Origin of the sequence: uncultured Roseibium sp. (assembly GCF_947499295.1) — a bacterium.
Classification (GTDB): domain Bacteria; phylum Pseudomonadota; class Alphaproteobacteria; order Rhizobiales; family Stappiaceae; genus Roseibium.
The window spans coordinates 631736-687550 of record NZ_CANMNP010000001.1 but is presented as its reverse complement, the minus strand read 5'-3'; the positions used below and the strand labels follow the sequence as shown (position 1 = coordinate 687550).

Below are 55815 nucleotides of genomic sequence, written 5' to 3'. Positions count from 1 at the left end.
GCCTTCGCGACCAGATCGATACGCGCACCGCCATGGGAAACTTTATGTTTCACCTCTTGGCGTCATTGGCTCAGTTGGAACGGGATCTGACTTCGGAGCGAACAAAGGCCGGGATAGCCGCGAAGAAAAAACGGGGTTGGTCGCCTGGGCCGAAGATGCTCAAGGACCGGATACCCGCCGCCAAGTTGGCCGCGATCCGCGCCGATCTGGCAAACCCGAAAATGAGCTGGGCAAAGCTCAAGGACAAATACGGCCATAGCGTCACGACGCTACGCAAGAATTTCTTGGAAGAACGCGATGCGATCTTTGAGAAAATGGCCGAAGAGGACGAAACAGAGTAGGAGCGGACGCCGTGAGTGATTGGCAAGACATATCGACCGCACCAAAAACCGGTGAGGCGTTCTTGATCACGACCGCAGGGCCGCAGATTGATATCTGTTGGTGGGATGGTGACGAGTTCCGGGACTATTCCCATAAGCAAAAGATCAAGCACGAGTGGCCTTACATGGTGGCATGGAAACCGCTCGATAAACCGGCTGATGTGTACGCCTTCGAGCCGAAAAACTGTGACTCATAAGGAGCGGATGCGTGGAATTTGAGATTGAAAAACAGGCTGCTGAGGCCCTGGGCGAAATGCTTACGACAGAAATGCAGCGCGCCTATGAAAACCCTCTTGGCCCGCGAACCTGGTTCTATGGATGGGAACGGCGGGCCGCTCAATGGTTGATTGCCTACCGTGAACGGCACCCCGGCGCGTCCGTCGGTAACGATTGGGTCCCGGCGTTTCTTGAGTTGAACAAAGAGGCGATCATGTCGGAAGGCGTAAAGATAGATTTCAATCTACGCGAGGATAGACTTCGGAAATTGGGGCTTTAACAAAGGAGCCTAGCCAAGCGCCGCTAGCGGTGCTACTTCCGGCTCTTGTTTTTCTCGGTTTTCCATCAGCCTGTCGCGCATGAATGCGAGCAGGTCTAGAGCCTGTTCAAAGCTGATTGGCTCTTTCAGGATAGGATCAAAGTAGCGCGGATAAAGGATGTAGGCTGCGGCGAATATCTCTTCGACCGTCGGCCGTGCTGTCCTTCGCCCGCAGGCTTGCCTGTCGTCGGTCAGACCATATCCGGCATAAAACGGCATGCCAAGGCAGGTGACCTTGATGCCTCTTAGCAAAGCTTCAAAGCCGGATAGTGATGTCATCGTGTAAACGTGGTCGATGGTTTCGAATGCGTCGGCAAGTGTCACGTCTTCTGTCAATACTCGCGCAACGCGCCTTACCTCCGCAGGGTCTGATTGCGGTGGGTCTTTTCGGATGCCGCGCAAAACCTCTGGGTGTGGCTTGTAGATGATTTCCGCATCCGGGTTCTCTCGCGCCGCGTACCACACAAGCTCATTGTTGGTCATCTGGCGTTCCATGCCGAGTTTCATTGACATGTCGCCTTCGACCTGGCCGACGACAAGAACGCGCTTTCGGTGTTTGGGGCCATAGAGTTCTGCTGCATTGTAGTCGTTCGACGTGTTGTACTTCGACAAGCGGGTTTCCAAGAGCCGTTCAATCCCGCTTTTTGCGCGCGCAATCAGCAGTTGGTTCTTGTCCCTGTCAAAAGACTGAATCAGGTTCTCCAAATCGTTCGGTCTAGTGGCATCGAAATAGAGCCCGCCTGACCGGTCAAACACCATTGAAATCGGTTCAAAGTGTTCAGCGCCGAGTTTTACAGACCTCAAAAACCCGTCCTCGACACGAACAACCGGATAACTTCGTTTTTCAAGAAACTTCCGAATGAACGGCCTGTCATTGTAGCTCCAGACGTAAATCTCAGATCTTTTGTCCCATAGAATCCACGGTTGCCATTTTAGCAGCCACTGTCGCTCTGTCGGTTTCATGGGGAGCATCCTGATTTGTCTGCCATGCAGCCAATCTGGCATGAACGTTTTCCATCTGCTGAAACCGACAAGATACGCGGGCACGGGGCCGTCTGGTCGTTTCAATCGTCTGGCCGGGATTCGGGCGTAACGCACCAGGCCATCTAGGAAATGTTGCATGGTCAAAAACCTCAAGATAAATCGTATACATGATAAAGCGCATAAACTAAGGTTGCGTGTCAATATCATATACACGTTATTTAGGGTTGGTTGACGATGCTCGAAATTGAAGTTCAATTCGGCGACATGGGGCGCACTAAGGAATTTCCAGAGCGAAAAACGCTCACTTTGCCGGAGGGTACTGGCGAGCGCATCAAGGCCGTAAAGCGCCCTGGCGAAGACGACTTGGATGTCGTTAGATCTGGCTTGTTCAAAGAATTGGACTATCGCGAGGAAATAGAACGTCGCGTACAGGAAGAGATCGCGCGCCGCCTGAAAGCGCGCTAGTCATTCTCTCGTTTTGTAAGTCCATACCAAGCCCGTTGGCCGTCTTTGATATTGTAGTTTGGTCGGGTCTCAGCTAGCGAATGGCCGCAGCGGGTACACACGAACTTGTGCCGCTTGGAAAGTTCAGCAATGACGGCCGTATCGCGAAAGTTTTCAAAACCGAGCACGGTAAAATTTGAGCAACTTAAACAGTGAACCTGAACGCCGTCGCAGTGCTCCTTTGCATCGGCAATCGTGAGTGGCTTGGTGCTTTTTCCGTCGGGTAATCTGTCGGGTGGCATAGTTTAGTGCTCCCGATTAGCCGCTAAGTCATTGAAAAGATTGGTCGGAGTGAGAGGATTCGAACCTCCGACCCCCTCGTCCCGAACGAGGTGCGCTACCAGGCTGCGCTACACTCCGACACTTGATTGGATCGCACAAGACTAGATCCATCGGGAACAGCGTGGCAAGGGCCCGCTGCGTGGAGGGTCATTTAGCAAAGCTGACTTGTTCCCGCAAGAAAATTGCTGAAGCGGGCAGATTTTTTTTGGTTTTCGATACAAATTCAGAATGTTAGGTCAAAACGCCGGAAATTCACTGGAATAGGTAGCATCGAGAAATCCCGGGAAATACAGCCCTATGATGTGCTTCCCGATATGCTCTGTATTGTCCGGTCAATTCATGTGCAAAGCCTTCTGGGGAAAACCACTTCAAACAGCTCAAAGATTGAGCCCGGCAAGGCTTGCGCTTCAGAACCGGCCCCGCTATACACCTCTCCCACGGCCTTGGGGTGTAGCCAAGCGGTAAGGCAGCGGTTTTTGGTACCGCCATGCGCTGGTTCGAATCCAGCCACCCCAGCCAACTATCTCTTTTACAATTTGAAGCCTTTCAACTCGCCTCATCAGGCCTCAGTTGCCTCCTGTTGAAGCGCCTGATCGCATCAGTCATGAATTGCCGCGTTGCCGCAAAAGCTGTCGCGATTTGCTGCGTTGCAGAAGTAAAAAACGTTAACACGGCTAAGATTTTGTAGTTAAAATAGAAAAATTACTCAAGATCGGACTTATTCACAAATTGTCAACAGAGTTATTCCGTAGGTGTTGAAAAGTAAATATCTCAGTAGACAGCAATTAAATATTTGATCACTATCATATCAACTACTGAGCCAGACAGGTTCCGCCCTGGTAAGCGGGTCGCCAAACTGGGTAATCAGTAGCCCATGCCCAGGTTGACTGGGGGTTTTCCTTAGGGATGACTTACCAGAAGGTTTTGGGAAACCGCATGGGATGCGCTTTCAGCGGCCACGTGACGCAGTTGGCGCTCCGGCAAACCGGTAACGGCGGGCTATCCGTGTAACCGGCGTGGGTTCGAAATCCGCCAGATTTCGTACACACGGGCTGAAAGGCTTCTGGAAGGAAGCTGGAAAGTCTGGAGACCAGGATCGATTTGGCATCGCGTTTCCTCGGAAATGTAGCCGAAACGAGCGTCTTGCTCCAAACAGGGGGGTGCTGGTGCAAACCGGCACCCTTTTTGTTTGGGCTGATGTCAGGATGCCTGTCCACGAAATCTCTGTTTCTCAAGGTTTTTCCGCACGCATCACCTGAAGAATGAACCGGTGAAGTTCCCGTGCCTGAAAGCCACATGTGCAATCACTTCTTGATCGAAATGCCTGCTTTATGGCGCGGCGGAGACAAGCTTCACCTGCTGGTACGATCTCGGCGCGTTGGTCTGACTGTCGCACGACGTACAATGCTACAGGCACTTTGCGTGGAGCTCTGAGTTCACCGCCGCGCCGCAAAGGCGTGCGTCATTTCCTTGCCCGCCAGACCGAAGAACAGCAACAAGAAGGAAGGTTGCTACTGGACGCCGCCTCCTTGCCCGTTCCAAACTGGCAAAAAACAACTGGGAGGATTTCATGCGGCGGAAGGTTGTATCTGCGTCGGATGCCGCTGCCCTGGTGAAGGACGGCGACACCATCACCACATCCGGTTTTGTCGGTATTGGAGTTCCCGACGAGCTGCTTGCGGCAATCGAAGCAAGATTTCTGGCGCATGGCACTCCCAGAAACCTGTCGTTGTTTTTTGCTGCCGGCCAGGGAGATGGAAAGAACAGGGGCTTAAACAGGCTCGGTCATGATGGCCTTTTGAAAAAGGTGGTCGGAGGCCACTGGGGCTTGATCCCGAAAGTAGCCGAGCTTGCTGTCTCGGGTAAAATTCAGGGCTGGAATCTGCCTCAGGGTTGCATCAGCCAGCTCTATCGGGACGCTGCAGCAGGCAAACCGGGCATGTTGTCCAAAGTCGGGCTCGAGACATTCGTCGACCCGCGCAATGGCGGCGGCGCCATCAATGACATGTCCACCGAACCGCAAATTGACCTGATGCAAGTGGATGGTGAAGAGTATCTGTTCTACCCGGCCCCGAAGCTCACCGTTGCCCTGCTGCGTGGCACGACGGCGGATGAAGCCGGCAATGTCACCATGGAACGCGAAGCCCTGGTGATCGACAATCTGGCGCAGGCCATGGCAGTCAAGAATGCAGGCGGTGTGGTGATTGTTCAGGTGGAACGTCTTGCACGCGGGCGCAGTCTTCAGGCGCGCGACGTCCAGATACCCGGTATCCTGGTTGATGCCGTGGTGGTGGCGAAGCCCGAAAACCATATGCAGACCTACAAGACCGATTTTTCCCACGCCTTTACCAACCGCATTCGTCCTCCGGCCGGTGAGATACCGGCGATGCCGCTTGGCCCACGCAAGATCATTGCTAGGCGCTGTGCGTTTGAACTTCCCGTCAACGGCGTCATAAACCTGGGCATCGGAATGCCGGAAGGCGTGGCCGCGGTCGCCGCAGAAGAAGGCATGTTGAACCATGTTACCTTGACTGCCGAGCCCGGGGTTGTTGGAGGTCAACCGGCTTCCGGTCTCGATTTCGGTGCTGCCGTGGATGTCGACGCGGTCATTCCTCAGAACGTGCAGTTTGACTTTTATGATGGCGGCGGACTGGACATGGCCTGTCTTGGACTTGCCCAGGCCGATGCACTTGGCAACGTCAATGTTTCCCGCTTCGGACCGCGCTTGGCGGGGGCAGGTGGGTTCATCAATATCAGTCAGAACGCGAAGTCGCTTGTCTTTGCGGGAACCTTCACGGCCAAAGGTTTGCAGATCAGGCTGACGGCTGGCCGGTTGGAGGTCGTGAATGAAGGAGCGTCGCGGAAATTCTTGGGCGATGTGGAACAAGTTACATTTTCAGGGCGACGGGCAGCGCGCCTCGGGCAGCCGGTGCTCTATGTAACGGAGCGCTGCGTTTTCAAGCTGAGCGAAGAAGGGCTCGTCTTGACCGAGGTCGCACCAGGTATCGATGTCGATCACGACATTCTGGAGCAAATGGGGTTCCGGCCGATCATCGGTGAACTCCAGGAGATGGATGCACGTCTCTTTGCTGAAGGGCCAATGGATCTGAGGCGCGAATTGTTGCATCTCGATCTGCCTGAACGCATCGCCCTCGATCCTTCTCACGACAGGCTTTTCATCAACTTCGAAAAAATGCGTATTCGCACACGAACCGAAGTGGCGCAGGTTCGCGATCAAGTGGAGCGGGTCTGTGGTCCCTTGGGCGAGCGTGTCGATGTGATTGTAAACTATGATGGTTTTCATCTGGATGATGACATTGCCAACGACTATGCGGAAATGGTCGCCGATCTTGAAAGCCGCTTTTACAGCACCGTGACCCGGTATTCCGGTTCGGCCTTCATGCGTCTGAAGCTCGGCGAGACCCTGAAAGGGGCTGCTCACATCTACGAAACACGGGAATCGGCACAAGCCTTCCTGGACAGTCAGGAATAGCTGCCCGAGTTGCTTCAATCCCGCCGGCATTTCAGCAGGGCATGGTGTTACCGGCAATTCTTATTGTAGTGACCGTGGTCTCTTTTGAATTGGGAGCCGCTGACAGTTCGACGCAAGGAGAAAAGCAGCAAAAAGCCCCTTCAGTGGATCTGAAGGAGCTTTCAGGTCAGTTGACCTCAAATGCTTCTAGCGACGTTTGCCGAAGGAGGGTTTTCCGCTGGCCGAACCGGGTCGCGGGCGGCTCAGAGGTTCGCCCGGCTTGACCAGGCGTCTGTCGTCAGCCTTGCGCCGATCGAAAAAGCCACCGGTGTTGTCGACATATGGGTCGTCGTCTTTCGTCAATGCTTCTTCGGACGTCTTCAGCGACTGTGCCCGCATTTGTGCCACTTGCCGCTTCTCACCGACAAACATGACACCGCAGCGCAAGCCCTCTTCCCAACGGCGCTCGCAGCTGACTTCATAGTCTTCAAGATCGATGTAGAGCTCGAAGTGCTTTGGAAGCATGTAGGCCTGCTCAAATTCCAGCAGTGCGCCACCCTGGGATATGTTGCGCACGATGCAGGGAATGGAACGCAGACCGTTTTGGAATACCATTTTGCCCTTTTTGTACACACGTGCACGACGGGCGCGCGGAACGATTTCCGTGGCTTCTTCCGACTCTGCCTGCAGTGAGGGACCGGTGTCCGACATGGCGACTAACTTCTCCAATAACTCGGGGTTTTTACCACCTTTGCCCTGTGAGTTTAGCCAAAAGCCCTTGCCAAGAAGTGAATCTGATCGTTGAAAGACACCCACTGCCGGGAAGGTTTTCTTGAGCAGAGGAACAAAACCGCATAAGTCGGGGCGAGACAGTTTCACGTGTTTTCCATTCTGCCGGTTTCGTGGAACACCATTCCTTGAATTGATACACATTGTTCCTTTTATTTACGTCCACGCTCATGAAGCGGGATAAGCGCAAAGTTCGGGCAGAACAGCGCTTGAAGAGGTGTTGATGACGGAAGAAAAGATATCCTTATTGACTCAGCTTGCCGTGCAGGCTGGTGAGGAGATCCTGAAAGTTTATGCTGAGCCGTTCGACGTTGAAAAAAAGTCGGATGGATCGCCAGTTACCGTGGCTGACGCGGCTGCCGAGAAAGTCATTCTGGCTGGATTGGCACAGGTTTTTCCAGAAATTCCCGTGGTTGCGGAAGAATCTGTCGAGGCTGGAATACTGCCGGTTGTCGAGGGACGGTACTTTCTGGTGGACCCGCTTGACGGTACCAAGGAGTTCCTGAAAAGGAACGGAGAATTCACGGTCAACATTGCCCTTATCGAGGACGGCAACCCGGTGTTCGGTGTTGTTTCCGCACCGGCGCTAGGTGAAATCTTTTGGGGTGGCTCGATAGCTGCAAACCAACACAAGAGCGCTTTCAAGGGTCGGATTGAGACCGGAAAAATCGTGGACGTTGAACCGATCTCGGTGCGGACGCCGCCTCAGTCGGGCCTGAGTGTCCTGGCCAGCCGGTCGCATATGTCGGAAGAAACGGCTTCCTTGATCAGCCGTTTGGGCGTTGCAGAAAAACTGTCTGTGGGATCGTCCCTGAAACTGTGTTGGCTTGCTGCCGGCCAGGCAGATTTTTATCCACGTATGGCACCGACGATGCAATGGGACATTGCAGCCGGTGATGCTGTCCTGCGTGCTGCAGGTGGTGCGCTGGTCTATGCTGAAACAGGCAAGGACTTCACCTACCAGGTGCCAACTCAGGCGATAAAAGACGATTTGCTTAATCCTCATTTTCTCGCCGTTGGCTGCCGTTCCGTATTGGCCGATCTAGCCTTGTCAGACTGACCTCAGCCGAGTGGACGAAACAAAGTGTTTGGTCGCCAGCGACCACAATGGAAAAGTGAACATGAACATGCAATCTCAGGGCATCACACCCGAGCGCCTAAGCAATTTGAAGCGACTGGAAGCAGAAAGCATTCACATCATCCGTGAAGTGGCTGCGGAGTTTTCCAATCCTGTGATGCTCTATTCCATCGGCAAGGATTCCGGTGTGATGCTGCATCTGGCGATGAAAGCGTTTTATCCGGCCAAGCCACCGTTTCCGCTGCTGCATGTGGACACCACATGGAAGTTCCGTGACATGATCTCATTCCGGGATGAGACGGCCAAGCGGCTGGGGCTGGATCTGATCGTTCACACCAATCCGGAGGGATTGCAGAAGAACATCAACCCGTTCGATCACGGGTCTTCGGTCCATACCAACATCATGAAGACAGAGGCGCTCAAACAGGCCTTGAACCAGTATGGCTTCGATGCCGCCTTTGGTGGAGCGCGTCGTGACGAGGAAAAATCTCGCGCCAAGGAAAGGGTGTTCTCCTTCCGGAATTCCAACCATGGCTGGGACCCGAAGAACCAGCGTCCCGAACTCTGGAACCTCTATAATGCGCGTGTTGCCAAAGGAGAGAGCATCCGCGCGTTCCCGCTGTCAAACTGGACCGAGCTGGATATCTGGCAGTACATCCTGACGGAGAACATTTCGATGGTGCCGCTTTATTTTGCCGCCACACGTCCTGTCGTTGAGCGGGACGGAATGCTGATCATGGTCGATGATGATCGGATGAAGATTTTGCCTGGCGAAGTCATCGAAGAAAAGAGCGTCCGCTTCCGCACCCTTGGCTGTTACCCGCTGACCGGTGCAATTGAATCAGATGCCGAAACTCTGCCGGCCATTGTCCGCGAAATGCTGATTGCCCGTACGTCTGAGCGTCAGGGACGTTTGATTGACAAGGACGAAAGCGCATCGATGGAGAAAAAGAAGCGGGAAGGATATTTCTAAGATGACGACTCTCGACGTTCAGGAAGCAACTGAAACAGCTGTCACGGACTATATCCTTGCCCAGGAAAGCAAGGACCAGCTTCGGTTTTTGACGTGCGGCTCCGTCGATGATGGCAAATCCACCTTGATCGGCCGTTTGCTCTACGACACCAAGCTGATCTTCGAGGATCAACTTGCGGCCCTTGAAAGGGATTCAAAAAAGCACGGCACGGTTGGTGAGGACATTGATCTTGCCCTGCTTGTCGATGGGCTTGAGGCCGAGCGTGAGCAAGGCATCACCATCGATGTCGCCTATCGCTTCTTTGCGACGGACAAGCGAAAGTTCATTGTCGCCGATACGCCGGGCCACGAACAATACACGCGCAACATGGCGACCGGAGCCTCCACAGCGGATCTCGCCGTTCTTCTGGTAGACGCGCGCAACGGCCTGATGGTGCAAACACGCCGACATGCATTCATCGCTTCGCTCTTGGGGATCCGGCACGTGGTGCTGGCAGTCAACAAGATCGATCTCGTGGGTTATTCGCAGGATCGTTTCGAGGAAATCCGCAAGGAGTTCGAGACATTCGCAAACGGTTTCGACTTCGAGACGCTACAAGCGATCCCGATGTCCGCGCGCTACGGTGACAACGTCACCTTGAAGAGCGAGAAGATGGCTTGGTACTCCGGCCCGCATCTTCTGGAGCATCTGGAGACGATTGAAGTTGGCGAAGACACCCTTGAGGCCCCGTTCCGGTTCCCGGTGCAATGGGTGAACAGGCCCAATCTCGATTTCCGGGGCTATTCCGGCACGGTGGCCAGTGGCCGCGTAGCGGTTGGCGAGGAACTGGTGGTTGCCGGCCCGGCAACCACGTCGAAGGTTCAAAGCATCATTGGTGCCGGAGGGGAAGTCAGCGAAGCGCGAGCAGGTGAAGCGGTCACAATCACGCTCGAAGATGAAATTGACATTTCCAGAGGCGATCTTTTGTCCTCTGCCGCGCACCGGCCAGACGTTGCCGACCAGTTTGCGGCGCATGTCATCTGGATGTCGGATGAGCCGCTGTTGCCTGGGCGTCCATACCTATTGAAGCTTGGTACACGAACAGTCACGGCGACCGTTTCGGAGATCAAGCACAAGATCAATGTCAACACGTTTGAGCATATCGCCGGCAAAACGCTTGAGTTGAACGAGATCGCCTTTTGTAATTTCGCGCTGTCTTCGGCTGTCCCGTTTGATCCATATGAGGCAAACCGCTTCACAGGATCGTTCATTTTGATCGACCGCATGTCCAATGCGACCGTCGGTGCCGGCTTGATCTGGTTTGCATTGCGCCGCGCCAGCAACATTCACTGGCAGGCTCTGGATGTCGACAAAAGCGCGCGGTCGGAAAAACTCGGCCAGAAACCTGCGGTGCTCTGGTTTACGGGTCTTTCCGGTTCTGGCAAGTCGACCATCGCCTCGATTGTTGAAAAGAAACTGCATATCGATGGACGCCATACCTATACGCTCGATGGCGACAACGTTCGACATGGTCTCAACAAGGACCTGGGCTTTACCGACGTTGACCGCGTGGAAAACATTCGCCGGGTCGGGGAAGTCGCCAAACTCTTTACAGACGCCGGTCTGATCACGCTGGTTTCGTTCATCTCGCCATTCAGATCGGAGCGCCGGCTGGCACGCGATCTGATGGGCGAGGGCGAATTTATCGAGGTGTTTGTCGATACGCCGATCGAGGAGTGCCGCAAGCGCGACCCGAAAGGACTTTACGCCAAGGCAGACCGCGGAGAGATCAAGAACTTCACCGGCATCGACAGTCCTTATGAAGCACCGGAAAATCCGGAACTACATATTCGAAACGTCGGGCATGATCCTGAGGAAGTTGCAGAAGATATCATCGAATACCTGCGCAACCATGGCTTCCTGTCCATTGCAGGGACCCATGGAGACGGGATCTAAATCTTTCGGGGAGACGTCTGAAAAGGGCAATACCGTCAGACCCGGTTCCTGCGGGTAAGACTGTCTTCCCAGCGATAGGCGTCTCCTACGATCTGATCAATGGTATCCAGTTCCGGTCTCCAGCCCAGCTCGGCACGGGCAAGCGAGCTTTGCGCAACGACTTCAGGGCAGTCTCCGGGGCGGCGTTCCCCCATCTCGACGGCAAAATCGGTTCCTGAGGCCTTTTTTACGGCACGGACAACGTCCAATACGGAAAACCCACGCCCGTAGCCGCAATTGACGATGAGATTGCTTCCGCCTTGACGCATGCGCTCCACGGCAAGGCGGTGCGCCATAGCGAGGTCGGAAACGTGAATATAGTCACGGATAGCGGTTCCGTCGGGGGTGTCATAGTCCTGGCCGAATACGGTCATCGATGAGCGTTTGCCGGTAGCCGCCTCACAGGCGACCTTGATAAGATTTGTGGCGTTGTGAGTGGCCTGGCCGGCGCGTCCGCGCGGGTCGGCACCGGCAACGTTGAAGTAACGCAGCGCCGTAATCGTAAGGTCGTGAGCGTTTGCGACATCCAGAAGCATCTGTTCGGTCATGAGTTTCGACGTGCCGTATGGTGCCTCGGGCCTCAATGGGGCCGTCTCGGCTACCGGCACGCTATCCGGCAAGCCATATACGGCGGCGGTTGAGGAAAACACAAAATGCTTCACATTCGCCGCAACTGCAGCTTCCATCAGACCGAGTGAGTTTGCAGTATTGTTGCGATAATATTTGAGCGGATTTTCAATCGATTCCGGCAATATGATCGATCCGGCAAAGTGAATGATGGTATCCACCTTATGCTCAAGCATGATGGCGGTTACGGCATCCTTGTCTGCGATGTCCTGCTTGTAAAAAGGTATGCCCTCGGGCACCAGCCAATCGAACCCGGTACTCAAATTGTCGACGACGATCGGTGCTTCACCCGCATCCAGAAAGTTGAGCACTGTGTGGCTGCCGATGTAGCCGGCACCGCCGGTGACAAGAACGGACATGAGTGTTGGAGCCTTTTCACTGAAGTCATCAAGACAATGGCAATTTCTTAGCGCCCGGTCAGAGAATGCTCAAGCAGGTTCGAATACGGACTTTGTCATTGCCCGGTCATACGAAGCCCTTTAAGACGCGTTTTAAATCAGTCATCGATGGAAGGCTTCGAGCGCAGCATGAAAACCGTTCTTGTAACCGGATCTGCCGGCTTTATCGGCTATTTCCTGTGTACGCGCCTCCTTGCGGACGGTTTCAGGGTTATCGGGCTCGACGCCATGACCGACTACTATGACGTGCGGTTGAAGGAGCGGCGCCAGCAGATGCTGCTGCAGCACGAGCACTTCAAGGCAGTCAACGACCGGGTGGAAACACCTGAACTGCTCATGTCCTTGTTCAAGACCGAAACACCTGATTTCGTCATTCACCTTGCTGCCCAGGCTGGGGTTCGATACTCCATCGAAGCGCCGCGATCCTATCTGGAGAGCAATATTTGCGGAACTTTTGAACTTCTGGAAGCTGCTCGTGCCCATCCACCGGAGCACATGCTGCTGGCATCGACTTCGTCCGCATACGGCGCAAATACGCAAATGCCATATACGGAAACCGACAAGGCAGATCATCAGCTCTCGTTTTATGCAGCCACGAAAAAAGCTACGGAATCGATGGCGCATTCCTATGCCCATCTTTACCATCTGCCTGTGACCATGTTCCGGTTTTTCACGGTCTATGGTCCCTGGGGGCGCCCGGATATGGCGCTCTTCAAGTTTACCAAGGCAATCCTCGAAGAGCGGCCGATAGATGTCTACAATCACGGTGACATGAAACGGGATTTCACTTACGTGGAAGATCTCGTCGAAGGCATTCGTTTGTTAATGGACGCAGCGCCGGTTCGTCTTGGGGAAGATGAAGAAGTGCCGGTAGGTGACAGCCTGTCTCCTGTTGCCCCCTGGCGTGTGGTCAATATCGGCAACTCCACCAGCGTTCAGCTGACGGAGTTCATCGAGGCGATTGAAGATGCAACCGGTAAGAAGGCAGAGCGCAATCTGATGCCCATGCAGGCGGGCGACGTGCCAGCCACCTGGGCAAATGCGGATCTGCTACAGTGTCTGACGGGATATCGCCCGGTCACTTCGGTACAGGACGGGGTTCGCCGATTTGTCGAGTGGTATCGCGACTACTACCGGATCTGACACTCTGATTTCTTCAGGAACTGAGCGGCGGTTGGCAAACATCGACCCATTCGGCTGATGTGATCTCCGCCATACGTTCGGGCGAGATCTTGACGGCGGCGTTGGTTGCGCCTGCAGCGGGAATGACGATATCGAAGTCCTTTAGCGACACATCGCAATAGACCGGCAATGGCTCAGCCAGTCCGAAGGGACAGACACCGCCAACCGGATGGCCTGTTAGTCGCTCTACGTCCTCAAGACCAAGCATTTTTACCTTTCCGCCAAAGGCCGCCTTTGCCTTCTTGTTGTCCAGCCGGACGTCGCCGCGTGTGACCACAAGAAAGATCTTCTCCTTGAGCTGGATAGACAGGGTTTTGGCAATCTGACCCGGCGCGACACCATGAGCCTGAGCTGCAAGATCTACGGTTGCACTGCTCTCGTCAGTGACGAGAACCTCCAGATCAGGCGCAACATTTTCAAAGTGGGTTCGAACACTTTCTAAGCTCATTGTGATCACGGAACCTTTTGCCCAAGTGGAAATCTCTGATTTTTGACGCGAAAATTCAAAAAATACGGGAATATTTTGCTTAGCGTCATGTTTTCATCATGGTTTATTTTGTTAATGTATCCGTAGTGACTTTAAGTGGTAATTAACTATTTACCTTTTAAACGGTATGACGCGGGGTTGGAACTGCAAATCCAATCGTTCCGTTGAACACCATGTTTGAAGGTAGCCGGTATGGCCAGGACGGCATCAGCAATGTCCGACGTTTGTGACGCCAGGGGTGGGGATCGCAAACGGTCTGCAACGCCGGTTCATCGGGGTGGGACTGTGAATATGCCCGTTTTGTTGGCGAAAAACTTGCTGTTTTGGGGCTCTATTTCGGCGACCATTTACGCTCTTTACGCTGTGGTTGCCGCGCTCTAGCGCTTCATTCGTTCACTGCGATGGAGCGACAAGTCTCCTCTCGTCAAGCTTGCGCGCCTTAGATCTGTGAGCAAGTCCGCCCAAGCATATTGCAAATGAATCCAATCAACCATCGGCCTCCAGCCGGTTAACGCCGAAATGGTGTGCTGGTTGAAATGTCTCGGGCAATTCATGCATCGCTGATCCACCAATGATCTCTGCAATGAGAGCGTCTGCTATCTGATGGGCGATGCCGAAAGATATCTTGAAGCCGCCGGTTGCGACGAAAAGGTTTTCATAGCCGGGAAGTTTGCCGATCAGCGGGTCGCGCTTGTGACATCGGGGCCGAATGCCGGCCCAGTCCTTGATCAGTAGGCGATCTTTGAGTTTGGGACAGAAGGCAGTGGCGCGTTCGATAAGCTCTCTGCTCCTGCCCGGTGCCGGGTGGGTGTCTGTGAACTCCCTGTCCGATGTGCTGCCGACCGCAACCGTTCCATTGTCATGCGGCACGACGTAGAGGCCGTCACAATAGATTGCCGGATAGCCCTCCAAACCCGCGCCGTCCAGGATCAAGGCCTGTCCCTTTTCACCGCGTCCTATGCGTTCTCCGGTCAACTGCTCGACAAGCTCGAAGGTTGAAAATCCTCCAGCAAGGATGAGGCTGACGGTTTGGAGTGTGGATTGGTCATCTTCGAGTTCTACGCGACCTGCGACCTCGTCGAAGCCGGTAACCCTTGCTCCTTCCACGAGAGTTGCGTGCTTGCGAACAAAAGCGCTGAGAGCTGAAAGATATTGCCGGGGTGAAACGCGCGCGGCGAGGGTTTCATAAACAATGCCGAATGGTGCAGCGTCTGCAGAAAGCCAGTCTGCGCGGCTGCCCGCCGGCTCAACGGCATAGGTGAAGCCGGTTTTGTCAGGGTGCCAACGAAGTTTGCTTTCTTCTGCGCGTTCCAGATGATGCTCAAGCTTATCCGTTGTCGTGAGTGGCAGAATGCGCCCGCAACGACTGTATCCAACGGATTGACCTGTTTCGGCTTCGAGTTGCCGAACATGGTTTTCAAGGCTCAATAGCGCCTGGAACTGAAACTCTTTTTTCGGGTTCCAGCGTGCCGGCATATGAGGCATCAGAGCGCCAAGTAGTCCTCCGCTGGAGCCGGAACCAACTGTTTCTGCTTCGCATACGACCACTCGCTGACCAGCCTTGATTGCTGCGGTGGCAATTGACAGACCGAAAATGCCCGCACCGGCAATTGCGATGTCGTATGAGGCGGCTTGGCCTTGTGCCATTTTGGAAAACCTTGCTGGTTGATTGAGCCTTCCAGCTCTCATATGAGAAGCGTCAGGCAATGGCAATTGCGGCGAATGTGAAGCCCGTCGCTGACCGTAACCAATTGATGTGAAGAGATATGTCGACAAATCCACCTGAACTGCAATGGCTGGACGGAGATGTCCCGAAAGCATTGGGATTTGAAGATACCTATTTCTCCAAGGCTGGTGGCTTGGCTGAAACGCGCCATGTCTTTCTGGCCGGAAACCAGCTGCCTGATCGTTTTGCGACGACGACTGCTTTCACCATTGCGGAATTCGGCTTCGGTACGGGACTTAATTTTCTGACTGCCATCGCAGCTTGGCGGACCCTTGAAAACCCGCCGGAATTAACCTTCGTGTCGTTTGAGCTTTTTCCCATGACACCCGATCAGCTTGCAAAGGCTCTCAGCGCGTTTCCCGAGCTTGGCGATCTGGCAAATGAACTTATTGAATATTGGCAGCCATGTGCCGGTTGGTCGCAGTTCAGGGTTGCCGGAGCAAACCTGGTCCTGGGCGTGGGAGATGCCCGGGAGTTGATCAAGGACCTGAAGCCTGAAACTCAGGCTGCCGATACGACCAGTATTGTCATTCCACTTGTCGATGCCTGGTTTCTTGATGGCTTCAGCCCGGCGCGCAATCCGGAACTTTGGGATGCGGATCTATTGAGGTCTGCGGCCGACCTGACCGCTCCTGAGGGGACCTTGGCCACCTATACGGCTGCGGGCTGGGTTCGGCGGAACTTGCAGGCCGCCGGATTTCTGATTGAAAAGACAAGCGGTTTCGCTGGTAAACGGGAAATGGTCATCGGCCGCAAGGCTTAGTCCTGGGCGTTTTCGGACTTCGTTTCGGTTTCCAGCCAGTGCCGGAATTTTTGCATGGCGCCCGTTTCCTCACGCGACTTCAGCCAGGTGAGCCAGTAGCTGCCAGTGCTGACGCTTGCCTGAAAGGGTTGAACGATGCGGCCGCTTCTAAGATCGGAGAGAAACATTCCGACCGGGACAAGCCCGACACCCGCGTTTTGAGCAACGGCCTCAACCATGGTCAGGGATGAATCGAACATCCAGCCCCGTGTTCTGGGCGGAGGCAGGCAGACAGCCTGGAACCACAATGCCCATTCATCAATCCGATAGGATCTCAATAGCGGAAAGTCAGCTAGATCACCGGGCGCCTCAACGCGCTTTGCTGTTGCGGGAGAGCAGACAGGCGACATTGATGCCGACATCAGCCTGACTGCATTCGTGCCGTGCCAGGCCCCGTCTCCAAAGCGGATGAAACAGTCCAGACCGTCAGCCAGAATGTCGGCGCGGTTGTTGTTGGTCCGCAGTCGCAAATCGATCTGCGGATTGGCCGCCGAGAAGGCCTCCAGGCGGGGTAACAGCCATCCGGTGGCAAATGTTCCGACAATGCCAAGCGTCAGCACTTCGCGAAAGTTGCCGTCCTCGAACCTTTTGAGGGTGGCACTCATGCGGCGGAACGCATCGCTCAGGACAGGTACAAGAGCCTGACCTTCTTCTGTCAGGTTCACACCCCGGGGCAAACGCTCAAAGAGTTCAACGCCAAGCCGTTCTTCCAGCGCTTTCACCTGGTGGCTGATGGCAGTCTGAGAGACACGAAGTTCCAGCCCCGCCCTTGTGAAACTCTGCAGCCTGGCGGAAGCCTCGAATGCCCTGAGAGCGTTGAGAGGCAATTGTGAAATATCGATATTGGCCTCCAGGTGACTAAGTTTTTCTCATGTCAGACGTCATAAATCATCGTTTGTTTGATGTCTATTGCTGAGGCATCGTAGAGACCTTGCCGGACAGACAGTGCTTTGGGGCGCGCATAGGAAGTCCGAAACACAACCCGAAATCTTAGAGTTTTACCGATGAACCATCTTATTCGCCGCGCCGCCTTTGGATTGTCACTCGTTGCCATTGGGGTGACAGGTCACCACCAGGCGGCATCCGCAGCAGAATTCGACCCTGCACCGATCGAGAGAGCCGTCAAGGATGCACAGGCGCGTCTTTCGGCACGCATTGGCGTTGTCGTTGTCGACAGACAGACCGGAGAAAACTGGACACACCGTGCGCAGGAGCGTTTTCCGCTCAACAGCACATTCAAGACTTTTCTTTGTGCTGCGTTGTTGCATCAGGGGGAAGCTGGAGAAACAGATCCCACCAGACGCGTTGAGATCCGAGGATCGGATCTCGTATCCTATTCTCCAGTCACGGAAACCAAGGTTGGAACCGATGGTATGACCCTTCTGGAGCTCTGTGAGGCGACCGTGACGAAAAGCGACAATACAGCGGCCAATCTTGTTCTGGACGATATCGGTGGACCTGACGCACTGAACCGCTACCTGCGCGGGATCGGAGACACCGTCACACGTCTCGACAGACGCGAGCCTGAGATGAATTATGGCCAGCCTGGAGATGAACGGGATACGACGACACCGGCAGCTGCGGCCGCCACTTTGCAAAAGCTGGTTTTGGGAAACGCTCTGAGCGCTGATGCAAAAAAACAGCTGCAAAGCTGGCTTGAAGACAATCGCGTCGGGAATTCAACGCTGAGAGCTGGGTTGCCGGCAAATTGGAAGGTGGCTGACAAGACCGGGGCAGGAGGGAACGGATCGCGCAGCAACATCGCCGTCATCTGGCCGGAAGGCCGGGCTCCTGTCGTGGTAGCGGTCTATATCACCGAGACGCAGGCCTCTTTCAAGGCACGCAACCAGGCAATTGCCGATATCGGCCGCGCCGTTGCCTCGGCTCTGAAACCGTAAGGCATTCGGAGGCCGAAGCTCATGTTCCCGCTGTCGCTTGGAGATCATGTTGTGATCAGGTTCTTGTCAGCAATTCCGGTGTTTTGTGTGGTTGCTTGCCTGGGAACAGGTGTTGCCACGGATGCGTGGGCGGAAAGCCGGGACGAACGGCGGCAGCGGAACTGCGCTCATTATCAAGAGATGTCGGCGCGGGCCTTGGCCTCAATCGGTGAGCCGAATTTGACGCCTGAATTCCTGAAAGACAGCAATGCCTTCATCGAGGCAGGCTGTCTTTCAAACAAGCCTGCCTGCCCGAGGACGGAAGCGGATTTCGCTTTCGCCGATCTGATGATCATGATGAGCGTGAGCGCAAACATGGGCAGCACTTTCACGCCCTTCCGGTGCCCGGTTGAAGAGCAGTCCCGCGCAAATTAGATCAATTTTTGAAAAATATCTGGAAGCTGGGCTGCCCTCTTCGCAAGGCTGTTACCGTAGCGCCTGGCGAGCACGTTTCTTCTGTCACGTTTTACATAAAAAGCAGACAGTCTCCACCGTTTTGGTTGGATTGTCCTGTTCCCCAAGTGCCTTTGATCCAGCATTCTCTCGAGGACTTGATAGTCATCAGGCCGCTTTCGCCTTTGTAAGACCAGGGACCGCTTAGCGTGATACCTTCGATGAGGCCTTTGGCGTCTTTCTTGTAAACTGGTGAAAGGGTCAACGACCCTTCCGGGGGTTTGCCGAGGATGCTCAAAGCGGCCTCGAATGTATTGGCCTTCTTCAAAAACGTGCAATTTGCGTGCACCTTTCGGTCGTGGGAAGCAGTGTCCATCTGCAACACCCAATTCCGGTGCAGGAGCAGGTTCTCCCATACGCGCGTGCCGACGTTCGCCGCGTATTTGTTGCAGTTGACCGATTCATTCCATGTACGGTCAATGTATCTTGCGAGTGAAATCTTGCCGCCTTTGAGCTTGGCAAGGTCAGTATAAAATCTTGCGCCGGCGTTGTTGGCGGCAATGTCAGCTGGTGAATAGACACCGGTCGCACGAATTCCAAACGAACCCATTTCTTTGCCATGGTTCCATTGGGTCTGAACGAATTTTGGAGGCGATGTTACCCCCGTCTTTCGGGCGATAATGCGCGCTCCTCCGTCCAGGATCGCGTCGGAAATTTTTCCAAACTCATAATTTTTGTAGGCCCGCCATGCAGCAATCGACTGATCTTCTATAACTTCGCGGGTGTGGGTTGGATTGTTACCTTTCTTCCGGTGGTAAATCCGGTAGCCAAGCTGAAAGAAGTGGCCGACCTTGTCTCCGCCCATCAATATGCGATTACACAGGATGATCGAAGCCATGCTGTTGGAACCGGCTTTTAGAGTGTTTCTGTACTTTGTTTTCTTGGGGTCGGCCTGAAACTGTTTACCGGGTGTTCCGGGAGTCGCCTTTGGAAGGTTACTCTTGATCCAGGTTTCGATTGGGGCGTCGATGTTGGGCGCGTCCCCAAATAAATCGAATATATATTCGACCAATTCTTCGCCGGTAATACCATCCCAACGCGCACTGGAAATGTGGCGGTTCAGGAGATTGTCCAAGTCAGGCAGGCAATCAACAAGTTTTACACTCGCAGGAAGGGCATCATCGTCGACTTCGGCCATCTATTAAGTCCAATCCAAACAAATGTGGCCGCGAAACGGTCAGTTGAATTGTCATTTCTGAAAGGACGTAAGATTACCATAAGTAAGGTTTGAAGTCTGCTCCAATTCCCAAGGTCTTGAAAAGGCAATAAAATCGATTGTCGTCTTGTCAACGCATCTCGGGCACCGGCGTAACCGCCTTGCCGGACTTGAACCAGCTGGTCAGGTTGTCGACGACAAGCTGACCCATTGCGTTGCGCGTTGCTTGCGAAGCCGAACCCACATGAGGCAGCAAAGTGACGCGCGGCAGCTTCAACAGGGCTTCAGGCACTTGCGGCTCATATTCGAAGACATCAAGACCGGCCCCGTAAATCGTACCTTTATCAAGAGCCTCGATCAAAGCGGCTTCGTCAATGACACTGCCCCGACCGATATTGAGGACGATGCCATCAGGGCCCAGTTTTTCCAGCACCCTGGCATTGACCGCATGTTCGGTGGCAGCACCTCCCGGGGCGACCACCATCAGTGTGTCGCAAGCCTCGGCCAGATCTTCCAGACTGGCGTCATAGGGATAGGCAACGTCCTTTTGCTGGTTCCGTCCGTGGTAGCGGATGGACATGCCAAAGGCTTCCGCGCGCGTGGCGATTTCCTTGCCGATGCGGCCCAATCCGAACACCCCGAGTGTACGCCCGCGCAGTGTAGCCTGAGTAAGAGGGTAGGGGCCTTTTGAAACCCAGTTTCCCTGCCGCACCCATTGTTCGGCCTGTCCGAGTTCCCTGATCGTCATGATCATCAGCCCGATGGCGGTATCGGCGACCTCATCGGACAGTACGTCCGGGGTATGTGTCACCATCACATTTGCTGCCTTGCAGTCTGGGATGTTGATGTGGTCGTATCCGACCCCGAGACTGGAGACGATTTCAACATTCGGGATCTTCGTCAGCAACTGTGCGTCGATCGTGCCAAACGCCATGGCAACCCCACGGATTTTGTTACCCAGTTCACGCAGCATGGCTTCCGGATCTTCGGCCTTGTAGGGCCGATGCACCGTAAAAGCTGCATCCAGTTGCTCCTCGACAATAGGCAAGGTTGGACGGGGAAGGAGAATGTCGATGGCGGTCATGGGAAATCCATTTGGAAAAAGAACGAGTGGCGCAGACCATACGATTTAGGCTTATAGCAAGAAAGCCTTGGTGGGCATCAAATGGTTTGCCCTGAGAGACCAGTTTGTTTTTATCCATTGCAGGCGTTCGGCTTGAATTGCCGAAACCTAAAAAACTGTGTTGCCGGATTATAAGGGTAATGCGAGGGAGCGAAGGCTAAGTGTCACTCTATTCAGAGCCGCCCTTAAGCGCCGCGCTTTCTTTCTTGAGTGGCCTTGCAACTGGGCAGACCTCTTGAACATAGCTGTTCAACGTGTTGGTCAGGCTCTCCTGCACAATCGAATAATGCACGTATTGACCGCGCTTTTCCTTGTGCACCAGTCCAGCACTTTCCAGAACGCCGAGATGCTGGGAGATCGACGGTTTCGACATGTCAAAGCGGTCGGCGATTTCTCCGGCGGTCAACGAGCTGTGTGACAGATAGGCCAAGATCTTGCGGCGTGGCGCAGAGGCAAGCGCTTCGAAGATTTTCTGAATCCCGCCGGTTTCTGCAGCGTTTAGAGAGTCTTGCAGGTCGCTCATGTCGTCGCGCTCCGATGCAATGCATAAAAATCAGTAATTAGGTGATTGCCTAATTATCTAACTGATGGTATTTAGCTTACAGCCTAAATAGTGAACAACAGCGCTAAAGGCAAGTGTTCGTCGGTTCCGGCGGTCCCGCTGTCATCCAATCCACCATGTTTTCGAAGAGGCCTTCGGAAGACAAGAACCTGTGTCCACCGTTCGGACCGGAGGGAAGTACCATGTCTGCAGTTCCACATCATTCGGTGAATACCATCTCTACGGAACGTGTGTCTTCCGAATGCGGAGCCAATCCGCTGGAAGGTGAAGTCGTCTTCAAGCCCGTCAAAGCTCTCTGGATTGGTGGCATGACCGCGATAGCACTGTTTGCGGGGCCATTTACAGCAACGCCCGCTGCTGTCGCAGTCTTTGTCGTCCTGACGGCCATCACCATTTGCGGTGGCCATTCGGTCGGTATGCATCGGCTTCTGATCCACCGGTCCTTCAGGACCTACAAGAACATCGAGAGACTGCTTGTCTATCTGGGTGTCCTGGTTGGTATGGCTGGTCCGTTTGGTATGATCCGGCTTCATGATTTCAGGGACTGGGGCCAGCGCCAGTCAGGGTGTCACGACTTCTTTTCCCACCGGTCTGGTTTCTGGAAAGACGCCTGGTTGCAGCTTTGTTGTGGCATACACCTGAAGCAAGAGCCTCAATTCAAGATCGAGGACGAGGTCGCACATGATCCGTTTTACCGGCGTGTTGAGGCTACCTGGATGGCTCAGCAGTTCGTCGTTGCCGTGCCGCTTTACCTTCTGGGCGGGTTGCCTTTTGTTGTCTGGGGCGTTTGCGTTCGGGTCTCGGTGTCTCTCATCGGTCACTGGTTGGTGGGCTATTATGCGCATCAACCCAAAGACCACCTGCTTTACGTCAAAGGCGCCTGCGTTCAAGGCTACAATCTGCCCAAGCTTGGCTTCCTCACATTCGGGGAAGCATTCCACGAAAATCATCACGCGTTTCCGAGTTCTGCGAAGCTGGGCATTTTGCCGGGTCAGACCGATCCGGGCTGGTGGCTGGTGACAACGCTGGAAAGGTTGGGCCTCGCTTGGGAAGTGAAAACGCCCGAAACGTTGAAGATTAGGACCGGTCTGACAGTGAATTCAAGCAAACGGTGCAAGCCGGGACTGGAACCTAAGTGGTTGCAATCACTACCAAGAACCTAGAACGATTTCGGCGTTCAAGCGCCTGTGCGCCGAGTGGTCGATACTTGAGATGATGGGACTGGAAACTGATTGCACCGAGGCAGGCAATTGCCCCCATTGCCCCACGGTCAAAACTCCCCTAAAAGACCCGGCAGAATTCCAAAGATTCCCGTCAGTTTTCGAAAGTGGAGAAGCGGAGCCCCATGGCGCGCCAGTTCATCTATCACATGCATGGCCTCTCCAAGGCCTATAACAACAAGAAAGTGCTCGACAACATCCATCTCAGTTTCTACCCGGACGCCAAGATCGGCATCCTGGGGCCGAACGGGGCCGGTAAGTCGACTCTGTTGAAGATCATGGCCGGTCTCGACAAGGAGTATTCCGGTGAGGCCTGGGCTGCAGAGGGTGCCAAAGTCGGCTATCTGCCGCAGGAGCCCAAACTGGACGAAACCAAGACCGTGATGGAAAACGTCATGGAAGGTGTCGCTCACAAACAGGCGAAACTCGACCGCTACAACGAACTGATGATGAACTACTCCGAGGAAACCGCGGATGAGGGCGCTCAGCTTCAGGACGAGATTGACGCCCAGGACCTGTGGAACCTGGAAAGCCAGGTTGAAATGGCGATGGAAGCTTTGCGCTGTCCGCCCTCCGATGCTTCGGTTGAAAATCTTTCCGGTGGTGAGCGCCGCCGTGTCGCGCTGTGTCAGCTGCTCCTGTCCGAACCCGACCTGCTTCTGCTTGACGAGCCGACGAACCACCTTGACGCTGAAACCGTCCACTGGCTTGAACGGCATCTGCGTGAATTCAAGGGATCCGTCCTGATCATCACCCACGATCGCTACTTCCTGGACAATGTGACCGGCTGGATTCTGGAACTCGACCGCGGCTCCGGTATTCCTTATGAGGGCAACTACTCCGCTTACCTGGAGAAGAAGACCAAGCGTATGGAGCAGGAAGGCCGCGAGGACATGGCCCGCTCACGCGCGATTGCCCGCGAGCGTGAATGGATGGGTATGAGCCCGAAGGGTCGCCAGACCAAATCCAAGGCTCGTATCAAGGCCTTTGATGATCTGCTCAGCGCTCAGGAAGAGCGTATGCCATCAATCGAACAGATTCTGATCCCGGTGGGTGAGCGTCTCGGCGCCAATGTCATCGAGGTCAAGAATGTCTCGAAAGGTTTCGAAGACCGTCTTCTGATCGATGATCTGTCGTTCAAACTGCCGCGCGGCGGTATCGTCGGTGTCATCGGTCCCAATGGCGCCGGCAAGTCGACACTGTTCAAGATGCTGACCGGTCAGGAAAAGCCTGACAACGGTGAGGTGGTCGTCGGTGACAGCGTGCATCTGGGGTATGTCGACCAGTCTCGCGATGCGCTCAATCCCGGCAACAATGTCTGGGAGGAGATTTCCGGTGGTGCTGAAGTAATCTACCTGGATGACAAGGAGATCAACTCTCGTGCCTATTGCTCGTCCTTCAACTTCAAGGGTCCGGCTCAACAGGCCAAGGTTGGAGACCTGTCAGGCGGTCAACGCAACCGGGTACACCTTGCCAAGGTGTTGAAACAGGGGGCCAACGTGCTCCTGCTCGATGAGCCGACCAACGACCTCGACACCGAGACGCTTGCCGCCCTCGAGGATGCGCTTGAAAACTATGCAGGTTGCGCCGTGGTCATTTCGCACGATCGTATGTTCCTCGACCGCCTGGCGACACACATGCTGGCATTTGAAGGCGACAGCCATGTGGAATGGTTCGAAGGAAACTTTGAAGACTACGAGAAGGACAAAGTCCGCCGCCTTGGTGCTCATGCCGCCGACCCGCGCCGGATCAAGTACAAGCCGTTGACGCGCTGACCCTGGAAAGCGGTCGTGACCGAAAAAGGCGTTCCATCGGGGCGCCTCAGATTGCTGACAAACCCGCGAATTCCGGCGGGTTTGTTTTTGCCTGTATTTCCAATCGGGTATTGGGGTCTCGAGTTTGGTTTGGGCGGACACCTTGGGTGTCAGACCATCGTCAGTTCTTGAGCCTTGCATTGATCGCCGATCAAAAAACAGCCGTCTCGACTGGTTTCGCCCTTCACTTTACACCGCTGATATAACTTAACGGTCCGTAGCAACACCACGTCACAGTGTCCCGGCGGGACGGTCACCCTGAATCCGGAGTGCTTGCAACTTTGCAGGTGTATTCAGTTGCCTGCCGAGTGGTCAGAATGGCGTGCGTATGATTGGGCAAAATCGCTGTTACCGGCAGTCTTTGAGCCTGCATGTTCAGTGTAAGCTCTGTCCTCGTTTCTACAGTAGGGTCAGAAAGGCCTACCGATACCGCCTCACGAAAATCACAGAAAAAGTTGAGAAACTGAACGAAACCGTTCCAACCTTCTTTTGAACTCAATGATTGCATATCAAGAATTAGCATTCATAGGCTGCAATATGGAGGTTCCCTCAAGGGCGGGCCTTGAGTACGAAATCGAATGTCAACTTGGTTCTAGGAAAAGCAATGACTATCAAAAATACCATCGCGGCAAGTGTCGGGCTTTCGTTGATGTTTTCCGGCGCAGCTCTTGGTGGAGAGATCTCGGAGCAAGCCGTTATCGATGCCCAGGAACGCTGGGGCAAAGGGATCGTTGAAATAGCTGCTCTGTACGCAAACGGCGGTGACTTCAAAACCCGTGCGACCGATCATATTCAGAAACTTTATGCCTATGGCGACACGGACGTTATGTTCAAACCGACGTTGGCAGCTGAAGACCAATTCCGTGAAACATTTGATGAAGCACTAAGCTATTTCATTGGCGCTGATGGTACAGAAGATAGTGGTTTTGCTACCAAGGGGTGGACAAATGTACGTTGGGAAAACAATGGAATTTTTACGAGTGACGAAGTAGCAATGGCAATGGGTAACTACTTCTTCACTGATCCTGATGGAGAGGAAGTTAAAGTAGAATACACGTTTGGTTACTTGAGAGATGCTGATGGAAATTTGAAAATAAACCTGCATCACTCATCATTGCCGTATTCGCCATGAGTAATTGACTGGATTTTTGTAAGTATTAGAAAATTACTTGAGAGACGAAATAAATTCACCTTAGTTGAACGCTCCATTGTTCGGTATTGGGTGAACAAGTCTGCTCTGTAAACAAATCGCTTGGTTGGGTTTAGATTCCACTTTGAACGGCTTGTAAAACGTTCTTAGCCGTATTCGAAGACTGTGTTGCACATCCTGAGCGCCTTTCGGACATTCGTGCAGTGCAGAACGTTTCCCGCGTCGCTCGAGTGAATGGCACTGAGCCGGGACCTTTGTGAATTTGGTTATTCCCGAATGACCCATTGCTTTTGAGCAGGAGGCGTTGAGGCGCAATTGGCAAGGGCAAGGTCGCGTGAAACGAACGGTCCTGCGCTGCGTGTATCTCCCGGGCTGACCAGGCAAAGGTCGCTTGTGCCTTGAGGTTGGAATTCCTGCTTGCCTGGATCGTAAGCGAAGGCCTGCATCGGGTTGTCGCTGCAGGGTAGGAGCCCAAGGGTTACACCCGCCGCCGCCGGGGCAAGCAGTTCGGCGCACAGGTTTTCAAATGTCGCGGACTTGATCTTTCCAGTGTCCGCCAGGAAGAGGAACTGCACATCGCCGCCTTGCGGCTTGCACGAATGGGCGTGAAGGCGGTCCGACAAGCCGCGTCCGACCGTGTCTATGCAGAAACCGAGGTTCTGGTTTTCATCCAGATTGTCGGCCAAAAAGATGACGGGCGCCGGCGTTTTGAGATCAGGAGGAGCAGCGGTGGCTGTGTGAACAGTCGCAAGGGTCAACACAGCGGTCGCTGCAATTGAGGATGTGCGGATCATGCTGTGTCTCCAGAAAGCTGAAATCCTCGGTAGGCTAAAGTTGACAGGCAATGCGAGCAACATCGCTCAACGCCTAAAAGTGTAACAAACTGTCTGCGCCGTTTTGCTCTGGTGCTGCGATGTCCGATATCCGAAGCGTCTCATGGCAACGGACAAAGGTGCCTTGAGATCAACCCCAGGAGACGAGTTTCGTCTTTTCCTTTGCTGTAACCGGTATTCGGCTGCATTCTGGGACTTGCTGTTGCCTGACTCTGATCGACTAAAGGGTCTTGATAAGAAAACCAATGATTTGACACCGGCAGTTCACGTTAGGCCAATGCTTCAAAAGCTGTTTCACACACTATCTCGATTGCTGACCTATGACCCTGGCGCACTCAGACTTGTGCGCGGTGTGCATTTGATGCTGACCGTTCTCGTGGCTGCCACATTAGGGCACATGGCCGGCGGCTTTGTCGAGAATGTCTCTGGCTTCAAACTGGCCGTGCTTGCCGCGGCAGCAGGTGCTCATTGCCTGATCTTCACACCCGTTGCGACGCGCCGTCAGGAAATTGCCTCGCTGACTGCAATGGCGGGTGTCTTGGTACTTCTCTTCAGTATTGGCGGGCTTGCCGGAACTCTGGCAGGAGCATCAGGCTCACTGGTTTTGCAACTGATCTGGGTTGCCGTAATCGCGCTTGGTTTCGCGCTGGACGGGATCGGTGGATTTTGGCAGCGCGCCGGTCGCATGATGGCGATTTGCTGGTTGTTCGTGATCATGGGCAGCTTGCCAAGTTCTCCCGGCATCTGGATGCCGGCAATGGCCGTCCTGGGAGCAGTCGTTGCGATGGCCATCCGCGTAGGCGTGTGGCGACCTTCAACCGAAAAGACCTATCTTCGCGTGGAGGCGGCCAACCGGGAGGCTATGGCCGGATTTCTAAATCTTGCAGCCACCGGTTTGCTGGAAGATCGCCAGAGTGCTGCCGCTGCTATGGCGGATCTGGCGGCTTTGCGCGGGGAACTGCGACTTTGTACGCAGCTTCTGGGGGCAAAGCCCTCAGTTCGAGGCCTCTCGCCGGAAAATGCAACCATGATCGAACTTGCTTTGGAGGTGGTTCGGGATGCGTTGGCCCACCTGACGAAATCTGGCAAAGTGCGGCTAACCTCAACACCGGCTTTCAAAAACTCGGTCGATGAACTCGCGGCAGCGCTCAAATCCGGTAGCGTGCCAAAGTCGGAGGAGTGCAGAAAAAGCTGGGAGATACCGGATACGGATCTTCCGGTGAGTGATCAGTTCCAAATCCTTAGGATTGCTCAAGCGTTCAAGAGATTGAGCGCGTTGTCGCGAAGGGGCAGCCCTGTCCCCAAAATTCCGCCCGCAGCGGCGGAACTCAGCAAGGCGGCTTGGTTGACCCGCCTGTCCTGGCCGCTCGCGCTCCAGGCAGGGGTCGCAGCTGCAATAGGATATGGCCTTGGTGTCTATTTTCAGCTGAGCCACGCCTATTGGGTGACGCTGACAATTGTCATAGTTCTGAGCAACACGCTTGGAACAACAGTTCAGCGCACCATTCAGCGAAGCCTCGGTACAGCAGCCGGTGTTGTTGTCGCAATGGCCGTTGATCCTTTGCTTTCTTCGGTGTCGGAGTTCCGAATTGGCCTGGTCGTGGTATCGATTCCTGTCGTAATCGTCTTCATGGAACGCAACTATGCGGTCGCGTCCGGTATCATAAGCTTTCTGGTGGTCATGGGGCTTCAGACCCTCGAAGACCTTCCAATTTTGGAGCTCTGGTCACGGCTCTATGACACGCTCATTGGCGCGGGTATCGGGTTGGGCGTTGCATTTGTTCTCTTTCCAAAACGGTCTGACACGGGGATCCGCGCGCTTGCTGCTGACTATCTGAGCGCCTGTAAAGATTATCTGCGCACGGACGGGGACAGGGCAAAGGACGACTGGGGAGACTTTTCCGCATTGCGCGTGTCCGCCGGCAAGCTGGTGACAACCGCAAGTGCCTATCGTGCCGAACAGGCTCCCTGGTCGAGTTTTTCCGGAGCGGCCAACAGACTTGATGTTCTGGTGATCGTTCTGGCCGACTATGTGGTTCTCTACCATCAAGCCCGAATGGCGGTGGAACAGGAATTGTCCATGGTTCCGGATGGCGTCGATCTTCAGAAGCTTGCGGACAGGCTCAATACCCGCATTTTGAGTGTGTTTGATGAGATCCTGGCTGAGCGTGGGACAGAGATTGCCGACGATTGGCTAGCGGTTTTGCCTGATCTTGCAGGCAAAGACACTGATCTGATCACCGATTGGGTTGCCATGCTCTATCACGCACGAAAGGTGATCTATTGTCTCAACGCTTTGAAAGAAGACAATCTTTGGTCATTGGCATTTGAAACCTCTATGGCGCCGGCGGTCCGTTGAAACGAGAAGGTTGCCATCGGCGGACATAGGAGGGGCAACGTTACCAAGATTTCACCCTGTGGCCTTCATCCAGCTGCATTTGGCGCGGCACAGTGTGTTCCATATCACAATTGAAATTCGCAACCCGTGTAAAAAGCTGAAGATCGGGTAACACCCGGAGGAGGTATGGATAATGACGACACTTCATTCAGCGCGTGATTTCATGATTGCAGCCGGTCTTGCCGGTATCATGATGTCCGGCCAGGCAATGGCCCAGGACGCCCAACCAGTTAATGCGGATCCAACACCGCCGCCGACATATGATTTTGTGCAGCAAGCCGGAGATATGACGTTTGACGGCAGCACGTTGACCTTGTCGAATGCCAACACTGGTGTGCTCTATTTCAGCGACCGTCCCTATCGCGTTGGCGGCCAGATTACCAACGCACAGTTTGCGGATTTCTGGACATCTGCTGACGGCTTCGAAGGCGACCCGCCAAACGCGGTGGTCAGTATCCTTAGCAAGACCGACAAGGCACCGGCACTTGTCGAGCTGACGTCGGCTAAAACCGAAGGCTCAACCATGGTTTATGGTGTCACGCTGTTGCGTGGTGAGCTACCGGAAAGCGCTGAAGGTGTTGCGCTGTTCATTGACCGCAGTTCAAGACCGCATCGCGCGCAGCGTCATGGCGCGACAGCAGCCGCCCCGGGAAGTGTAGGGTTTGAGCCCTACGGTCCTTACTGCTATCACTCGCCCCAGGATCCACGATGCCGCGCATGGCACCATCCTTATCATCCCTACTACCCGCCCCATCACCCGTATTACCCGCCATATCCGCCGTATGGACCCTATTATCATCCAGGAGCCTATGCTGCTGGTGTGGCAACGGGAGCTGCGATCGCCAATGCCAACAAGCAGCCTGCCTATTACTACTATCCGATCCCGACAGGACCGCTGCCGTCGAATTGCTGGATCAATTCGCAGCACACGCAAATGGTCTGCACTGTGAAGCTTCAATAGTTGAAAGACTGCCTTCCGTGTCCCAGGACACGGAAGGCATTGTCGGATAGCGCCATCGTGCAACCGGCTTTTGGCGGGACGCATCAATCGGCATTCTTGATCAATCCATCAATTAGATTTGCTGGTTCAGGGAGACTTCCGCACCTAGATTGGCCGAAATCGCCATCAGGAGGCCTTCATGAGTGACCAGCTTTCGCTCCTTCCCGACACCTTCGAGACTACGCCAAAATTTAAAGTCTCCGGGCGTATCGAAGGTATTTTCGGAACGTCCGACAAGGATGACTTTCGAACAGATCCAGTCGATTTTCTGGAACTGACTTTCGAGGGTATCCCCGGCGACCGACATGCCGGTTTTACAAGGCTGTCCGGTGGGCGGGAGCCCTGGTATCCACGTGGCACGCAGATGTGCAACGAACGGCAGGTATCGATTCTTTCCAGCGAGGAGCTCATCAAGATTGCTGCACTTATGCAGATCGAGGAGCTGAAGCCTGAGTGGATCGGAGCAAATTTTCTTCTCTCCGGCATTCCTGACTTGACCAGGGTCCCGGCGCGCACTCGGTTGGTTTTCGAAAGTGGCCTTGTGGTCCGCGTCGACGGTGACAATCTGCCGTGTCGCTTTGCAGGGGCCACGATTGCGCAAAACTACCCTGACCGGGAAGGGCTGGATCTCCTTTTCGCACAAAAAGCGCGGGGATTGCGTGGCCTCGTGGGTTATGTCGAAAAACCCGGTGTTGCCCGTTCGGGTGAAGGGGTGGTGGCGCATATTCCTGAGCAATGGATTTACCGGCGCTCCTGAATGCCCAATTCTATGGGGCCGTACCCTGGTGCAAGAGTTTCAACAACGCGGAGAACACGATGCTGCCCATCCATCATATGATTGATCAGGCTCCCGAACCGGTCGCCCCGTTTTCCCATGCCGTTGAAATCGACGGTTGGATCTTCGTCACTGGCCAGATGCCGACGGCACCCGATGCGCCCGATGCCCCTTTGCCTGACGGTGTTGAGGCGCAAACCGAACGAGTGATGGAAAATCTGAAACTTGTTTTGGCAGGGCTCGGCCTTGGATTGGAAAACGTTACCTTCATGAGAGTTTATCTGACCGAGTTCAAACGCGACTATCGGGCCATGAAAGAGACCTACGAGAAATTCTTCGAAAAAGGAAAACTGCCAGGACGCACATGTGTTGGCGTTACGGGCCTGGCGGTCGATGCCCTGGTTGAAATCGACCTTGTCGCACGGCGTCCCTAGGCAGCTCGTCTCCAAGCACGTCTGTCTCGGCAAGGAAAGTCTTCAAGAAACAGCGTCGTCTTCCGCTGAGACACGGTTTCTGCAACCCCAGCCTTCCAGGACTGTGTTCATGTCGTCTACGACAAAGAACCTGGCGGCATCCTTGTCGTAACCATCGTCAAGAAGCGTGTCGTAGTCTGTCAGTTCGTGCCGCACATAACTCGTTGTTGCCTGCCAGAGCGCGATGGAAGGCGGCAGGTGCCTGAGATGCCCTGCCAGTGATGCTGTGAGGATGGATTCGGCGTCACGCATCGGTACGTGCGGCAACAAGAGCCGCAAGGCCTTGCGCATGTCTTTTTGTCGTTTCGTACCGCCAGTCATGACTTCTGGTAGCACGGCGAGTGGCTCTACATCAGCAACAAAAACGATCAGCCGTTCGAATGGAGAACTTTTCCGCTGATGGAGCCGTTCGACAAGGAGAGGCCGTCGACCGTCCCGGCTTCAATGGCACTGGCTGCAACTGTTTCATAGGGTTGCGGGCGGCCGAACAGAAAACCCTGGACCAGATGGCACTGCAGTGCTTCCAGAACCTCAAGTTGGTCCGGCTTTTCAACGCCTTCAACCACACACAAGATCTCCATTGAGCGGCAAAGATTGACGATCGAGTTGACGACGCCAATGGCGACAGGGTCCGCGATGCCGGAAACGAAACTGCGATCGATCTTGACGCAGTCTATGGGCAGTCTGTGCAGATAGCCGAGGCTGGAATAACCGGTTCCGAAATCGTCCAGGGCCAGTTTTACCCCGGCAGCTCGCAGCGTCTTGAGGCAAGTTTCTGCGGCTTCATAGCTGCCAATGACCGACGTTTCGGTGATTTCAAACATGATCCTGCGTGGATCAATCTTTTTCTGGCGAATGATGTCCAGGAGCGCAGCAACCGTCTCTGCCGAGGTGACGTCGTGGGCGGACAGATTGAAGGAAAGACTGAGCGAACCCGGCAAGCCATTGATCTGCTCCACGGCCCGCTCGAAGAGGTGAACAGTCAACCGATGGATCATGCCGGTGCGCTCGGCGATCGGAATGAAACGATCGGGTGGAACCCGGCTCAAAACCGGACTGTCCCAGCGTGCAAGGGCCTCGAAGCCGACAACTTCACGTTCCGGCAGAGAAATGACCGGTTGGAAGTAAATCTCAAATTCTTCAGCTAGATCTGCGTTTTGCAGAGCGTTTTCAATCGCCCGCTCGGAACGGATGCGTGCCTCATGTTCAGCTGAATAAACGGTCGTTCGACCGCGTGAGGCCGTTTTGGAATTGTAGAGCGCATAGTCCGACCGGTCGAAGAGAACATGCGCGCTCGTGCCGGCTTCCGGATAATAAGCAATTCCGCAAGATGCTCCGACGGTTAGTTGCAGATCCCCGATGCGATAGGGTTCGCTGATTTGTTCGCAGATGGTTTGACCGGTCTGTGCAGCGTCTTCCAGATCGCCCCGGTAAAGAAAACCGAACTCGTCGCCACCCAGCCGGCAAATGTCCAACTGCGACATACCGAGGCTTTTCAGCCGGTTCCCGACCTCGGTGAGGAGCTGATCGCCAAGCTTGTGACCATATGTGTCGTTGATGGGCTTGAACCGGTCCAGATCAACAACTCCGACGGCAAAAACAGCGTCGGTTCCTTTCACGTCAGAAATCAGGCTTTCGAGCCTGTTGAAGAAATAGCGTCGGTTGGGAAGACCGGTCAGGGCATCGGTCTGTGCGAGCTGAGCATTTTCAGCGCTCAGTCGTTCTGTTTCCTTTTGCTTGGCAGCCAGTGCGGCCTGAGAACGGACGAGTTTGCAAAACCCCTTGTAACCGCTGAGCAGAACCTGAATGACAACAAGGCAGACAAGAAAGATGTTCATCGCGATGGCGATGTAAACGTCTTGTTCCTGGCGGATGTAGTGAAAGAGGTAGGGGACGGTGACGATAATCATCACCATGAGAGCTGCCTGCGGCAGGTTCATCAAACAGAATATGCAACCGATGACCGTGATGGCGATGAAGAGCGCGATATGCCCTCTTTCGGCAGGGCCGCCATATCCGTCCAGGCTCAAAGACCAGGCGATGTAGATGACTGCGACGAGGCTGCCCAGAATGACCGTCTGGCGCATCTTTTTGATGGCCTGGTCCGGCCCCAGAACCACTCTGCGCGCACGCAGCCACGTCACCATTCTGATCGACGTGAAGATCAGCATCGGAACAAGAATGCCGACGGTCAGATAGAATGGTGCAACATCGTAATGCGTGTAGGAAACCGCAATCGCGTTGACCATCAGCAAGGCATAAAGGGAAGGAATTTGCGACTTCAGCTCATTGTATTGAGCCTGCGCGATCTCCGGATGGCGAGGATCGATCATCATCCATCTCACGAACGCCGAAAATTTGCTCATCTTCTCCTCTGCCATGCTTTATTTCTATCGGATAGAAGATGAAAGAAAAGTTATAGATGTAAAAGCGCGTTACTTAACGCGTTTGACAATTTGCGCCAAAAGATCACATGGATGACGAAGCGTTAATACGGTGCGGCGATTGGAAAAGCAACTTTTAAGTGTGCGTCCTGATGGTTCGAGTTGCATTGTTCTGTGATTTCTGTTTCCAAATCCGGGCCTTGCGACGTACACACGTACTCGTTTGCAGGCTCGCCGCCTCTTGACCGCAAGACAGGACAGCGATGGATTGCGGGTAAACCGCCGCTAATAAGAAAAGCGAACTATTTTTTTATCGGCGAAATGCGCTATATATCCAGCCATGGCAGATAGAACCAGAACACGGCTCCTGAACGCTCTGAAGTCATCCGGACCCAAAACAGCGGCCGATCTTGCCGAAGGGCTTAATGTGACATCAGTCGCCGTTCGTCAGCACCTTGATGGGTTGTTGCAGGATGATCTGGTGGCTTTTGAGGATCTGAAAGGGTCGGTCGGGCGTCCCAAACGAGTGTGGGATCTGACACCCCAGGGGCATCAGCAATTTCCGGACAATCACTCCAATCTGGTGCTGGGGCTGCTGAACGGCCTAACTGATCTTTACGGTGCCGATGGACTGGAGAAACTGATCTCTCATCGCGAGGAGCATAGCCGGATCGCCTATCTGGAAGCCTTGAGCGAAACGTCCAGCTTGTCTGAGAAGGTGGGTGTTCTGGCCGAGTTGCGCACGCAGGAAGGTTACATGGCGGATGTCGCGCAAGAGGGTGACGGATTTTTGCTTATCGAGAACCATTGCTCGATCTGTGCCGCTGCAACTGCCTGCCAGGGTTTTTGCAGATCGGAACTGAAGCTGTTTCAGGATGTGCTTGGTCCCGATGTTGACGTTGAGCGCCTTGAACACCAACTCTCAGGCGACAGGCGGTGCGTCTACCGCATCGAGGCACGTGCCTGAGACCGTTTTCTGCCGTCTGTGTCAGAAGATTTCCCTGGCAGATCCAGTCTTGTGTGACCATCAAAACCAACAAGCCCCATCGCGTTGCAAGGAGGTCGGGCAATGTCGTTCATGAAACCGGTCCTGGCGCGGTTGATCGATCGGTATTTTCAACCGTTCGAGACACATTTCAAGCCTTTGGAGCTTCCCGTCGCGCCTTTGCCGGACAAAGGTCCGCTCTTTCTCGTCTGGCATTTTGCCAAGATGTTCCGGTGGCAGCTTGTTGTTGTGTCGGTTCTGGCCATGATTTCATCTGCGCTGGGTCTGGCTGGAATTTGGGCGATTGCCTATGTCGTGGATGGGGTGACCGGGCAGGGGCCTCAAGCGTTCCTGCAAACACATGGCAGGTTTCTAACTGTCATTTTCGTTCTGTTTGTTCTGGTGGATCCGGTCGTGTTTCTGCTGCGGCAGACTTTCGCCTTTCAAACGGTCCGGATACTGCTTCCAGCGGCCATGCGCTGGCAGGCCCACAAGGCGGTGGAAGCGCAGGATCTCGCATTTTTTGAAGATACCTTTGCCGGTCAGGTCGCTTCGCGGATTGCTCAAGTCACAATGTCCGTTCATCGGCAGATGATGTTGGCAATCGAAACCATCCCTTTCCTTGCGATCCAGTTTGGTGGTTCATTTCTGTTGCTGCTGGCATTGGCCTGGCCGCTGGCTATCCCGGTGTTGATCTGGATTGGTGCCAATATTGTGGTCGCCTGGGCCGCGATCCCGGCCTATTTGCAGCGCTCCGCCAAAGTGGCGGCGGCCAACTCGCGCGCGACCGGGGCCATGACGGACGTTTACTCCAACATTGCCATGGTGAAACTTTTTGCGGCTGAAGATTCTGAAGCCGGCGCTATCAGGAAGGTGATCGGTGAAACCATCGATACGCGCCACAACGAAAATCGTTCCTACATTCTGACTGATAGCAGCGTCCATTTTCTTAACGTTCTAATGGTGCTGGCCGTTGTCGCCATAGGTTTTTGGGGTATGAGCGGAGGCTGGGTTTCGATCGGAGACTTTGTCGCCGGCCTGACCGTAACGCGTTCACTCTCAGCTGCTTCTTCGAGTTTTATCGGCGTCGGTCAGTCGGTTACAAGCACGCTTGGCACCATAAAGGATGCCATGCCGATCATGACGAGCCGACCGGAAATAACGGACAAACGCGACGCGGTCGAATTAAGTGTCGACACAGGAGAAATCAACTTTGATAGGGTCTCCTTCGCCTATCAGGAGGACCGTCAACCGGTTCTGGAAGACTTCGATCTCAGAATTTCCGCTGGTGAGCGTGTTGGCTTGGTCGGCTTGTCCGGGGCAGGCAAGTCAACGGTCATTTCTCTTCTCATGAGACTGCGCGACGTGTCCGCCGGCAGCATTTCCATCGACGGCCAGGATGTGAGGGACATTACTCAGGTCTCCCTGCGCAGTCAGATCGGTGTCGTAACCCAGGATATCTCGCTTTTGAACCGCTCTATCCGAGACAACATCCGCTATGGCAAGCCTGAGGCAACGGACGCCGAAATTCTGCAAGCGGCGCGGGCGGCAGAGGCACTGAACTTCATTGAAGATCAGAAAGACAGCAAAGGCAGGCAAGGGCTTGATGCGCACGTAGGAGATCGCGGCGTCAAGCTTTCAGGCGGCCAGCGACAAAGGATCACGATTGCAAGGGTCCTTTTGAAGGATGCTCCAATCTTGATCTTGGACGAGGCAACTTCGGCACTCGACAGCGAGGCGGAACTTGCCATTCAGCAAAACCTTGCACGCATGATGGAAGGACGTACGACGCTTGCAGTTGCCCATCGCCTGTCGACCATTGCTGCAATGGATCGGCTGGTTGTGATGGACAAAGGCAAAATCATTGAAGAAGGCAGCCATCGCGATTTGCTGACCCGCGGCGGGCTATATGCAACGCTTTGGGAACGGCAATCCGGCGGGTTTCTGGCATTTGATTCAACAGAGCAGACTTAGGTGTGGCGTGAGTAAAATTAACTCTAAGTAGAGTTCCTGCTTCGCTCTCCGCTCGATGCAACCTATAGACAACCTGCTGTATCGAAACTGGAGTGGGTGGATGCCGGTCTGGAAAAGTGTCTTCCTTACTATCGTTCTGATGCTTGCGTCCGGTGCTGTCGCGGTTGGCGTTGCCAGGGCTCAGGCAGGTTCGGACAGATCGTCGGGCAAACTCACTTACAAAGAAGACTTCAACGGTGACGATACCGAGCTGATGCTGGGTGGCCAAATTGAGTTTGATCAAACTGATCGGCCCTGGGTGAAAAAAGTCGACGGAGGCAAGCTTGTTTTCGTCAATGATGCCAGCCCCAAAGCCGCCCACTATGACATTATCAACTGGGCACGCTTTGAAGGAACGAACAGTCTAACCCGCTTGTACGGCAGGGCAATGGCCGTCACGGTGATTTCAGATAATTCTGGCAGGGGCGGCGCCGGTATTGCGGTGCTGACGGGTAGACACGGCGACTACTGGTTATTTGCTGTTGCAAGCAAGGGAAAATACCACGTTCTGCGAAAGGAACGCGGCAAACTGACTTTGGCCTATAGCGGCGCACACGCTGCCCTGAAAAGGCGTGGACCAAACCGCATAAGTTATAGGGTTTTGGGAAACGAACTGGTTTTCAGAGGAAATGGTATCGAGATCACGCGCGTGCCGTTCGACCGATTGAAGTACCGAGAAATTCAGCTGGCGCTTGCGGCTTTTGGACGGGGTACTTTCGAGTTCGACGACGTTGTCTTTACGGGCAGGAAAGCCAACAAAACAAGCGGCTCCAAAATCATGGAGATCAAATCCGGAAAACTCAAAGAATTGGTACCTTCCGACGGCAAGTTCGAACGACTTAAGAAAAATGATCAAGGGCGCAGCGTTAGTCCACCGGGCGAGGGAACAAGGTTCTGATCAAGGTGTGCCGGGAACCGCTGGAGCCTGTGCGTCGCTTCGCCGAAACTTTTGAAAATCGCAAGACAGTCGGACTTATCGCCTTCGTAAGATAACATTCAAGTGCCATTGCTCGAGTGCAAGTGCAGAAGCCTTGTCTTTGTAAAGTGCTTCATATCTTTTGAAAAATTCTGTCTCCAGTGCTTCAGCGGTTCGCTTAGTCGTTTCAGACGGGCGAAAGAGTTGATGCCTCAGGGAGCTGGCTGCAAATGCACGTGTATATCCGGCATAGCTCTGTGCATAGAGTTCCGGTTCATCGACGTGATCGGCGAAGATGTCACCGTTCCGATCCGGGACAACCTCGATTGTATCTATTTCATAGGCTTCATTCAGATCGGCATGGATCTCAAAGGGACTGCGCGCTTCTTCCGCAGTCATGAACCAAAGGCCGAACAGGAAGGTTTCTGAAGCTTTTCGGTCCAGCAGACCATCTTCGGTCATGCTGGAAGTCACCTCCTGCATTGCTCTGTAAAGCGTCCGCCCGGAAGCCGCAGTGCCATTGATTTCTCCCTTGTCTGAGACAGCGCCGATGGTCGAGACAAAAAGGTAGCCGTCCGGACGCAGTTCTTCCGCGCGCAGGCGTAGGAATCTGATCCAGTCCCGTTCGGCGATTTGCCACATTCTGGTTCTGGCCTCGCCAGTAAGATCGGCAAACCAGACCGTGTCGGGAGCGCGCAATGAAGCGGGGCTGCGAAGCCAATGGCTTGCAAAGAAACACGTCGCCAGAGAAACGGACCGGTCCGGCCGCATGCGCTCATAAAATGAACCAACGGACGTTGAGACCTGCGCCGGGTTTGTGCCCTGCACATACCCGTTGTCTCCGAAGATCCGATGCATGAGTGCGTTCCAGTCGTTGCCAGGCTGGTCGGCATGACACACGGAGACCATCTTGTTGGGTGCACAATCGTGCCAGCAGGAGAGGGCCGGTTTTACGGTTTCAATTGCGCTTTGCCCGGGGCCGCAACCAAAATCGGTCATGTTCAGGACATCAGCATGTGAGGAGACGCGCTGGGCAAGTTCACTGATAACTCTGGCGTTTGCGAGAGCATTGCTTTGCTGTGCGCGAGAATTCGCATCGTAGTCGACCATACCGTCGGTCGTGCGATTTACTGCCTTGCCACTTTTCATAGAAATCTCCGGCGTTCCCACGATTTTCAGTATGCCCTAAGGATTTGCACAGTTCAGCCTAAGTTTTAAGGGTCGTTTTGGCCAGCGTCATTGGGTGCCAGGCGTTGGCGCTGAACGGTTTGGAGGAATGCCTCCGCGACGGCATGAAAGATGCTTAGCAGCATCCTTTTGGTTCCTTTTGAGCAGCCATGTCCGGTTCTTCGATAGGGTGCGCGTACCCAATCCCCTTCGGGCCGCAGATGCCCATGTGGCTGAGCGGTCGATTTACAGGAAGTAAGTCTGTTGATTTTTCGAAATCTGAATGACAAAACTCCCCTATGGATAAAAGAGACCGCGCCGAGCTATTTCGCGAAAGGCTTTCCGACGCTTTGCGCAGCCGGGACATGAACCGGAGTGATCTTGCGCGCGGAGCCAGACTTGATCGCTCCACGGTCTCGCAGCTTTTGTCCGAAGACGCGCCGCGATTGCCGAACGGACAAGCTCTTGCTGCCATCGCAACGGCATTGAGCGTGTCTTCCGACTGGCTGCTTGGCTTGTCCACCCATCGGGGGGCCGCGGCTGAAATCCTCGATCAGGCCGTCCAGGTGGCAGAAACGGAGCGCCATCCCGTCGATGAGCATCTGCTTGCATGGTATAGGGATGCTGTTGGTGCGAAAATCCGGCATGTCCCGGCCAATTTGCCGGATGTTCTAAAGACCGAAGCCGTGCTGGCATATGAATATGCCGGTGAAACGCTGCGTACTGCGGATCAGGCGATCACAGGTACGAAGGATCAACGCGCTCTTTTGGGGCGGGCTGAAACCGACATGGAAATTGCGCTCTCCAAGGAAGCATTGGAAGGTTTTGCACGGGGTGAGGGGCTCTGGTCCGGCCTTCCGCCAGAAACGCGCAAAGAACAGCTCGAAACCATGGGACGGATCCTGGACGATCTTTATCCGTCTCTCCGGCTGCATCTGTTTGGTGCGAACGACCGGTTCTCCGCCCCCTTCACGGTCTTCGGCAAGAAATGGGCGGCCCTCTATTTAGGCCAACGCTATCTCGCTTTCTCCAACACCCGCCATGTACAGCTTTTCTCCGGCCATTTCGACGACCTGGTGCGGCACGCACTGATCCGCTCGCACGAGGCTGGCCAATTTGTTTTGGACTTGAGCAAGAGCATCTAAGCTCAAGACACCACCATCAACTCAGAACATTTTTGATGCAGAAACTGGAACAGCACTCAAAAATCCTGCCTTTGATTGTGGAATGTTGCAATACGGTGCCGGTCGTCCTTTTGGTTGAACATTTGTTCTAACGTGGTGCGCCTTTGTCAAAGAAACGTGTTGAATTTCATATGTTTTCTAACCTTTGGGGGCGACTTATAGCGCTATTTGAAGGGGCATGAGCGCTTGCCATCACTTGTTGTCCCCAGACATCGTATCGGCCATGCTCGTACCATCTCCAAATACTGAAAATTCCAGATTGCCTGCGTGCTCGCTTGGGTTGGTTTCACTGATGTGCGCTAATTTTTGATTGAAATTTGTTGACAAAAATTAAAAAGTGAATACATTTGTAAACGAAAGAAGCCAAATGTTGACGAGTGACTATCGTGCCCAAAAGCATTCCAATCAGTGTCAGATTAAGTGACGATGATGTTGCGTTTCTGGCGAGTTATGAAGTTCAGGGCGCGCGCACTCCAAGCGACAAGCTCCGTGAAATTCTGAAAACGGCTCGAGAGCGAGAGCGAGGAGCGCAGGATGTTTCATCTTGTGAGGATTTGCTCCGACTAATGGTGCGGCCGGGTGAAAAAAAGTTGCGCCAATTACAGCGAGCGGCCGGAGTCAGGTCCGACCTTGTACTTAAGCTGTACGAGCGCTTGCCTGAAATGCTCGCAGAGTTGATTGCGGCTGCGCCTGGGCCGGGCGGAGACGAAAGCGAGTTACGCCGATTTGAAGCGGACTTGGCGGCGGAATTGTTCTCTTTGATCGAAGAAGTCTTCGATTTGGGTTTGACCTCGCCAAGCCGGACATACGACCCGGATCTAATGGACAACAGGCTGACGCCGATTTTGGAAATTGCCAAGATTCTCGACCAGCGCCGGCAGTCCGAAACCTGAGTGGATATACTATTAGGCGGTTTTTGCCGACAGGGCCGCTTTTGCGCAATTTACGTTCGCGCGATGTTTGATCACTTGATTTCAGAGTTTTGGCAGCTGTCTTTCTGAAATTCGGGTAACGACTTTTATTCTAGTTGAAGCGGAAAAGGAGCAAATCATGTCAGAAGGTCTTGTTGCACGGGTGACACGCCTGGTTTCGGGTGGTGTGAATCAACTTGTTGATTCCATTGAAAATGCCTCTCCTGAAACCGTAATGGCAGAAGCTATACGCGAAGTTGAGCGCGCCATCGATCAAGTGCGAGACGAGTTGGCAAACGTTTTGGCCAACAAGCACTTGGCAAATACACGTTTGGGTGACACCACAAGTCGTCATGAAGAGTTGCAGGGCCAAATAGCACTTGCGATCAATGAGAGCCGTGATGATTTGGCGGAAGCGGCAATTGCGCGCCAGCTGGATCTTGAAAGCCAGATCCCGGTTCTGGAAACTGCCGTCTCAGAAGCCAGCCGTGAGGAAAAGGAGCTGGAGGGTTATGTTGAAGCCCTTCAGGCGCGTAAGCGTGAGATGGATAGTGAGCTGGCCAATTATCGCAAGTCGATGCAGCAAACTACAGCGGATGCCGCGGCTTCGGGTGCCGCTGCCTCCAAAAACAGCGTCGAAAGCAAGACCCGCAAAGCTGAGGAAACTTTTGACAGGGTGATGAAAAATGCGACCGGTCTGCCAGGGGGCAAAGTGACGGACCTCGAAAACGCGGGCAAGCTGGCCGAGCTGGATGAACTTACACGTAAAAACAGGGTTTCCGAGCGCCTGGCAGCCTTGAAAGCCTCTGCGAGAGACAGTTAAGCATGATTGATTTCATTCTCGCGGATCAGAACACGTCCTTCGCGGTTGCCCTCGGTTTGATGCTTGCAATCGCAATGGCGGAGGGTGTCGGCACCCTGATGGGGCTTGGACTGTCGAGCATGGTCGATAGCCTGCTCCCCGAGGTTGATTTGCCCGATGTCGATGTGCCGGAATTCGATGCGGACGTGTCGGGTGGAGCACTTCCGGCTGATCTGGAAGTCGTTGGCGCATCAACGGAAACCGCAGTCGCAGGTCCAGGGCTCTTTGGCAGGATCCTTGGATGGCTCTGCTTCGGGCGTGTACCGGCTCTGATCATTCTCGTGATTTTCCTGACCGGTTTCGGCATCGCGGGATATCTGGTCCAAGCGATTGTTCATTCTTTAACTGGGTGGCTCTTGCCCGGCATCGTAGCCTCTGCTGCCGCATTTGCCGGCGCATTGCCCTTGACGAGGGTCACTGCCTTGGGTCTCTCAAAAGTGATGCCCAAGGATGAAAGTGATGCGGTTTCTCGGGCAACGTTCGTTGGCCGTCCTGCGCTGATCGTTCAGGGAAATGCGATTGGTGGCTTGCCTGCGCAGGCACGCTTGCGGGATGCGACTGGCCAAAGTCACTACCTGCAGGTGGAGCCGGACATTGACGGCGAGGTTCTTGAGCAAGGGACGGAGGTCATTATTGTTCGCCAGCTCGGAGCCACCTACACGGCAATCAGGAACACCAACGAGACGCTCTCCGGGGCTGTTTGAAAGCCTGTGCCGTTAGCGGAAATTTTTCAAAGAAGTTGAATAAAGGAGTGCCTTATTATGGAACAAATAGTTGGCATCGTCATTCTTGTGGGCATCAGTTTTGTCGCTCTGCTCGCCATTGGTTTGATCATATCTCGGCTCTATCGCCGGTCATCCAAAGAAGTGTCGTTTGTTAGGACCGGCTTTGGCGGTCAACGTGTCGTCATGAATGGCGGGACGCTTGTGCTGCCGGTTCTGCACGACATCATTCCCGTCAATATGAATACGTTGCGCCTGGAAGTTCGCCGCTCCAACGAACAGGCTTTGATCACCAAGGACCGTATGCGCGTGGACGTGTTAGCTGAGTTCTATGTCAGGGTTCAGCCAACCATCGAGTCGATCGCAAATGCTGCCCAGACCCTTGGTCAGCGCACCATGAAACCGGAGGCTTTGCGCGAACTTGTTGAGGGTAAGTTTGTTGATGCGCTGCGCGCTGTGGCTGCAGAGATGGCGATGGAAGAACTGCACGAACAACGCGTCAACTTTGTTCAGAAAGTGCAGGCAGCAGTTTCCGAAGACATTCTCAAGAACGGTTTGGAACTTGAATCAGTGTCATTGACAGGGTTGGACCAGACCAACAGGGAGTATTTCAATCCGGAAAATGCCTTTGATGCGGAAGGTCTGACCAAACTTACGCAAGCGATCGAGGAACGCCGCAAAAAGCGGAATGACATCGAGCAAGAGACCGAAGTGCAGGTTCAGCGGAAGAATCTGGAAGCTCAACAAGAGAAATTACAGATTGAACGTGATAATCAGTTTGCACTGTTGGAACAGCAGCGCGAAGTGGAAGTACGTCGCGCCGAACAGTCTTCCCTAATTGCCAAGCAGCAAGCTGAAAGAGAGCGCGAGGCCGAAGAAGCCAAAATTATTGCACATCAGAAAGTGCGACATGCTGGCATTGAGTCCGATCAGGCCGTGACAGAGCGCCAGATTGCTATGGACCAACAGGTGCGTGAGCGTGAAATTTCCAAAGAACGTTCCGTTGAAGCGGCAAATGTTGAAAAACAGAAGCTGATCGAACTTGCGGAGCAGGATCGGGATATTGCGGTTGCCGCCAAATCCCGCGAGAAATCGGAAGCCGAGGCAGAAGCTGACCAGGCCCGTGCGATTGCGGCGCGTGCCGAGGAACAGGTTTCCACAGCGCGCGAAACCGAGGTTGCTGAGCGTGACAAGCAGATCGAGCTGATCGAGGCACGAAAGGCAGCCGAAATGGACGCCGTTGCTATTACAGTCGGCGCTGAAGCTCAGAAGCAGGCAGCTGCCGACCATGCTGAAGCTATTCGTGTCGCTGCTGAAGCGGAAGCGGCCAAGTCACGTATCGAGGCACAAGGTTTCGCCGAAGCGGAAAAGCTGCGTGCGGACGCTCAACAGGCCATTTATGCTGTAGAAGCGGCCGGTCAGCAGGCAATCAATGAGGCTGCAAACCTTTTGTCCCCGGATCAGATTGCCATGCAGATACGCATGAAACTGCTTGAGCAGCTGCCCGAGATCATTGCTGAGAGCGTCAAGCCGCTTGAGCAAATCGATGGCATCAAGATCATCCAGGTTGACGGAATGGCTGGTGCAGGAAGCTCAGCAAGCGGAGCGAACGGAAATGGCGGCGGCGGAAATCTCGCCGATCAGATGGTGTCCTCAGCTTTGAAGTATCGTTCCCAAGCGCCTCTTCTTGACGCGATGATGAAGGAAGTCGGATTGGACGGCTCAGGTCTGTCAGGCTTGACTGCGAACATGGAGATAGCGCCAAAAGAGGTTGTCGATGAAAGGGCAGCGGTAAAGGATACGCCCTTCTCCGAGAGCGGATCAGGCGCAGTGACAGCGGATCCGGTCAAGGCGGATAGTGGAGATGGTTCGCTTCCGGTTTCAAGATCCACTGACTGAACAACCAAAGGCCCGGTATTTGCCGGGCCACCTTTTCCTCAAACCGATCTGATGCAGAGACCGACGGGTGCGGATGCTTTCATGCTCCAGATTCAGAACCTTTCGGCGTGCCCGAAATTCAACAATCGAAATTGTTGAGTTGTAGATCATGCTGTCATACGCATCCTTTGTTCTTGGAACTCCGTTAAAAGCATGAATCAAGAAGAGAAATGGACCGGAGAACGAGCTAAAGGCAGGGAGGCGATGGAAATCGCAATCCTTGCGACCGTACTGGTGTTGGCCCTGTTTGGTTTAGCAATGTACTTGTTTTTCCAAAAGCTTTCGAATTTAAGCGAGCAGACCGAACTTCTATCAAGTCGCATTGCCGCGCTCGAGCAGCAGTTGTTTCAAAGTTATCAGCCGTCTGAAAGCCAGGTGGTTACCAGAGCTGAGCCTGAACCGGCTGCCAAGACGGCAACACATCAAAATCCTCATGAAGAGTTAACCGGCAGATGGTCGTCCATTGAGCCGAAAAAAATTGAAACGTTCAAAGTGCGCCCGGACGGTACAATCATCGAAACGCGCAGGGCGCCCACTTCGAAACAGGGCGAAGGGCTATCAAACTTCGGCACCAAAAAAGTCAATTCGATCAGCGCGGATGTCGCCGATCCTGGCAACGCACCAAGATCCGATCCAGGTAACACAGGCCTCAAGATAGGCAGCACCATTGTGGACGTTCAAAGGTGCACAAAAACCGCCAAAATCATCAATTGCGAAGTAAAGATTCTACTTGACGGTGAGTCCTTGAAAGATGTTGTCATCTCGAACAAAGGCACTTTTGCTGTCGGTTTTGATAACGCCAAATATCGAGTTTCGTCATTTCAGACCGAGCAGCAAGACGACAGACAATATAACAGATCAAAGGTGAGTTTGATCGATGGCGTTCCACTCAACGTCCGATTTCAGTTTCAAAGCGTTCCATCCACTTTGCCAGCACTGCAGTCCTTACACTTCAATATCGGCGGAAATACTTTTGTTTTCGGCAGTATAATGGTTGACTTAGAACCAGGCATTTCTCCGTCTGCAATTGATGAGGGACGGGATTTCGCTGAACACGATCTGAGCTACACATTCAGGCCATTTTTCGACACTGTCGGCGGCCCTGTCGTGATTGGTGATGTTGAAGCGAATGTTCTGGGATGCGGCGACGCGCGAAGCTATTTCTTTTGTGACCTGTTGCTTACCAACCAGGGGCCGTCAGGCCGCAGTATCAGCGTTTCTTACGAAAACTCACTCCTGCGAGACGAAAACGATACGGTTTTACCAGCAACATCATTTTCGATCGGGAAAGTTGGCCACAAACTGCACCATAACTATCAAGCTTTTCTAAGTGTAGCTCATCCCCTGACGCTTCGTTTTCGATTTTACAATCCTCGGACGAAAATTCAGGGATTGAAAGGTGCAGAATTTAATGTTGATGGAGAGGTATTCGAGTTCAGGAGTGCTGCGGCAAAAGGGGGCTTGACCAGTAAGAAGCCTGAGGAGCGGCAGCCGACACTGCCACCATCTCACTCGCAAAGGCCGAAGCAAATTGTAAACAATGTTTCTGCTGATCTTCAGTACTGTGAGAGGCGTGGGAAGTATTTCTATTGCAGTCTGGAACTGACCAATATCGGCCCCATTGGGCGTGACGTAATAATTACAAAAGACAAGTCTTTCGTCACGTCATTTCAGAATGCGACTTACCGCGTCTCGGGCTTCTCGATCAATGGAGCTGACCGCAAGAATTATCACCACAAAGTAGCATTTCTTGAGGAAGGCAAACCATTGAACGTCGGTTTCCGGTTCTTTGATCCCCCTTCAGGAATTGCCCGCTACAAGACATTGCAACTCAACATTGACGGACAACAAGTCGTTTTTGAGAACGTTCAGATCGATCCTTGATCAAGGTTAGATACAGGGATTTGGATACCTGTCTCAGTGGCCAACCTTGTGTTGCTGCAGTGCTTTTGCGGTTGCCAGGGATTTGGCTGGGTGGAAGCTGTCGGCTACGGCCATTTCCCAATAGGTTGAATAGGCGGGAATGTTGTGTGCTTCGTCGAGCAGTTCTCCCCGTTTCAGCCAGGTGAGTGCGGCGCTTGCAGGCATGATCGCGCGGTTGCCTTCGCGCAGGTAAAAATGCTCCGGCTCGAATTCGCTTGGGTGATCGAAGCCGGAAGCCGCCGTGAAGGCTTTCAGGGACCTGAGTGTGTTGCGATGGAAATTCGCGACCCTTTGGGATTTATCGGGAACGTCCAGCGCCTGCTGACGCTTGGGGTCCTGGGTTGCAACACCGGTCGGACAGCGGTTGGTGTGACAACTCTGGGATTGAATGCAGCCGACGGCAAACATGAAGCCGCGCGCCGAATTCACCCAATCGGCCCCGAGTGCCATTGTGCCAGCTATGTCATAGGCGCTGATCAGCTTGCCGCTGGCTGCCAGTTTGATGTCGTCGCGCAGTCCGGTGCCGACCAGGCAATTGTGTACGAAGGAAAGCCCCTGACGAAGCGGTGTTCCAAGCCTGTTGGCAAACTCAACGGGCGCCGCGCCCGTTCCGCCTTCCGCCCCGTCCACAACGATGAAATCAGGCTTTATGCCGGTCTTCAACATAGCCTTGACGATTGCCATGAATTCCCATCTGTGCCCAACACAGAGCTTGAAGCCAATCGGTTTGCCGCCGGACAGTTCGCGAAGTCTGGCGATGAAATCCAAGAGTTCGAGCGGCGTTGAGAATGCGGAATGGCTGGCCGGCGAAACGCATTCCTTGCCAACAGGAATGCCGCGCGCCTCTGCGATTTCTTCCGTAACCTTGGGGCCCGGCAATACGCCGCCATGGCCAGGTTTTGCGCCCTGGCTCATCTTGATCTCGATCATCTTGATTTGAGGGTTGGCGGCCTGTGTCTTGAACTTCTCCGCATCGAAGGTGCCATCTTCCGCCCGGCAGCCAAAATATCCACTGCCAAGTTCCCAGACCAGATCACCGCCGCCCTCCCGGTGGTAGCGCGAGACGCTGCCCTCGCCAGTATCGTGATAGAAATTGCCTGCCTTGGCACCCTTGTTCAGAGCCAGAATCGCGTTGCCCGACAACGAACCGAAACTCATGGCGGAAATATTGAACAGGGATGCCGAATAGGGCTGCTTGCAGTCCGGTCCACCGATTGTAACCCTCAGGTCGTCATGCGTTTCGGGTTTTGGGTTGATTGAATGGTTCACCCAGCCGTACGCGTTGTCATAGACATCCAGTTCCGTGCCGAAGGGCAGCACATCTTCAATGTTCTTGGCCCGGTCATAGACCATCGACCGACGTTCCCGCGAAAAAGGTCGCCCGTCCTGGTTGCTTTCAAAGAAGTATTGCCGAAGCTCCGGCCTGATGGCTTCGAACAGAAACCGGAAGTGACCGATCACCGGATAGTTTCGAAGGACGGAATGCTTGGACTGCGAGAGATCCAGCACACCTGTGACAGAAAGAGCTGTGAAGACGGCAAATGGCCAGAGGAAGTGAACGTTCCAGGCAAAGATCAAGATGAAGCTGACAAGAGTCAGAAAAAGGCACAGAAGGAAAACGAAATAACGGGCGGGAAACACAGGCTGGTGACTCCTCAATCAAATTGGCATTCATAGTTGTGTCAGGCAAAGGTCGAAAAGAAAAGAGAGATCCCGCTGCGCGATTGAAATGCTGTTTCTCCAGCGGCCCTGAGAACGCAAGAATTGGTGTTCGTCCAAGATGCCTAAAGTATCGGGATTGACTGCCGGTATTCACCTGTCAGGCGAGATAGGAAACACAAGTGTACCTAATGCTTCATCGCTCGGCGCCAGGCTTCGGTTTGACAAAAACCATTTTCAACCAAGAGGTGTGTATCGGTTGGTAGTCCCTGACGATAAGTCAATTTAATATATCAATGTAATTTCAAGTTTTTATTTTCTTAAAAATAGCAAAAGGGGTGGGGTAATGCTTAGTTTGAACGCCATTCTGATTATAATTCTGTGTTTTCTGGTCTTTATTTCCGGTGTGCTTGCTTACATCGCCTTTTATCGGAAGCCAAAGGAAGCTGAAAAACCTGCTCCAGCTTCTGAAGCGTCTTCTGGTTTTCGAGAAATGCTGGCTGACGACATCGTCAAATTCTCCATTGTCGGGTTGATTTTTGTCTCTGTGGTCGTACTGGGTGTTGGTATTTTTGGTGCTTCGAACAGTGATGCAGTTGAAAACAGTCAGTATGTATTCGCAGCCTTGTTGCCCCTGTTCGCAACCTGGGTGGGCACGGTTCTCGCCTATTACTTCAGCAAGCAGAACTTCGAAGCGGCCAGCAAGGCGACAGAGAGTCTCGTCAAGTTGTCAGGGCAAAAGCTCCGAGCTGTTCCTATCGAGGAAGCCATGATTCCTGTCGGAAATATTGTTGGGACAGTTGAAGCGCCGAATGGGGACCTTAAGGAAGTTCCGATCCAGAAGTTGGCGGAAGCTTTTGAAGACAAACTCCCTGGTGGCAGGCCGATTTCAAGAGTAGTCATCCTGACGCCGGGCAAGGCCTGCGTCGGTGTGCTTCATCGCGGTCTTTGGAGCGAAATGCGCGCTATCGACCTTCCGTCGAATGTTACCGTGAACTTCAAGAATGACCCGAAGAATGCGGACAAACTGGAGAAGGTGCACGACCTTGCCAGCGAGTCGCGGGCGCCTGAAACCTTTGGAACATTCATCACGGGGTATGTAGCCTTTGCGCGGGCGGGTGGAACGCTCGCGGACGCGAAAATGCATATGGAAAACAAGGACGGATGTCAGGATGTGATTGTAACGGCCACCGGAAAGTCAACCGAGCCTGTTGTTGGCTGGGTCACCAACGTTGAAATCGGCAAGGCTCTCGAGGCCTAGGCTGATCTTTGTTTGTTTCCGGTGACGGTCTGGTGCGACCCGTTTTATGAAGGCGCTTTCTGGCCGGTCTTAAGAATGCCGATCAGCATTTTTGCTGTCCCGGCTGAGCCGGGTTCCTTCGACATCGTTTCCGCGGCTTTTTCAGCACCAATTTGATATTTGGGGTTTTCAAGGGCTTTCAAGGCAGCCGTCAGTTGTTCCGGCGTCAGTTTCTTTTGAGGCAACGGGGCGGGGCCAGCGCCAATCTTGTGCACACGGCTTCCCCAGAATGGCTGATCGCCAAAGACCGGGCAAATGAGAGAGGGCTTGCCCCAGCGCAGCGCTTCATGCGTGGTGCCGGCTCCGCCATGGTGGACAACAGCTGAACACCGCGGAAACAACCAGCTATGCGGGGCCTTGTCGATCAGGAAAAGACGGTCCGCCATTTCAGAGGACAGTTTCTCTTTCACAAGTCCGCCCCAACCGGTGGCAAGCACTGCGCGCTGTCTTGTGTTCTCAAGACTTTCAAGAACTGTTGCCGTCAGCTTTTCAGGATCTTGGCTCGGCATTGAACCGAAGCCCAGATAGACGGGAGCTTTGCCGTCTTTCAGGAATTGCTGTAGATCGGCTGGGGGCTGATAGGCTGCGTCCGGCTCTGTGAGCCAATAGCCGCAGGCAATATTTTCGTCGCCCCAGTCCTCCGGTGTCGGCACCAGCGCTCTGGAAAAGGCTTGCAACGCAGGCGCCATGCCGCCACTCGGCCAATGACCGTCCATGAGAGCACCGGACATTCCAAATTCTGCTTCTGCTTCCGGTTTGATCGGTTTTATGAGTGACGCCAGTCCGGCCTTCATCAAAAAACGTCCGGCCAGATAGCTTTTGCGATTGAAGTAAGCGCCAAGGTTGGGAATGCCGAAGAGCGGCAATGGAAATTCTGCTGTCGGAGCGGTAACGGGTTGGAGCGCAGTCGGGAGAGCGGGGACACCAAGACGCCGTGCTGCAAGCGTCACGACAGTCGCTTTCAAATTGAACAGGATCAGGTCCGGCTGCTCATCGAGCGTTATCGACCACAGGCATCTCGTCAGTTCTTTCTGAAGTGCAAGGTTCTGCTTTGCCGCTCTGATTTTCCCTTTCAGTGAAAAGAGTGCCTCTTGAATTTCTTCACTTTGCAGAAGTGTCTGATAATTGATCGGCAGGGAACGAGCCTTTGCTCCCGTCTGTTCGATCATGTCCTCAAAGCCTTCGCCGGTGGAAAGCGTTACTTCGGCACCCTGCTGCACCAGAGCATTTGCGAGCGCGACATATGGCTGGACATCACCTCGCGTACCAAGCGAGGCAATTAGTATTCGTTTCGCAGCATTGGACATAAGGACTTCCGGAAGCGGTGACGCCGGGGGCGGCGATGAGAGGCCTTAGCTGAGATGGCGGTTGCCAGTCCCGGTTGCAAGCACCTAACTGTATCTTGGTTTTCGTGCCTGGCTGGAAAGCTGGTGTCCAAGGGGTGATTGCCAGAAAAAAGCGAATGGCATAAGCCTGTTCGAAATCGTTCGTTTCTCTATCTGAAAGCCCTTAATGCATACCGTTTTTTCTATTCGCACGGAAGGTCAGGGTCTCTACGAGTTCACCCGGAACGTTGCCGGTTGGGTCTCCGATCAAGGTGGCAAAAAAGGGTTGTTGACGCTCTTCGTGCGTCATACCTCCTGCTCACTGTTGATACAGGAAAATGCCGACCCGGACGTGCAAGGTGATCTGAAAGCTTATTTGCAGCGTCTGGTGCCCTCTGCGGATCATCCGTCCATGAATTATCTGGTTCATACATTTGAAGGGCCGGATGACATGCCGGCCCATATCAAGGCGGCGCTCTTGCCTGTTTCCTTGTCCATTCCGGTGACAAACGGCCAAATGGTTCTGGGCACCTGGCAAGGCATTTATCTGTTTGAGCACAGAACACGCCCGCACCAGCGTCAAATCGCGGCTCATTTCCTTTCAGACAACTAAGATTCGTTGAAAATAAAGGGAAATTGGAAACAGGTGTGACGATCGTCACACATGAAAAATTCCAACCCCATAGAGTGGTCACATTGTCCAAACGCGCTTGCCGCACAGGTGATCAGCCATCATGGGAGCAATGAAATGCGATCAAGCCTTGTGATTTTCTTTCTGCTGTTTTCCCAGTCTGCCGTTGCTGACCAGGACCCCAACAGGCCGACTGGAAAGATTGCCAAGGACCTCCAAATCGAGGAGGCGGTGTTCATCGAGTGCTTCAAACCGGTCAATCCGGAACCTGACAAATTTCCAAGCGGCGCGGAACAGCGTGCCAATAAGGCGATTCTTCTGCCTTGCCTGCAAAAGGCAAACCCTGCCATTACAAATGACCGGCTTGATGCTGTCTAGGACACGTATCGCCCGGAAGGGGCGTTTCGAAAGTAGGGCTAGGGCTTACTGGTCTCGAAGCGCGGGAAGGCCGACGCCCGTGCTTTCGAACCCACCATCGGCGGCGACCACTTGGCCAGTCACATACGTTGCCTGATCGGAACACATGAACGCAATCACCTCAGCAATTTCAGTCTCCTGGCCATATCGATTCAGCGGTATGGCATCATGATAGGCATCGATGATTTCCTGGCTGTGAACCGCCATGGCGAGTTTGGTTCTCACAGGTCCGGGACAGACACAGTTGGCTCGTATGCCGTGTTCTCCGAGTTCTGCTGCCTGCTGCTTTGTAAGCTGTATCACTGCAGCTTTCGAAGTGCCGTAGGCAACGCGCAACGTTGAAGCGCGCAGACCGGAAATAGAGGCAATGTTCACGATCGCGCCCCTTGTCGCCTTTAAAGCTGGCACAGCCGCTTGAGACACGAGAAAAACGCCATCCAGATTTGTCTCCATGACACGTCGCCAAACTGCGAAGTCCGTCTGGTCGATTGGTCCAAATTCGGCAACGCCCGCATTGTTCACGACCGCATCCAGACGTCCAAATCTGGAGAGAATTTGCGGCAGTGTGGTTGCCGCGTCTTCCGGAATTGAGACGTCACAGATGAAAGGGACCGCTTTCTCGAGGTCACTCCCGACCCTGAGCAGTTCTTCACCGTCCCTGTCCAGCATTGCAACGTGCCAGCCACGGTCCATCATCAGATGCGCAGTGGCAAGACCGATGCCTCTGGCCGCACCAGTGATCAGAACAACCTTATTCGTCATGTGCTTCCCGACTGATAAGTTCTGGCTTCAACGCATTGAGATACATACACGGATTGCCCCTGCATTGTCCCAAAGGGCAACGTCCTTGTCGTTGATCCTGAAGCTATAGGTGCCTGATGGGTCCGGTGCATTGACCGCCAAGGCCGCAAACTCGGCAAAGGGAATGATCCTGCCAGCTTGGTCTCTGACAAGCATCTCGCCAAAGGAATAGGACTGGTCAAATTTATAGCCATATAATGGGCCAAGGCTCTTCGCATCCTTGCCCGAATATCCGCGTGGCCCGACTGGCGCGTAGATGCCGTTGATGACACTCCAGCCGCCTTTGAAGCTGACACGACTTATTTTTCCGTCGGGCAAACTGAGTCTTTGCCAACCTTTTTTGGAATGAACATCGATACAGAAGTCAGCTGCTTCTGCAGCTGCTGGGAAAAGGAAGAGGAGAAAGACGGACAGGCGGGTCAAACGCATGACAAATTCCAAGAGAACGATTTTCCGAAAGAAGACCGCAGCGTCGATGAGCCGTCAAGGCGGATAAGGCATACAAATGCCCAACTTCTTTGACAGGCGGCTTCGTGAGAACACCAGCATGTCGTGTTGAATCAGCTTGTGAATTTCTTCAATCAATTTCTCAGGAAGAAAAGAGTTATATTTTTCAGATAACTAGGCGAGAAACTTAATAGGGTGAAATCAACTGGAAATGGAGGAACAGTGTTTCAGCTCTCGTTCGCGTAGTGTTGGAAAAGCTGATCAAGCAACAAGACAGTAGTGCAATTCTGACGCAGGTAACGGATCGGATTCACGTCATGCTCACATATTTTTGCCTTGCAATTTTAACGATGTGGACCCACATGTCCCAAGAACGATGAGGGTCGTTCCTCCCCAGACTGGCGCCGGACTTCCTGGAAGTTTCGGCGCCTTCTTTATGCAAGCTTTCGGAAACCGGCCTTGCGGCATTTCTCCAAAAGCCCTCGTAGGCAGTGCAGCCGGTGCCGCCTTTTTTGAACCGCGGTATCGTGATCTTTCCAGATTTATCAAAGATCGTTTAGGTGGCCCGCGCCGTCGGACGGGGACGGCGCGGGCGCTAACACCGGCCTGAAAAGGAGGGGCTCAGGACACGGTGTTTTCGGTCGCCGCCAGCTTGGCGGCAATCTGGTCTTTCAAAAAAAGCCGTTTCTTTTTCAGATCTTCCAATACCTCGTCCGAGGCGGGTGCCACGTCGGTCTCGATGCGATGAACTTCTCGATTGATGTTGTGGTACTCGTCTGCGAGGCGCGCAAAATGACTGTCGCCAATTTTCAGTTGATGCAGTTTTTCAGCCGCTTCTGGAAATTCTTCGTGCAGCTCGTGTGGGACGTGGCTCATTCTTGCCTCCTTTTAAGACACTCAAAGTGCCGCCAAGCCGGAGCGGTTACCTTGAGCAAGATCAATGTTGGGGGCATTTGAGCAGATGAGTTTGCTTGCCGCAGCGGTAACAACGGTATGCGATCCCTGAGAAGTTCAAGCTTCTGTGGATTCGGCTCCATGCGTGTGAGCCTTGCACCGGCTTCATGGGGCTGTTTGCAAGACCTGATCAACACCCGACAAGAGAGGTGCGGAGCCCAGACGTTTGGCATGTTAGGGTGACGAATTCGGTTCAACGCCGAAGGCTGTCAACACAAGGGATACTTCGTCTGCTCAGGCCTTGAGTGGCCTGAGCGCACCTTTCACCAGGGTCTTGGCGGCACGCCCAGCTTCTTGAATATAGCTAGGGTCCCGATGGACAAGCATGGTGGAAAATGCACCATCCATCAGCAGAACGACCTGACGTGAAACCGCTCCGGGCTGGGTACATCCATGAGACGCCAGTGAGTTTGTCAGCCAGTCTTCGAATTTCTTTTTGTGCGCAGCACCAATGCGCAGAGCTGGATGGCCTGGCTGATTGGCGAGTTCTGCGGTGGTGCGCAGAAAACCGCAACCCTGCCATTTCGGATGCCTTGCAGCCTGCGTCAATTCTTGGAAGATAGCTTCAACCTTGTCGGCGACGTTGCCTTGCGCAGCCCCAAACCAGGTTTCATAGAGTCTCAAGTTGGGTTGATCGCGAGACGAAAGATACTCTGCAACAAGATCATCTTTGCTTTCAAAGTGATAATAGAGCGTCTTTTTCGTAACACCGGCCTTCGCGGCAACCGCATCGACGCTCACCGCTCGAATGCCTTCCCGGTAGAAGAGCCTCGTTGCCGCATCAACAATCTTGTTTCGTGTTTCTTTTCTCATTTTGTATTCTTTTTCAGTTAGTTACCAAAAGTATACTAACTAGTGAGTGTACTGATATTCTGTCTCTCGCTAGCGTGCCTGTCAACCGAACAGGAGAAACGCTTTGGACACTACAGTGACACTCGAAATGCGCGGCAAAATCGCTCTGCTGACGTTAAATCGCCCTGAAAAACTCAACGCACTCAATTACGAAACGAACGACCGGCTCCTCTCGCTTCTCGATCAGATAGAGCAAGATGAAGCGGCCCGCGCCATCGTTTTAACCGGAGCAGGCGACAGGGCCTTCTCCGCTGGCGGCGACATCCATGAATTCACGAATAGCATCAAAAGCGGGACAGACGAGGCTGTAAGGGAATTTTGCCGTCGTGGACAACGCATGACAGCAAGATTTGAGACATACCCCAAACCGGTGATAGCAGCAGTAAACGGCATCGCTTTTGGAGGTGGCTGCGAAATAACGGAGGCGGTCCATCTCGCGGTGTCCTCTGAAAGAGCTGTTTTTGCCAAGCCTGAGATCAACATCGGAATTCCTCCGACATTTGGTGGCACTCAGCGTCTGCCTCGCTTGGCTGGGCGCAAGCGTGCATTGGAACTTCTGTTGACCGGCGACACTTTTGGGCCTGAACGTGCTTATGAGCTGGGTCTCGTCAACAAGGTCGTGCCGCACAATGATCTATTACCGGCAGCATTTGAGTTGGCGGAGCGGATTCTGAGGCATTCGCCCTTGGCGGCCGCGCGTATCATTACTGCCGTTACGCGGGGATTGAACATGACCATCGGTGAAGGGTTGATTGTCGAACAGGAACAGTTTGCCAGGATGTGTGCAACACGGGATATCGTTGAAGGACTGGACGCCTGGATTGCGCGCCGCACACCCTGCTATGCTGGCAAATGACTGCCATGTGCTGAAAAGAAAATCCGCAATACCTTCGAGAGAACGGTGTTGCGGCTCTCCGTCCGATCCGGAACTCAAATAAGTTCAGACCGAATACACCAGCCCGTTGATCCGTTCCGCGATCCACCAAGTTGACAGTATCGCGATCCCGCTCAGGGCTCCCAATCTGACGGGCCTGAGTGCTGGCTCAGCGAGATGCTTCATCAAAAAGACAATGCCCAACGTGGCGGCCAGGATCGCGAGTTGACCAAGTTCTATACCTATATTGAAAGCAAGGAGAGCCGGAACGAGGTCCGGTGCATCACGACCGAGAATATCTCCGAGCACAAAGGAAAATCCTAATCCGTGCAGCAGTCCGATACCGGCAAAGACTAAAAGCGAGCCGGATCTTTGGATCATCGCCGCAATGGCCGCATAAAGAACCGAGGCAGCAATCGCAGCTTCCACGGCTGGAATGAACCAGGGCCAGGACGGTGTCGC

At 53.9% G+C, this 55815-nt stretch carries 52 protein-coding genes and 2 tRNA genes (2 of these 54 only partly in view); 33 read left to right on the top strand and 21 right to left on the bottom strand.

Annotated features, from left to right (window positions below; genetic code table 11):
* The 3 genes in view from Q0835_RS03215 to Q0835_RS03205 are tightly spaced (at most 11 nt apart) and all read left to right on the top strand, a layout consistent with a single transcriptional unit that may run on beyond the window.
* Nucleotides 1-341, top strand: partial view of a recombinase family protein gene (locus tag Q0835_RS03215; protein WP_298958342.1) — the 3' portion only. The gene continues 301 nt to the left of window position 1, outside the view; the window shows 341 of its 642 coding nt (coding positions 302-642); its start codon lies off the left edge, out of view; its stop codon occupies nucleotides 339-341.
* An 11-nt stretch (nucleotides 342-352) separates the two neighbouring features.
* Nucleotides 353-577: a hypothetical protein gene (locus Q0835_RS03210; protein ID WP_298958340.1), complete on the top strand. Its 225-nt coding sequence runs from the start codon at nucleotides 353-355 to the stop codon at nucleotides 575-577.
* An 11-nt stretch (nucleotides 578-588) separates the two neighbouring features.
* Entirely contained in the window at nucleotides 589-876 is a 288-nt protein-coding gene (locus Q0835_RS03205; RefSeq protein WP_298958338.1) for a hypothetical protein, read from the top strand.
* 9 nt (nucleotides 877-885) lie between these two features.
* On the opposite strand, the gene Q0835_RS03200 is transcribed toward Q0835_RS03205, so the two are convergent.
* Nucleotides 886-1878 (bottom strand): capsular polysaccharide biosynthesis protein, encoded by a 993-nt coding sequence (locus Q0835_RS03200; RefSeq protein ID WP_298958336.1) that lies wholly within the window; start codon nucleotides 1876-1878, stop codon nucleotides 886-888.
* Nucleotides 1879-2133: 255 nt separating this feature from the next.
* Between Q0835_RS03200 and Q0835_RS03195 the strand changes: the two genes are divergently transcribed.
* Nucleotides 2134-2364, top strand: a complete 231-nt coding sequence (locus tag Q0835_RS03195) for a hypothetical protein (RefSeq protein ID WP_298958334.1) — start codon at nucleotides 2134-2136, stop codon at nucleotides 2362-2364.
* A gap of 322 nt (nucleotides 2365-2686) precedes the next feature.
* Here the strand turns inward: Q0835_RS03195 and Q0835_RS03190 are convergent.
* Nucleotides 2687-2763, bottom strand: a tRNA-Pro gene (locus Q0835_RS03190).
* A gap of 366 nt (nucleotides 2764-3129) precedes the next feature.
* Between Q0835_RS03190 and Q0835_RS03185 the strand changes: the two genes are divergently transcribed.
* Nucleotides 3130-3204 (top strand) — tRNA-Gln (locus tag Q0835_RS03185).
* Nucleotides 3205-4255: 1051 nt separating this feature from the next.
* Nucleotides 4256-6178, top strand: a complete 1923-nt coding sequence (locus Q0835_RS03180; protein WP_298958333.1) for a CoA-transferase — start codon at nucleotides 4256-4258, stop codon at nucleotides 6176-6178.
* A 186-nt stretch (nucleotides 6179-6364) separates the two neighbouring features.
* On the opposite strand, the gene Q0835_RS03175 is transcribed toward Q0835_RS03180, so the two are convergent.
* Nucleotides 6365-6868: a PilZ domain-containing protein gene (locus Q0835_RS03175; RefSeq protein ID WP_298958331.1), complete on the bottom strand. Its 504-nt coding sequence runs from the start codon at nucleotides 6866-6868 to the stop codon at nucleotides 6365-6367.
* 301 nt (nucleotides 6869-7169) lie between these two features.
* Between Q0835_RS03175 and cysQ the strand changes: the two genes are divergently transcribed.
* The 3 genes from cysQ (at nucleotide 7170) to cysN (ending at nucleotide 10933) form a co-directional block, all read left to right on the top strand.
* The gene (gene cysQ, locus Q0835_RS03170; protein ID WP_298815844.1) at nucleotides 7170-8006 is read left to right on the top strand and encodes a 3'(2'),5'-bisphosphate nucleotidase CysQ; all 837 of its coding nucleotides are present in this window, start codon (nucleotides 7170-7172) and stop codon (nucleotides 8004-8006) included.
* A gap of 61 nt (nucleotides 8007-8067) precedes the next feature.
* Complete coding sequence (cysD, locus tag Q0835_RS03165; RefSeq protein ID WP_298958329.1) at nucleotides 8068-8997, top strand: sulfate adenylyltransferase subunit CysD; 930 nt, start codon at nucleotides 8068-8070, stop codon at nucleotides 8995-8997.
* Between the two features lies 1 nt (nucleotide 8998).
* Nucleotides 8999-10933, top strand: a complete 1935-nt coding sequence (gene cysN, locus Q0835_RS03160; protein WP_298958327.1) for a sulfate adenylyltransferase subunit CysN — start codon at nucleotides 8999-9001, stop codon at nucleotides 10931-10933.
* Between the two features lie 35 nt (nucleotides 10934-10968).
* On the opposite strand, the gene galE is transcribed toward cysN, so the two are convergent.
* On the bottom strand, nucleotides 10969-11958 hold the full coding sequence (galE, locus tag Q0835_RS03155; RefSeq protein ID WP_298815851.1) for a UDP-glucose 4-epimerase GalE: 990 nt from the start codon (nucleotides 11956-11958) through the stop codon (nucleotides 10969-10971).
* A 168-nt stretch (nucleotides 11959-12126) separates the two neighbouring features.
* Here galE and Q0835_RS03150 point away from each other — a divergent pair, with 168 nt between their 5' ends.
* Nucleotides 12127-13140 carry an NAD-dependent epimerase/dehydratase family protein gene (locus Q0835_RS03150; RefSeq protein WP_298958325.1) on the top strand — a complete coding sequence of 338 codons (1014 nt, stop codon included), beginning with the start codon at nucleotides 12127-12129 and terminating at the stop codon, nucleotides 13138-13140.
* Nucleotides 13141-13153: 13 nt separating this feature from the next.
* Here the strand turns inward: Q0835_RS03150 and Q0835_RS03145 are convergent, their stop codons facing one another.
* Both Q0835_RS03145 and Q0835_RS03140 read right to left on the bottom strand, forming a co-directional pair.
* Complete coding sequence (locus Q0835_RS03145) at nucleotides 13154-13627, bottom strand: YbaK/EbsC family protein (protein ID WP_298815855.1); 474 nt, start codon at nucleotides 13625-13627, stop codon at nucleotides 13154-13156.
* Between the two features lie 525 nt (nucleotides 13628-14152).
* Nucleotides 14153-15313 (bottom strand): FAD-dependent oxidoreductase, encoded by a 1161-nt coding sequence (locus Q0835_RS03140; RefSeq protein ID WP_298958323.1) that lies wholly within the window; start codon nucleotides 15311-15313, stop codon nucleotides 14153-14155.
* A 119-nt stretch (nucleotides 15314-15432) separates the two neighbouring features.
* On the opposite strand from Q0835_RS03140, the gene mnmD reads away from it, so the two are divergent.
* On the top strand, nucleotides 15433-16155 hold the full coding sequence (gene mnmD / locus Q0835_RS03135) for a tRNA (5-methylaminomethyl-2-thiouridine)(34)-methyltransferase MnmD (protein ID WP_298958321.1): 723 nt from the start codon (nucleotides 15433-15435) through the stop codon (nucleotides 16153-16155).
* Here the strand turns inward: mnmD and Q0835_RS03130 are convergent.
* On the bottom strand, nucleotides 16152-17036 hold the full coding sequence (locus Q0835_RS03130; protein ID WP_298958613.1) for a LysR family transcriptional regulator: 885 nt from the start codon (nucleotides 17034-17036) through the stop codon (nucleotides 16152-16154). The genes mnmD and Q0835_RS03130 overlap by 4 nt on opposite strands.
* Nucleotides 17037-17198: 162 nt before the next feature.
* Between Q0835_RS03130 and bla the strand changes: the two genes are divergently transcribed.
* Together bla and Q0835_RS03120 are read left to right on the top strand one after the other, a co-directional pair.
* Nucleotides 17199-18092 carry a class A beta-lactamase gene (gene bla / locus Q0835_RS03125; protein ID WP_298958319.1) on the top strand — a complete coding sequence of 298 codons (894 nt, stop codon included), beginning with the start codon at nucleotides 17199-17201 and terminating at the stop codon, nucleotides 18090-18092.
* 21 nt (nucleotides 18093-18113) lie between these two features.
* Complete coding sequence (locus Q0835_RS03120) at nucleotides 18114-18506, top strand: hypothetical protein (RefSeq protein WP_298958317.1); 393 nt, start codon at nucleotides 18114-18116, stop codon at nucleotides 18504-18506.
* A gap of 91 nt (nucleotides 18507-18597) precedes the next feature.
* On the opposite strand, the gene Q0835_RS03115 is transcribed toward Q0835_RS03120, so the two are convergent.
* From Q0835_RS03115 to Q0835_RS03105, 3 genes are all read right to left on the bottom strand, one after another.
* Nucleotides 18598-19722: a hypothetical protein gene (locus Q0835_RS03115; RefSeq protein ID WP_298815867.1), complete on the bottom strand. Its 1125-nt coding sequence runs from the start codon at nucleotides 19720-19722 to the stop codon at nucleotides 18598-18600.
* A gap of 148 nt (nucleotides 19723-19870) precedes the next feature.
* Nucleotides 19871-20824 (bottom strand): 2-hydroxyacid dehydrogenase, encoded by a 954-nt coding sequence (locus tag Q0835_RS03110; protein WP_298815869.1) that lies wholly within the window; start codon nucleotides 20822-20824, stop codon nucleotides 19871-19873.
* Between the two features lie 208 nt (nucleotides 20825-21032).
* A complete protein-coding gene (locus tag Q0835_RS03105; protein WP_298958315.1) occupies nucleotides 21033-21386 on the bottom strand; it encodes a metalloregulator ArsR/SmtB family transcription factor in 354 nt (117 codons plus the stop codon).
* 221 nt (nucleotides 21387-21607) lie between these two features.
* Between Q0835_RS03105 and Q0835_RS03100 the strand changes: the two genes are divergently transcribed.
* The 3 genes from Q0835_RS03100 to Q0835_RS03090 all read left to right on the top strand — a co-directional run bounded on the left by Q0835_RS03100 (nucleotide 21608) and on the right by Q0835_RS03090 (nucleotide 25591).
* The gene (locus tag Q0835_RS03100) at nucleotides 21608-22588 is read left to right on the top strand and encodes an acyl-CoA desaturase (RefSeq protein ID WP_298958313.1); all 981 of its coding nucleotides are present in this window, start codon (nucleotides 21608-21610) and stop codon (nucleotides 22586-22588) included.
* A 182-nt stretch (nucleotides 22589-22770) separates the two neighbouring features.
* Nucleotides 22771-24420, top strand: coding sequence for an energy-dependent translational throttle protein EttA (ettA, locus tag Q0835_RS03095; protein WP_298815873.1), 1650 nt, complete (start codon nucleotides 22771-22773; stop codon nucleotides 24418-24420).
* A gap of 643 nt (nucleotides 24421-25063) precedes the next feature.
* Complete coding sequence (locus tag Q0835_RS03090; protein ID WP_298958311.1) at nucleotides 25064-25591, top strand: phosphoribosyl-AMP cyclohydrolase; 528 nt, start codon at nucleotides 25064-25066, stop codon at nucleotides 25589-25591.
* A 284-nt stretch (nucleotides 25592-25875) separates the two neighbouring features.
* Here Q0835_RS03090 and Q0835_RS03085 read toward each other — a convergent pair whose 3' ends face one another.
* The gene (locus Q0835_RS03085; protein ID WP_298958309.1) at nucleotides 25876-26403 is read right to left on the bottom strand and encodes a ricin-type beta-trefoil lectin domain protein; all 528 of its coding nucleotides are present in this window, start codon (nucleotides 26401-26403) and stop codon (nucleotides 25876-25878) included.
* Between the two features lie 142 nt (nucleotides 26404-26545).
* Between Q0835_RS03085 and Q0835_RS03080 the strand changes: the two genes are divergently transcribed.
* The 4 genes from Q0835_RS03080 to Q0835_RS03065 all read left to right on the top strand — a co-directional run bounded on the left by Q0835_RS03080 (nucleotide 26546) and on the right by Q0835_RS03065 (nucleotide 31049).
* A complete protein-coding gene (locus Q0835_RS03080; RefSeq protein WP_298958307.1) occupies nucleotides 26546-28801 on the top strand; it encodes an FUSC family protein in 2256 nt (751 codons plus the stop codon).
* A 172-nt stretch (nucleotides 28802-28973) separates the two neighbouring features.
* Nucleotides 28974-29801 (top strand): hypothetical protein, encoded by an 828-nt coding sequence (locus Q0835_RS03075; protein ID WP_298815881.1) that lies wholly within the window; start codon nucleotides 28974-28976, stop codon nucleotides 29799-29801.
* A 178-nt stretch (nucleotides 29802-29979) separates the two neighbouring features.
* A complete protein-coding gene (locus tag Q0835_RS03070; RefSeq protein WP_298958305.1) occupies nucleotides 29980-30597 on the top strand; it encodes a molybdenum cofactor sulfurase in 618 nt (205 codons plus the stop codon).
* Nucleotides 30598-30656: 59 nt separating this feature from the next.
* Nucleotides 30657-31049: a RidA family protein gene (locus Q0835_RS03065; protein ID WP_298958303.1), complete on the top strand. Its 393-nt coding sequence runs from the start codon at nucleotides 30657-30659 to the stop codon at nucleotides 31047-31049.
* A gap of 42 nt (nucleotides 31050-31091) precedes the next feature.
* Here Q0835_RS03065 and Q0835_RS03060 read toward each other — a convergent pair whose 3' ends face one another.
* Entirely contained in the window at nucleotides 31092-31409 is a 318-nt protein-coding gene (locus tag Q0835_RS03060; protein WP_298958301.1) for a DUF2293 domain-containing protein, read from the bottom strand.
* A 47-nt stretch (nucleotides 31410-31456) separates the two neighbouring features.
* Nucleotides 31457-33454: an EAL domain-containing protein gene (locus tag Q0835_RS03055; RefSeq protein ID WP_298815887.1), complete on the bottom strand. Its 1998-nt coding sequence runs from the start codon at nucleotides 33452-33454 to the stop codon at nucleotides 31457-31459.
* A gap of 358 nt (nucleotides 33455-33812) precedes the next feature.
* On the opposite strand from Q0835_RS03055, the gene Q0835_RS03050 reads away from it, so the two are divergent.
* The 3 genes from Q0835_RS03050 (at nucleotide 33813) to Q0835_RS03040 (ending at nucleotide 37368) form a co-directional block, all read left to right on the top strand.
* On the top strand, nucleotides 33813-34439 hold the full coding sequence (locus tag Q0835_RS03050) for a metalloregulator ArsR/SmtB family transcription factor (RefSeq protein WP_298958299.1): 627 nt from the start codon (nucleotides 33813-33815) through the stop codon (nucleotides 34437-34439).
* A 102-nt stretch (nucleotides 34440-34541) separates the two neighbouring features.
* Complete coding sequence (locus tag Q0835_RS03045; RefSeq protein WP_298958297.1) at nucleotides 34542-36431, top strand: ABC transporter ATP-binding protein; 1890 nt, start codon at nucleotides 34542-34544, stop codon at nucleotides 36429-36431.
* A 100-nt stretch (nucleotides 36432-36531) separates the two neighbouring features.
* Nucleotides 36532-37368 carry a hypothetical protein gene (locus tag Q0835_RS03040; protein ID WP_298958295.1) on the top strand — a complete coding sequence of 279 codons (837 nt, stop codon included), beginning with the start codon at nucleotides 36532-36534 and terminating at the stop codon, nucleotides 37366-37368.
* Between the two features lie 75 nt (nucleotides 37369-37443).
* Here the strand turns inward: Q0835_RS03040 and Q0835_RS03035 are convergent, their stop codons facing one another.
* Entirely contained in the window at nucleotides 37444-38535 is a 1092-nt protein-coding gene (locus Q0835_RS03035; protein ID WP_298958292.1) for a hypothetical protein, read from the bottom strand.
* A gap of 317 nt (nucleotides 38536-38852) precedes the next feature.
* Between Q0835_RS03035 and Q0835_RS03030 the strand changes: the two genes are divergently transcribed.
* From Q0835_RS03030 to Q0835_RS03005, 6 genes are all read left to right on the top strand, one after another.
* Complete coding sequence (locus Q0835_RS03030; protein WP_298958291.1) at nucleotides 38853-39698, top strand: helix-turn-helix domain-containing protein; 846 nt, start codon at nucleotides 38853-38855, stop codon at nucleotides 39696-39698.
* Nucleotides 39699-40123: 425 nt separating this feature from the next.
* A complete protein-coding gene (locus Q0835_RS03025; RefSeq protein ID WP_298815899.1) occupies nucleotides 40124-40630 on the top strand; it encodes a hypothetical protein in 507 nt (168 codons plus the stop codon).
* Nucleotides 40631-40787: 157 nt separating this feature from the next.
* The gene (locus Q0835_RS03020; RefSeq protein ID WP_298815901.1) at nucleotides 40788-41471 is read left to right on the top strand and encodes a PspA/IM30 family protein; all 684 of its coding nucleotides are present in this window, start codon (nucleotides 40788-40790) and stop codon (nucleotides 41469-41471) included.
* 2 nt (nucleotides 41472-41473) lie between these two features.
* Complete coding sequence (locus tag Q0835_RS03015; protein WP_298958290.1) at nucleotides 41474-42214, top strand: YqiJ family protein; 741 nt, start codon at nucleotides 41474-41476, stop codon at nucleotides 42212-42214.
* A 57-nt stretch (nucleotides 42215-42271) separates the two neighbouring features.
* Nucleotides 42272-44131 (top strand): flotillin domain-containing protein, encoded by a 1860-nt coding sequence (locus Q0835_RS03010; RefSeq protein ID WP_298815906.1) that lies wholly within the window; start codon nucleotides 42272-42274, stop codon nucleotides 44129-44131.
* 192 nt (nucleotides 44132-44323) lie between these two features.
* Entirely contained in the window at nucleotides 44324-46054 is a 1731-nt protein-coding gene (locus Q0835_RS03005; protein ID WP_298958289.1) for a hypothetical protein, read from the top strand.
* Nucleotides 46055-46087: 33 nt separating this feature from the next.
* Here Q0835_RS03005 and Q0835_RS03000 read toward each other — a convergent pair whose 3' ends face one another.
* The gene (locus tag Q0835_RS03000; protein ID WP_298815909.1) at nucleotides 46088-47734 is read right to left on the bottom strand and encodes an FMN-binding glutamate synthase family protein; all 1647 of its coding nucleotides are present in this window, start codon (nucleotides 47732-47734) and stop codon (nucleotides 46088-46090) included.
* Nucleotides 47735-48098: 364 nt separating this feature from the next.
* Here Q0835_RS03000 and Q0835_RS02995 point away from each other — a divergent pair, with 364 nt between their 5' ends.
* The gene (locus tag Q0835_RS02995; RefSeq protein WP_298958288.1) at nucleotides 48099-49013 is read left to right on the top strand and encodes a hypothetical protein; all 915 of its coding nucleotides are present in this window, start codon (nucleotides 48099-48101) and stop codon (nucleotides 49011-49013) included.
* A 44-nt stretch (nucleotides 49014-49057) separates the two neighbouring features.
* On the opposite strand, the gene Q0835_RS02990 is transcribed toward Q0835_RS02995, so the two are convergent.
* Nucleotides 49058-50359: a glycosyltransferase gene (locus tag Q0835_RS02990; protein WP_298958286.1), complete on the bottom strand. Its 1302-nt coding sequence runs from the start codon at nucleotides 50357-50359 to the stop codon at nucleotides 49058-49060.
* A gap of 205 nt (nucleotides 50360-50564) precedes the next feature.
* Here Q0835_RS02990 and Q0835_RS02985 point away from each other — a divergent pair, with 205 nt between their 5' ends.
* Together Q0835_RS02985 and Q0835_RS02980 are read left to right on the top strand one after the other, a co-directional pair.
* Nucleotides 50565-50990 carry a secondary thiamine-phosphate synthase enzyme YjbQ gene (locus tag Q0835_RS02985; protein WP_298815915.1) on the top strand — a complete coding sequence of 142 codons (426 nt, stop codon included), beginning with the start codon at nucleotides 50565-50567 and terminating at the stop codon, nucleotides 50988-50990.
* A 135-nt stretch (nucleotides 50991-51125) separates the two neighbouring features.
* Nucleotides 51126-51386: a hypothetical protein gene (locus Q0835_RS02980; protein ID WP_298958284.1), complete on the top strand. Its 261-nt coding sequence runs from the start codon at nucleotides 51126-51128 to the stop codon at nucleotides 51384-51386.
* Nucleotides 51387-51431: 45 nt separating this feature from the next.
* Here Q0835_RS02980 and Q0835_RS02975 read toward each other — a convergent pair whose 3' ends face one another.
* From Q0835_RS02975 to Q0835_RS02960, 4 genes are all read right to left on the bottom strand, one after another.
* Nucleotides 51432-52187 carry an SDR family NAD(P)-dependent oxidoreductase gene (locus Q0835_RS02975; protein WP_298958282.1) on the bottom strand — a complete coding sequence of 252 codons (756 nt, stop codon included), beginning with the start codon at nucleotides 52185-52187 and terminating at the stop codon, nucleotides 51432-51434.
* A gap of 27 nt (nucleotides 52188-52214) precedes the next feature.
* Entirely contained in the window at nucleotides 52215-52655 is a 441-nt protein-coding gene (locus Q0835_RS02970; RefSeq protein ID WP_298958280.1) for a hypothetical protein, read from the bottom strand.
* A 639-nt stretch (nucleotides 52656-53294) separates the two neighbouring features.
* Entirely contained in the window at nucleotides 53295-53549 is a 255-nt protein-coding gene (locus Q0835_RS02965) for a DUF465 domain-containing protein (protein ID WP_298815923.1), read from the bottom strand.
* 312 nt (nucleotides 53550-53861) lie between these two features.
* A complete protein-coding gene (locus tag Q0835_RS02960; RefSeq protein WP_298815925.1) occupies nucleotides 53862-54440 on the bottom strand; it encodes a TetR/AcrR family transcriptional regulator in 579 nt (192 codons plus the stop codon).
* 103 nt (nucleotides 54441-54543) lie between these two features.
* On the opposite strand from Q0835_RS02960, the gene Q0835_RS02955 reads away from it, so the two are divergent.
* The gene (locus tag Q0835_RS02955) at nucleotides 54544-55335 is read left to right on the top strand and encodes a crotonase/enoyl-CoA hydratase family protein (RefSeq protein ID WP_298958279.1); all 792 of its coding nucleotides are present in this window, start codon (nucleotides 54544-54546) and stop codon (nucleotides 55333-55335) included.
* Nucleotides 55336-55419: 84 nt separating this feature from the next.
* Here the strand turns inward: Q0835_RS02955 and Q0835_RS02950 are convergent, their stop codons facing one another.
* Nucleotides 55420-55815, bottom strand: partial view of a HupE/UreJ family protein gene (locus Q0835_RS02950; protein WP_298958277.1) — the end only. 873 nt of this gene lie beyond the right edge of the window; only the last 396 of its 1269 coding nucleotides appear in the window; its start codon lies off the right edge, out of view; the stop codon is at nucleotides 55420-55422.

Excerpts from the sequence above, each read along its gene's own strand:
- cysN (WP_298958327.1), top strand. The coding sequence starts at position 8,999 with ATGACGACTCTCGACGTTCAGGAAGCAACTGAAACAGCTGTCACGGAC.
- Q0835_RS02970 (WP_298958280.1), bottom strand. The coding sequence starts at position 52,655 with ATGCGTTTGACCCGCCTGTCCGTCTTTCTCCTCTTCCTTTTCCCAGCA.
- cysQ (WP_298815844.1), top strand. The coding sequence starts at position 7,170 with ATGACGGAAGAAAAGATATCCTTATTGACTCAGCTTGCCGTGCAGGCT.
- Q0835_RS03035 (WP_298958292.1), bottom strand. The coding sequence starts at position 38,535 with ATGAAAAGTGGCAAGGCAGTAAATCGCACGACCGACGGTATGGTCGAC.
- Q0835_RS03005 (WP_298958289.1), top strand. The coding sequence starts at position 44,324 with ATGAATCAAGAAGAGAAATGGACCGGAGAACGAGCTAAAGGCAGGGAG.
- Q0835_RS03030 (WP_298958291.1), top strand. The coding sequence starts at position 38,853 with ATGGATAAAAGAGACCGCGCCGAGCTATTTCGCGAAAGGCTTTCCGAC.
- Q0835_RS03150 (WP_298958325.1), top strand. The coding sequence starts at position 12,127 with ATGAAAACCGTTCTTGTAACCGGATCTGCCGGCTTTATCGGCTATTTC.
- Q0835_RS02980 (WP_298958284.1), top strand. The coding sequence starts at position 51,126 with ATGCGATCAAGCCTTGTGATTTTCTTTCTGCTGTTTTCCCAGTCTGCC.
- Q0835_RS03085 (WP_298958309.1), bottom strand. The coding sequence starts at position 26,403 with ATGATCCGCACATCCTCAATTGCAGCGACCGCTGTGTTGACCCTTGCG.
- Q0835_RS03040 (WP_298958295.1), top strand. The coding sequence starts at position 36,532 with ATGCCGGTCTGGAAAAGTGTCTTCCTTACTATCGTTCTGATGCTTGCG.
- Q0835_RS03140 (WP_298958323.1), bottom strand. The coding sequence starts at position 15,313 with ATGGCACAAGGCCAAGCCGCCTCATACGACATCGCAATTGCCGGTGCG.
- Q0835_RS03145 (WP_298815855.1), bottom strand. The coding sequence starts at position 13,627 with ATGAGCTTAGAAAGTGTTCGAACCCACTTTGAAAATGTTGCGCCTGAT.
- Q0835_RS03045 (WP_298958297.1), top strand. The coding sequence starts at position 34,542 with ATGTCGTTCATGAAACCGGTCCTGGCGCGGTTGATCGATCGGTATTTT.
- Q0835_RS03050 (WP_298958299.1), top strand. The coding sequence starts at position 33,813 with ATGGCAGATAGAACCAGAACACGGCTCCTGAACGCTCTGAAGTCATCC.
- cysD (WP_298958329.1), top strand. The coding sequence starts at position 8,068 with ATGAACATGCAATCTCAGGGCATCACACCCGAGCGCCTAAGCAATTTG.
- Q0835_RS02975 (WP_298958282.1), bottom strand. The coding sequence starts at position 52,187 with ATGACGAATAAGGTTGTTCTGATCACTGGTGCGGCCAGAGGCATCGGT.
- Q0835_RS03055 (WP_298815887.1), bottom strand. The coding sequence starts at position 33,454 with ATGAGCAAATTTTCGGCGTTCGTGAGATGGATGATGATCGATCCTCGC.
- Q0835_RS03200 (WP_298958336.1), bottom strand. The coding sequence starts at position 1,878 with ATGAAACCGACAGAGCGACAGTGGCTGCTAAAATGGCAACCGTGGATT.
- bla (WP_298958319.1), top strand. The coding sequence starts at position 17,199 with ATGAACCATCTTATTCGCCGCGCCGCCTTTGGATTGTCACTCGTTGCC.
- Q0835_RS03180 (WP_298958333.1), top strand. The coding sequence starts at position 4,256 with ATGCGGCGGAAGGTTGTATCTGCGTCGGATGCCGCTGCCCTGGTGAAG.
- Q0835_RS03070 (WP_298958305.1), top strand. The coding sequence starts at position 29,980 with ATGAGTGACCAGCTTTCGCTCCTTCCCGACACCTTCGAGACTACGCCA.
- galE (WP_298815851.1), bottom strand. The coding sequence starts at position 11,958 with ATGTCCGTTCTTGTCACCGGCGGTGCCGGCTACATCGGCAGCCACACA.
- Q0835_RS02965 (WP_298815923.1), bottom strand. The coding sequence starts at position 53,549 with ATGAGCCACGTCCCACACGAGCTGCACGAAGAATTTCCAGAAGCGGCT.
- Q0835_RS02995 (WP_298958288.1), top strand. The coding sequence starts at position 48,099 with ATGCTTAGTTTGAACGCCATTCTGATTATAATTCTGTGTTTTCTGGTC.
- Q0835_RS03020 (WP_298815901.1), top strand. The coding sequence starts at position 40,788 with ATGTCAGAAGGTCTTGTTGCACGGGTGACACGCCTGGTTTCGGGTGGT.
- Q0835_RS03120 (WP_298958317.1), top strand. The coding sequence starts at position 18,114 with ATGTTCCCGCTGTCGCTTGGAGATCATGTTGTGATCAGGTTCTTGTCA.
- Q0835_RS03195 (WP_298958334.1), top strand. The coding sequence starts at position 2,134 with ATGCTCGAAATTGAAGTTCAATTCGGCGACATGGGGCGCACTAAGGAA.
- Q0835_RS03105 (WP_298958315.1), bottom strand. The coding sequence starts at position 21,386 with ATGAGCGACCTGCAAGACTCTCTAAACGCTGCAGAAACCGGCGGGATT.
- Q0835_RS03090 (WP_298958311.1), top strand. The coding sequence starts at position 25,064 with ATGACTATCAAAAATACCATCGCGGCAAGTGTCGGGCTTTCGTTGATG.
- mnmD (WP_298958321.1), top strand. The coding sequence starts at position 15,433 with ATGTCGACAAATCCACCTGAACTGCAATGGCTGGACGGAGATGTCCCG.
- Q0835_RS02985 (WP_298815915.1), top strand. The coding sequence starts at position 50,565 with ATGCATACCGTTTTTTCTATTCGCACGGAAGGTCAGGGTCTCTACGAG.
- Q0835_RS03060 (WP_298958301.1), bottom strand. The coding sequence starts at position 31,409 with ATGACTGGCGGTACGAAACGACAAAAAGACATGCGCAAGGCCTTGCGG.
- Q0835_RS03015 (WP_298958290.1), top strand. The coding sequence starts at position 41,474 with ATGATTGATTTCATTCTCGCGGATCAGAACACGTCCTTCGCGGTTGCC.
- Q0835_RS03010 (WP_298815906.1), top strand. The coding sequence starts at position 42,272 with ATGGAACAAATAGTTGGCATCGTCATTCTTGTGGGCATCAGTTTTGTC.
- Q0835_RS03080 (WP_298958307.1), top strand. The coding sequence starts at position 26,546 with ATGGCAACGGACAAAGGTGCCTTGAGATCAACCCCAGGAGACGAGTTT.
- Q0835_RS03075 (WP_298815881.1), top strand. The coding sequence starts at position 28,974 with ATGACGACACTTCATTCAGCGCGTGATTTCATGATTGCAGCCGGTCTT.
- ettA (WP_298815873.1), top strand. The coding sequence starts at position 22,771 with ATGGCGCGCCAGTTCATCTATCACATGCATGGCCTCTCCAAGGCCTAT.
- Q0835_RS02990 (WP_298958286.1), bottom strand. The coding sequence starts at position 50,359 with ATGTCCAATGCTGCGAAACGAATACTAATTGCCTCGCTTGGTACGCGA.
- Q0835_RS03115 (WP_298815867.1), bottom strand. The coding sequence starts at position 19,722 with ATGGCCGAAGTCGACGATGATGCCCTTCCTGCGAGTGTAAAACTTGTT.
- Q0835_RS03175 (WP_298958331.1), bottom strand. The coding sequence starts at position 6,868 with ATGTCGGACACCGGTCCCTCACTGCAGGCAGAGTCGGAAGAAGCCACG.
- Q0835_RS02960 (WP_298815925.1), bottom strand. The coding sequence starts at position 54,440 with ATGAGAAAAGAAACACGAAACAAGATTGTTGATGCGGCAACGAGGCTC.
- Q0835_RS03100 (WP_298958313.1), top strand. The coding sequence starts at position 21,608 with ATGTCTGCAGTTCCACATCATTCGGTGAATACCATCTCTACGGAACGT.
- Q0835_RS03065 (WP_298958303.1), top strand. The coding sequence starts at position 30,657 with ATGCTGCCCATCCATCATATGATTGATCAGGCTCCCGAACCGGTCGCC.
- Q0835_RS03110 (WP_298815869.1), bottom strand. The coding sequence starts at position 20,824 with ATGACCGCCATCGACATTCTCCTTCCCCGTCCAACCTTGCCTATTGTC.